Origin of the sequence: Pseudomonas lini (assembly GCF_964063345.1) — a bacterium.
GTDB classification, from domain to species: domain Bacteria; phylum Pseudomonadota; class Gammaproteobacteria; order Pseudomonadales; family Pseudomonadaceae; genus Aquipseudomonas; species Aquipseudomonas lini_B.
Genome location: NZ_OZ061318.1, coordinates 3958141 through 4015084, shown reverse-complemented (window position 1 = coordinate 4015084; position 56944 = coordinate 3958141). Strand labels below are relative to the sequence as shown.

Annotated in this window: 52 protein-coding genes (2 of these 52 running past the window's edge); 30 read left to right on the top strand and 22 right to left on the bottom strand. The window is 59.8% G+C overall.

The window, feature by feature from the left end:
• Positions 1-22 carry the 3' portion of a heavy metal translocating P-type ATPase gene (locus tag AB3226_RS18105; protein WP_367374055.1) on the top strand. 2372 nt of this gene lie to the left of the window's left edge, so 22 of the gene's 2394 nt are visible here — the last part of the coding sequence; its start codon lies beyond the left edge, outside the window; the stop codon is at positions 20-22.
• Positions 19-432 carry a Cu(I)-responsive transcriptional regulator gene (gene cueR / locus AB3226_RS18100; protein WP_007907120.1) on the top strand — a complete coding sequence of 138 codons (414 nt, stop codon included), beginning with the start codon at positions 19-21 and terminating at the stop codon, positions 430-432. The genes AB3226_RS18105 and cueR overlap by 4 nt, the downstream gene beginning before the upstream one ends.
• Here the strand turns inward: cueR and AB3226_RS18095 are convergent.
• Both AB3226_RS18095 and AB3226_RS18090 read right to left on the bottom strand, forming a co-directional pair.
• A complete protein-coding gene (locus AB3226_RS18095; RefSeq protein WP_367374054.1) occupies positions 386-1600 on the bottom strand; it encodes an MFS transporter in 1215 nt (404 codons plus the stop codon). The two genes, cueR and AB3226_RS18095, sit on opposite strands and share 47 nt — an antisense overlap.
• 214 nt (positions 1601-1814) lie before the next feature.
• Entirely contained in the window at positions 1815-2708 is an 894-nt protein-coding gene (locus AB3226_RS18090; protein WP_253552160.1) for a PA4780 family RIO1-like protein kinase, read from the bottom strand.
• A gap of 449 nt (positions 2709-3157) precedes the next feature.
• Here AB3226_RS18090 and AB3226_RS18085 point away from each other — a divergent pair, with 449 nt between their 5' ends.
• Positions 3158-5104, top strand: a complete 1947-nt coding sequence (locus AB3226_RS18085) for a methyl-accepting chemotaxis protein (RefSeq protein WP_367374053.1) — start codon at positions 3158-3160, stop codon at positions 5102-5104.
• Between the two features lie 101 nt (positions 5105-5205).
• Here AB3226_RS18085 and AB3226_RS18080 read toward each other — a convergent pair whose 3' ends face one another.
• Positions 5206-5997: a helix-turn-helix transcriptional regulator gene (locus AB3226_RS18080; RefSeq protein WP_367374052.1), complete on the bottom strand. Its 792-nt coding sequence runs from the start codon at positions 5995-5997 to the stop codon at positions 5206-5208.
• A gap of 84 nt (positions 5998-6081) precedes the next feature.
• Here AB3226_RS18080 and AB3226_RS18075 point away from each other — a divergent pair, with 84 nt between their 5' ends.
• Complete coding sequence (locus AB3226_RS18075) at positions 6082-7110, top strand: bile acid:sodium symporter family protein (RefSeq protein WP_367374051.1); 1029 nt, start codon at positions 6082-6084, stop codon at positions 7108-7110.
• A 7-nt stretch (positions 7111-7117) separates the two neighbouring features.
• On the opposite strand, the gene AB3226_RS18070 is transcribed toward AB3226_RS18075, so the two are convergent.
• Positions 7118-8395: an acetyl-CoA C-acetyltransferase gene (locus tag AB3226_RS18070; RefSeq protein ID WP_367374050.1), complete on the bottom strand. Its 1278-nt coding sequence runs from the start codon at positions 8393-8395 to the stop codon at positions 7118-7120.
• A 184-nt stretch (positions 8396-8579) separates the two neighbouring features.
• Here AB3226_RS18070 and AB3226_RS18065 point away from each other — a divergent pair, with 184 nt between their 5' ends.
• Positions 8580-9932, top strand: coding sequence for a 3-oxoacyl-ACP reductase (locus tag AB3226_RS18065; protein WP_367374049.1), 1353 nt, complete (start codon positions 8580-8582; stop codon positions 9930-9932).
• Positions 9933-9934: 2 nt separating this feature from the next.
• A complete protein-coding gene (locus tag AB3226_RS18060) occupies positions 9935-10789 on the top strand; it encodes a MaoC family dehydratase (protein ID WP_367374048.1) in 855 nt (284 codons plus the stop codon).
• 169 nt (positions 10790-10958) lie between these two features.
• Here AB3226_RS18060 and AB3226_RS18055 read toward each other — a convergent pair whose 3' ends face one another.
• The gene (locus tag AB3226_RS18055; protein WP_007907484.1) at positions 10959-11360 is read right to left on the bottom strand and encodes a response regulator; all 402 of its coding nucleotides are present in this window, start codon (positions 11358-11360) and stop codon (positions 10959-10961) included.
• 84 nt (positions 11361-11444) lie between these two features.
• Positions 11445-11642, bottom strand: a complete 198-nt coding sequence (locus AB3226_RS18050) for a Flp family type IVb pilin (RefSeq protein WP_007907481.1) — start codon at positions 11640-11642, stop codon at positions 11445-11447.
• Between the two features lie 324 nt (positions 11643-11966).
• Here AB3226_RS18050 and cpaB point away from each other — a divergent pair, with 324 nt between their 5' ends.
• From cpaB to AB3226_RS18025, 5 genes are all read left to right on the top strand, one after another.
• Positions 11967-12896 (top strand): Flp pilus assembly protein CpaB, encoded by a 930-nt coding sequence (gene cpaB, locus AB3226_RS18045; protein ID WP_367374047.1) that lies wholly within the window; start codon positions 11967-11969, stop codon positions 12894-12896.
• 89 nt (positions 12897-12985) lie between these two features.
• Positions 12986-14191: a CpaE family protein gene (locus tag AB3226_RS18040; protein WP_367374046.1), complete on the top strand. Its 1206-nt coding sequence runs from the start codon at positions 12986-12988 to the stop codon at positions 14189-14191.
• Positions 14188-15468, top strand: a complete 1281-nt coding sequence (locus AB3226_RS18035; RefSeq protein ID WP_367374045.1) for a CpaF family protein — start codon at positions 14188-14190, stop codon at positions 15466-15468. Before AB3226_RS18040 ends, AB3226_RS18035 begins: the two co-directional genes overlap by 4 nt.
• A gap of 11 nt (positions 15469-15479) precedes the next feature.
• Positions 15480-16364: a type II secretion system F family protein gene (locus AB3226_RS18030; RefSeq protein WP_367374044.1), complete on the top strand. Its 885-nt coding sequence runs from the start codon at positions 15480-15482 to the stop codon at positions 16362-16364.
• Positions 16361-17251 (top strand): type II secretion system F family protein, encoded by an 891-nt coding sequence (locus tag AB3226_RS18025; protein ID WP_367374043.1) that lies wholly within the window; start codon positions 16361-16363, stop codon positions 17249-17251. Before AB3226_RS18030 ends, AB3226_RS18025 begins: the two co-directional genes overlap by 4 nt.
• A 96-nt stretch (positions 17252-17347) precedes the next feature.
• Here AB3226_RS18025 and AB3226_RS18020 read toward each other — a convergent pair whose 3' ends face one another.
• The 5 genes from AB3226_RS18020 to AB3226_RS18000 all read right to left on the bottom strand — a co-directional run bounded on the left by AB3226_RS18020 (position 17348) and on the right by AB3226_RS18000 (position 21412).
• Positions 17348-17725: a DUF6124 family protein gene (locus tag AB3226_RS18020; protein ID WP_367374042.1), complete on the bottom strand. Its 378-nt coding sequence runs from the start codon at positions 17723-17725 to the stop codon at positions 17348-17350.
• Positions 17726-18117: 392 nt separating this feature from the next.
• On the bottom strand, positions 18118-18954 hold the full coding sequence (locus AB3226_RS18015; RefSeq protein ID WP_367372336.1) for an IS3 family transposase: 837 nt from the start codon (positions 18952-18954) through the stop codon (positions 18118-18120).
• A complete protein-coding gene (locus tag AB3226_RS18010) occupies positions 18951-19256 on the bottom strand; it encodes a transposase (RefSeq protein ID WP_229801896.1) in 306 nt (101 codons plus the stop codon). Before AB3226_RS18010 ends, AB3226_RS18015 begins: the two co-directional genes overlap by 4 nt.
• A gap of 784 nt (positions 19257-20040) precedes the next feature.
• Positions 20041-20829 (bottom strand): response regulator transcription factor, encoded by a 789-nt coding sequence (locus tag AB3226_RS18005; RefSeq protein ID WP_367374041.1) that lies wholly within the window; start codon positions 20827-20829, stop codon positions 20041-20043.
• A 112-nt stretch (positions 20830-20941) separates the two neighbouring features.
• A complete protein-coding gene (locus AB3226_RS18000; protein ID WP_367374040.1) occupies positions 20942-21412 on the bottom strand; it encodes a prepilin peptidase in 471 nt (156 codons plus the stop codon).
• Positions 21413-21487: 75 nt separating this feature from the next.
• Between AB3226_RS18000 and AB3226_RS17995 the strand changes: the two genes are divergently transcribed.
• A complete protein-coding gene (locus AB3226_RS17995) occupies positions 21488-21928 on the top strand; it encodes a TadE/TadG family type IV pilus assembly protein (protein WP_367374039.1) in 441 nt (146 codons plus the stop codon).
• Positions 21925-24693, top strand: coding sequence for an ATP-binding protein (locus AB3226_RS17990; protein ID WP_367374038.1), 2769 nt, complete (start codon positions 21925-21927; stop codon positions 24691-24693). Before AB3226_RS17995 ends, AB3226_RS17990 begins: the two co-directional genes overlap by 4 nt.
• Here the strand turns inward: AB3226_RS17990 and AB3226_RS17985 are convergent.
• From AB3226_RS17985 to AB3226_RS17965, 5 genes are all read right to left on the bottom strand, one after another.
• Positions 24663-26645 carry a pilus assembly protein TadG-related protein gene (locus AB3226_RS17985; protein WP_367374037.1) on the bottom strand — a complete coding sequence of 661 codons (1983 nt, stop codon included), beginning with the start codon at positions 26643-26645 and terminating at the stop codon, positions 24663-24665. The genes AB3226_RS17990 and AB3226_RS17985 overlap by 31 nt on opposite strands.
• Positions 26646-26970: 325 nt before the next feature.
• The gene (locus AB3226_RS17980; protein WP_367374036.1) at positions 26971-27528 is read right to left on the bottom strand and encodes a DUF4136 domain-containing protein; all 558 of its coding nucleotides are present in this window, start codon (positions 27526-27528) and stop codon (positions 26971-26973) included.
• Between the two features lie 53 nt (positions 27529-27581).
• Positions 27582-28199 carry a DUF4136 domain-containing protein gene (locus tag AB3226_RS17975; protein ID WP_367374035.1) on the bottom strand — a complete coding sequence of 206 codons (618 nt, stop codon included), beginning with the start codon at positions 28197-28199 and terminating at the stop codon, positions 27582-27584.
• Between the two features lie 12 nt (positions 28200-28211).
• Positions 28212-28961: a methyltransferase domain-containing protein gene (locus tag AB3226_RS17970; protein ID WP_030128232.1), complete on the bottom strand. Its 750-nt coding sequence runs from the start codon at positions 28959-28961 to the stop codon at positions 28212-28214.
• Positions 28961-29263: a MazG-like family protein gene (locus AB3226_RS17965; protein ID WP_095634107.1), complete on the bottom strand. Its 303-nt coding sequence runs from the start codon at positions 29261-29263 to the stop codon at positions 28961-28963. The genes AB3226_RS17970 and AB3226_RS17965 overlap by 1 nt, the downstream gene beginning before the upstream one ends.
• Positions 29264-29534: 271 nt before the next feature.
• Between AB3226_RS17965 and AB3226_RS17960 the strand changes: the two genes are divergently transcribed.
• Positions 29535-29828 (top strand): hypothetical protein, encoded by a 294-nt coding sequence (locus AB3226_RS17960; RefSeq protein WP_367374034.1) that lies wholly within the window; start codon positions 29535-29537, stop codon positions 29826-29828.
• A 153-nt stretch (positions 29829-29981) separates the two neighbouring features.
• A complete protein-coding gene (locus AB3226_RS17955; protein WP_367374033.1) occupies positions 29982-31322 on the top strand; it encodes an MATE family efflux transporter in 1341 nt (446 codons plus the stop codon).
• Between the two features lie 24 nt (positions 31323-31346).
• Here the strand turns inward: AB3226_RS17955 and AB3226_RS17950 are convergent, their stop codons facing one another.
• The 6 genes from AB3226_RS17950 to AB3226_RS17925 form a co-directional block, all read right to left on the bottom strand.
• The gene (locus AB3226_RS17950; protein ID WP_367374032.1) at positions 31347-32144 is read right to left on the bottom strand and encodes a DUF4123 domain-containing protein; all 798 of its coding nucleotides are present in this window, start codon (positions 32142-32144) and stop codon (positions 31347-31349) included.
• On the bottom strand, positions 32141-33463 hold the full coding sequence (locus AB3226_RS17945; protein ID WP_367374031.1) for a contractile injection system protein, VgrG/Pvc8 family: 1323 nt from the start codon (positions 33461-33463) through the stop codon (positions 32141-32143). Before AB3226_RS17945 ends, AB3226_RS17950 begins: the two co-directional genes overlap by 4 nt.
• 233 nt (positions 33464-33696) lie before the next feature.
• Positions 33697-35610, bottom strand: coding sequence for an arginine decarboxylase (gene speA, locus AB3226_RS17940; protein ID WP_367374030.1), 1914 nt, complete (start codon positions 35608-35610; stop codon positions 33697-33699).
• 219 nt (positions 35611-35829) lie between these two features.
• Entirely contained in the window at positions 35830-36201 is a 372-nt protein-coding gene (locus AB3226_RS17935) for a translation initiation factor Sui1 (protein ID WP_007907444.1), read from the bottom strand.
• 169 nt (positions 36202-36370) lie between these two features.
• The gene (locus tag AB3226_RS17930; protein ID WP_367374029.1) at positions 36371-36940 is read right to left on the bottom strand and encodes an NUDIX hydrolase; all 570 of its coding nucleotides are present in this window, start codon (positions 36938-36940) and stop codon (positions 36371-36373) included.
• A gap of 3 nt (positions 36941-36943) precedes the next feature.
• Positions 36944-38011: a DUF2333 family protein gene (locus AB3226_RS17925; RefSeq protein WP_367374028.1), complete on the bottom strand. Its 1068-nt coding sequence runs from the start codon at positions 38009-38011 to the stop codon at positions 36944-36946.
• Between the two features lie 289 nt (positions 38012-38300).
• Between AB3226_RS17925 and gcbA the strand changes: the two genes are divergently transcribed.
• From gcbA to AB3226_RS17850, 15 genes are all read left to right on the top strand, one after another.
• The gene (gene gcbA, locus AB3226_RS17920) at positions 38301-39971 is read left to right on the top strand and encodes a diguanylate cyclase GcbA (RefSeq protein ID WP_367374027.1); all 1671 of its coding nucleotides are present in this window, start codon (positions 38301-38303) and stop codon (positions 39969-39971) included.
• 51 nt (positions 39972-40022) lie between these two features.
• Positions 40023-41969 (top strand): methyl-accepting chemotaxis protein, encoded by a 1947-nt coding sequence (locus AB3226_RS17915; RefSeq protein ID WP_367375812.1) that lies wholly within the window; start codon positions 40023-40025, stop codon positions 41967-41969.
• Positions 41970-42162: 193 nt separating this feature from the next.
• Positions 42163-42501, top strand: coding sequence for a polymorphic toxin type 44 domain-containing protein (locus tag AB3226_RS17910; protein WP_367374026.1), 339 nt, complete (start codon positions 42163-42165; stop codon positions 42499-42501).
• Positions 42479-42943, top strand: a complete 465-nt coding sequence (locus AB3226_RS17905) for a hypothetical protein (RefSeq protein ID WP_367374025.1) — start codon at positions 42479-42481, stop codon at positions 42941-42943. Before AB3226_RS17910 ends, AB3226_RS17905 begins: the two co-directional genes overlap by 23 nt.
• Positions 42944-43200: 257 nt before the next feature.
• Positions 43201-44940 (top strand): protein-disulfide reductase DsbD, encoded by a 1740-nt coding sequence (locus AB3226_RS17900; RefSeq protein WP_367374024.1) that lies wholly within the window; start codon positions 43201-43203, stop codon positions 44938-44940.
• A 132-nt stretch (positions 44941-45072) separates the two neighbouring features.
• Positions 45073-45525, top strand: a complete 453-nt coding sequence (gene aroQ, locus AB3226_RS17895; protein ID WP_123358611.1) for a type II 3-dehydroquinate dehydratase — start codon at positions 45073-45075, stop codon at positions 45523-45525.
• Positions 45526-45571: 46 nt separating this feature from the next.
• Positions 45572-46033, top strand: a complete 462-nt coding sequence (gene accB, locus AB3226_RS17890; protein ID WP_038978781.1) for an acetyl-CoA carboxylase biotin carboxyl carrier protein — start codon at positions 45572-45574, stop codon at positions 46031-46033.
• Positions 46034-46050: 17 nt separating this feature from the next.
• On the top strand, positions 46051-47409 hold the full coding sequence (gene accC / locus AB3226_RS17885) for an acetyl-CoA carboxylase biotin carboxylase subunit (RefSeq protein ID WP_258619748.1): 1359 nt from the start codon (positions 46051-46053) through the stop codon (positions 47407-47409).
• A gap of 323 nt (positions 47410-47732) precedes the next feature.
• Positions 47733-48611 (top strand): 50S ribosomal protein L11 methyltransferase, encoded by an 879-nt coding sequence (gene prmA, locus AB3226_RS17880; RefSeq protein ID WP_052965847.1) that lies wholly within the window; start codon positions 47733-47735, stop codon positions 48609-48611.
• A gap of 30 nt (positions 48612-48641) precedes the next feature.
• Entirely contained in the window at positions 48642-49862 is a 1221-nt protein-coding gene (locus AB3226_RS17875) for a DUF3426 domain-containing protein (protein WP_367374023.1), read from the top strand.
• Between the two features lie 185 nt (positions 49863-50047).
• Positions 50048-51058, top strand: a complete 1011-nt coding sequence (gene dusB / locus AB3226_RS17870) for a tRNA dihydrouridine synthase DusB (RefSeq protein ID WP_367374022.1) — start codon at positions 50048-50050, stop codon at positions 51056-51058.
• Positions 51055-51375 (top strand): DNA-binding transcriptional regulator Fis, encoded by a 321-nt coding sequence (fis, locus tag AB3226_RS17865; RefSeq protein WP_007907419.1) that lies wholly within the window; start codon positions 51055-51057, stop codon positions 51373-51375. Before dusB ends, fis begins: the two co-directional genes overlap by 4 nt.
• Before the next feature lie 81 nt (positions 51376-51456).
• On the top strand, positions 51457-53064 hold the full coding sequence (gene purH / locus AB3226_RS17860; protein ID WP_367374021.1) for a bifunctional phosphoribosylaminoimidazolecarboxamide formyltransferase/IMP cyclohydrolase: 1608 nt from the start codon (positions 51457-51459) through the stop codon (positions 53062-53064).
• A gap of 152 nt (positions 53065-53216) precedes the next feature.
• Positions 53217-54512, top strand: a complete 1296-nt coding sequence (gene purD / locus AB3226_RS17855; protein WP_367374020.1) for a phosphoribosylamine--glycine ligase — start codon at positions 53217-53219, stop codon at positions 54510-54512.
• Positions 54513-54611: 99 nt separating this feature from the next.
• Positions 54612-56944: the 5' portion of a response regulator gene (locus AB3226_RS17850; protein ID WP_367374019.1), read on the top strand. 445 nt of this gene lie beyond the right edge of the window; 2333 of the gene's 2778 nt are visible here — the first part of the coding sequence; the start codon lies at positions 54612-54614; the stop codon falls past the right edge of the window.

Sequence of the window (56944 nt, the reverse complement as noted above, 5' to 3'; positions counted from 1 at the left end):
AGACCTGGAGGACAACCGATGAACATTGGCCAAGCGGCCCGCCAGAGCGGTCTGAGCGCGAAGATGATTCGTTACTACGAATCCATCGGCCTGCTCAAGGCAGCCCATCGCACCGACAGTGGCTACCGGGTCTATGGCGACGACGATCTGCATACCTTGGCGTTCATCAAGCGCTCTCGGGACCTGGGCTTTTCACTGGAAGAGGTCGGTAAATTGCTGACCCTCTGGCAGGACCGTCAGCGAGCCAGTGCCGATGTGAAGGCGCTGGCCCGTCAGCACATCGACGAGCTGAACCAGAAGATTCGCGAACTCGGCCAACTGCGCGACACCCTGCAAGACCTGGTGGAACATTGCCACGGCGACCACCGCCCGGACTGCCCGATCCTCAAGGAGCTGGCGTCGGGCTGCTGCGCCGAACCCGCCCATTCCTGAGCGCCCCCCCCTTCGCCACCAGCAACGTGGTGAGGGGAATGCCGTGGAACAACAACACCACCGCGCCGGGCGTCCACCAGGAATAGAACGGCGCGGCGATCAACATGCCGATGCCGAACCCGGTCATTTGCAGCAGCGTCAGAAAGCTGAAAATCGGCAAGCGCAGGTTGTCCGGTTCACGTTGCAGGCGCGACATCAGGCCGACTTCCGAGATGCCGTCACCCAAGCCTGCGGGCAATGAAAACAGCAGCAAGCCGTAAAGGGTTTGCTGCTGAAACATCAGGATGAAGCCACAAGACATCAGCAACACGCCGAAGAAAAATCGCCGTTCAAGGTGCGCGTTGTCCGTACCTTTCAGGCGACTGGCGACTCGCGCACCGATGAATTTCCCAATGGCCCAGACCGCCAGCATCAGGCCCAGGGTGGTGCTGGCCGACTCGGGTGTCAGCAGCTTTGAAATGATCGGGAGGCCGACGTTGTGCGCGGCGCTGCCAAGCGTATCGGCCATGGCAACGGCGAGCATCGCCGTCAGCACCGGCGCCGTGTGCAAGCCCTGACGCAGGGCCGGCCATTCGCCCTGTTGGTGACGAGGCTCGTCACTGGGTGCAGGTCTGGGAAACCGCAGCGGCACAATCAACAACGCCGCCAGCAGGTAAGTGACCACGTTCAGGGCAAACACCGTTTCAAAGCCAAACCCTGCCACCAACAAACCCGCCACCAGACTCCCGCCGACCATCGCCGCAGACGACGCCGAGGTAATCCAGGCATTGGTCTTGAGCAGCTGCGCCTTATCGATCATGTGCGGTAATTGGCTGTTGAGGCCAATAGCGAACATCGAATTGCCGAAGCCCAGGCCGAACGCGATGACCGGTAGTAGCAGCGCCTGCTGGTCGACCGGCAGCACCAGCAACAAGCCAAGCAATCCTGCACGCAACAAATCAAAGGCGATCAGCGGCATGCGCCCGACCCAGTGGCGATAGAAAGTGGTGCCGATAAGACTGGCAAAAATCCCTCCGCCCACACGGCTGGCGAGGAAGATCCCGACACTCATGGCGCTGTTGCTGAGCAGATAGACGTAAGTGGCCAGGGCAACCATGTTGAGGAAAGCGCCGAAGTCCGAAATCAGCCGGGCGGCGATGATCAGTTGGGCATTGCGGGTGGAATTCACATTCAGTCCTTGAGTGTGGTGAGTACCGCCGTTGTGGATTGTCTGGTCTGACGCCATCGCGGGCAAGCCACGCTCCCACAGGTCAGGTGTCGATCATGGAATCCGGGGGCGACACAAAACTTGTGGGAGCGGGCTTGCCCGCGATGCAGACGACGCGGTCCCAAAAAAAGCATCTACCAAAAACCCGGCCGAAGCCGGGTTTTGGGTCAACCGATTACTGCATCCACGGTGGAGGCGGCTCTTCGGTCTTGCTCGGTGGCGCATCGTCCGCCGCCCGAACCGCTTGACGACGCTCTTCATCGAGACGGGCCGCCTCGATCTCGCGCATGATCCCGCCGACGTCCGCCAGTTCTTCCGGCTCGTCGAACTCGCCGGTCAATACACTGGCCGGGTGCAGAGTGCCGGCTTCGTACAATGCCCACATTTCCTTGGCGTACTTGGTGCGTTTCAACTCCGGTGCAAAACGACCGAAGTACGACGCCATGTTGCCCACGTCCCGCTCCAGCATGTTGAACGCGTGGTTGTTGCCCGCCGCATCCACCGCTTGCGGCAGGTCGATGATGACCGGGCCAGTCGGCGTCAGAAGCACGTTGAACTCGGACAGGTCACCGTGCACCAAACCGGTACACAGCATCAGCACGATCTGCGAAATCAGAAACGCGTGATATTCGCGCGCCTGGTCCGGCTCCAGCACCACATCGTTCAGACGCGGCGCGGCATCACCGTACTCGTCGGCCACCAGTTCCATCAGCAGTACGCCTTCGAGGAAGTCATACGGCTTGGGTACGCGCACACCGGCACCGGCCAGTCGGAACAACGCCGCCACTTCGGCATTCTGCCAGGCATCTTCGGTTTCTTTCTTGCCGAACTTGGAGCCCTTGGCCATCGCTCGAGCCTGCCGGCTGTTGCGCACCTTACGGCCTTCCTGATACTCGGCCGCCTGACGAAAACTGCGTTTATTCGCCTCCTTGTAGACCTTGGCACAACGCAGCTCGTTGCCGCAGCGCACCACATAAACAGCTGCTTCTTTACCACTCATGAGTGGGCGCAGCACCTCGTCGACCAGACCGTCCTCGATCAGGGGTTCAATGCGTTTTGGAGTCTTCATCAGCTTTTATTGTGGGTCCTTTATTACCAAACACGCGAAAGTCATTCGTTATACGGCAATCCTCTCATTCGCGGGAGGGGTTGCCGACCTATGAACGTTCCCATGAACATCAAGAAGCACACAATGTGCCGGATTAATCAGGCGCAACTCATTGACCGCTCAGGATCATAGCTGAGCCTGCGCCACTTGTTGACGAAGGGCTACAAGAGCATTTGCGACAGAATCTGACAGGTAGCCTCTACCCTTCGCCAGATTTTTATCAACAGGCCTAAATTTCCTCGCTCTTCAGCCGAAGTCATTAGAGAGAAAAGGAATTGTCCGACAAATCGCCCCGACAGTGATAACGAGGGCGCACGCACTCAAGGATCGGGGTATCTAACGTTTTCGGCTGCCAATAATCCGCGAGTCATCTGCACTGCGTGGGCCTACAAGAAAAAACTGGAGCGCGGATGAACATCAAACAGAAGTTGACCTGGGCGTTTGCAATCATCGCCTGCTTGCCCGTGGTGCTGGTCGCCACCCTCGTGGTGCTGAACTTGCGCAGCGATGCCAAGGACAATTTTGTCGACGGCAGCGGCCGCGAGATTCGTCAGGTCAGCAATGCCATGCAGCTGTTCTTTGACGGCATCAGCCAGAATGTCGATTACCTGGCCGGCCAGCCGCTGATCAAAGCAGGCGACGCCAGCGTAAAAAGCCGGGTCAGTGCCGACGCCGCGCAATTGCCAGAAAGTGAGATGGACACAAAGCTGCTGGATTTGTTCACCGGGCTGGCCAGCAGCCACCCGGCCTATTCCTATGTGTCTTACGGCTTGTCCAGCGGTGGTTATGCCACATGGCCGGCTGACCCGAAGATGGCCAATTACGACCCCCGTGTTCGCCCCTGGTACAAGACGGCCTTGGCCAACCCAGGCAAGACGATGCGCACTGAGGCCTATTACTGGGCCGGTGACGACGCCGTGCTGGTCAGTACCGTGCGCACGGTGGCCAATCAGCTGGGGGCCCAAGGCGGAGTGCTCGCCATCGATGTGTCCCTCAAGCAGCTCACTGAAATCGTCAAACAAATCAAACTCGGCGAAACCGGCTACCTGATGCTGGTGGAAAACACCGGCACAATCCTGGTCGATCCGAAGCAACCGGAACACAACTTCAAAGCGCTCAATAGCCTCGGCGACGGCTACGCGCAACTCGCCAAGGCCGGTAAAGGGCTGGTGGAAGTCGAGCTCAATGGCGAGCGCTACATGGCCAACGTCTGGCCGTCGGAGCAACTGGGCTGGACCTTTATCGGCCTGATCAAGCAGACCGACGTGATGAGTTCGGCCACTCAACTGACCTGGCTGATCGCGATCATCGCGGCAGTATTGGCGGTATTCTTCGCCATCGTCGGCGCCAGTTTCGCCAGCCTGATCGTGCGACCGATTCGTAGCGTGGCCAGTGGTCTGGAAGGCATTGCCCAGGGTGAAGGCGACCTGACCAAGAACCTGCACATCCGTGGCAGCGACGAAACGGCTCAATTGGCCAACTGGTTCAACCAGTTTCTGGCGGCGATTCGCAATTTGATCCAGAGCATCGGCGGCGCCGCGACCAAAATCCTCGCCACCTCCCAGAGTTCGACGCAAGTCTCCAGCGACATGGCCGAAGCCGCCGGGCGCCAGCGTGAAGCGGTGGACATGGTGTCCACGGCGTTCCACGAAATGGTCGCCACCGCCAACGAAGTCGCACGCTCCTGCAGCCAGGCTGCCGAGTCGGCCGACAGCGGCCAGCGCCAGGCGCGCGAAGGTCAGCAGCAGATCGATGCCGCAGTGAGCAGTGTTGATCGCTTGAGCCAGGAAATCGAGCAATCGGCGCAATCGATGCAACAGCTTGAGCGCGATAGCAACGACATTCAGTCGATCCTCGGGACCATCCGTTCGATCGCCGAACAAACCAACCTATTGGCACTGAACGCCGCCATCGAAGCGGCCCGGGCGGGTGAACAGGGTCGTGGTTTTGCGGTAGTGGCGGATGAAGTTCGCGCCCTGGCCAAACGGACGGCCGACTCCACGGCGGAAATCGACGGACTGCTCGGCAACCTGGCCAAGCGCACCAGCCAGGTGACGCAGCAGATGCATGCGAGCCTGGAAGTGTCTCAGCAATCGGTGACCCGCATCGGCGAAGCGCGCAGCAGCTTCGGGCAGATTCGTGAATCGGTGGATGTGATTCGCGACATGAACACTCAAATCGCCACGGCAGCGGAAGAACAGCATCAAGTGGCGGAAGACATCAATCGCCACATCAGCCAGATTCATGGCGATGCGCAGTTGGTGGCGGAACTGGCGAACTCGGCGCGCCTGGATTCTCAGAGCCTGGCGGGGTTGTCGAATGAGTTGGATGGGTTGGTTCGGCGGTTCAGGACCTGATCCAAAATCCCGGTGGCCGCTTCGCGGCCAATCGCGGGCAAGCCCGCTCCCACAGGGTTTGCGTTGTCCTTGTGGGAGCGGGCTTGCCCGCGATGAGGCCGTCACTGTTTGAACAATTCCCCTGGGGTAAACCCGAACAACCCCTTGAACGCCGCAATAAACGCCGACGTCGAGTCATACCCGCAAGACAGCGCGGCATGGGTCACGCTGTTCCCCTCTTCCAGCAAACTCAGCGACGACAGCAGCCGCATGCGCTGCCGCCAGCCGCGGAAGCTCAACCCGGTTTCACGCTGGAACAAGCGCATCAGGGTTTTCTGCGACGTGCCCAAACGCTCGGCCCACTCCTGCAAGGTCGCATTGCGCTCAGGGCTGTCGATCAGCTCGTTGCACAAGCCCAACAAACGTTCATGCCGGGGCAGCGGCAGGGAAAACCCCACCTCCGGCAGATTCGCCAACTGATCCAGCAACACGCCCACCAATCGCGCCTCCTGGCTGTCGCCCTGTGGATACTCCACCGGCAACAGGCAAAAACGCTTGATCAGTTCCCGCGCCAATGGCGTGACTTCCAGCACCCGGCAACGCCCGTCCGCCCATGGGCAGTCCTCGCGACGCACGTACAGGCTGCGCATCTCGGCACGCATTGAGGTCACAACCTGATGCTCGAGATCCGCCGGAATCCAGATGCCCCACTGCGGCGGTGCAAAGAAACTGCCCTCGGCGGTGTGCACACCGAGAACGCCGCTGATGGCGTAGGAAAACTGCACCCAATCGTGACGATGCGGCGGTGTCCACGAACCAGCGTTCAGACTTTCCGACCGCGCATACAACGGGCGCGGCAACGCCGTCAGCGCCGGGATGGTCCGTTCGAGGGAAAGCTGTCCGTTAGTCGGCATTGATTGGCCTTATGTCGCAAGACGGCTGACAAGGCCGACGTTAGGCTAAGTCATCAATTCTTACAAACGTATTCGGTGCCGGTCATGCATGCCTTCAAACACCTCAAACGCGTGGTCACCGACTGGTTCTTGTGCGGCATGCTGATCGCCACGCTGCTGGCGTATGTCTTCCCGACCTTCGGCGCCACCGGCGGCGGGATGCACGCGGAGTGGGTGATCAACATCGGCGTGTTTCTGGTGTTCTTCCTGCACGGGGTCAACCTCTCCAGTGAGCAGATCCGCCACGGGCTGAAAAACTGGAAGCTGCACGTGATGGTTCAGACCTTCACCTTCGCGGTGTTTCCGCTGATCTGGCTGCTGAGCGACAAGCTGCTGGGCTCGCACACCCCCTCACTGTTAATGCTCGGTTTCCTCTACCTCTGCGCCCTGCCTTCGACCATTTCCTCGTCCGTGGCGCTGACCGGTAGCGCGGGCGGCAATGTACCGGCGGCCATTCTCAACGCGAGCCTGTCCAGTGTGCTGGGGATTTTTCTGACACCGTTGCTGGTGAGTTTCGTGGTTGGCAACGGCGCTGGTGGTATCGACCTCGGTGCAACTCTGCTCGATTTGTGCGCCATGCTGCTATTGCCGCTGGTGCTCGGGCAATTGCTGCGGCCGTTACTGGGCAAGTTTTTCGCTCGGCACAAGCGCTACACCAACATCGCCGACAAACTGGTGATTCTGCTGCTGGTGTACTCGGCGTTCTGCAATTCGATGGTGTCGGGGATGTGGCAGCAACAGGGCAACAGCGTGATTCTGACTGCGCTGATGGGCAGTGCGATTTTGCTGGCAGTCATCCTGTGGATGACCACCCGCACCGCTCGTGCGCTGAAGTTCAGCCCTGCCGATGAGATTGCCGCAGTGTTCTGTGCCAGCAAAAAATCCCTGGCGGCCGGTGCACCGATGGCGGCGCTGATCTTCGGCGCCAACCCCGGCCTTGGCTTGATCCTGCTGCCGATCATGATCTATCACCCGTTGCAGCTGATCGTCTGCTCGGTGATGGTCGAGGGTTACGCCAACCGCAACCGGGAACTGGCCGCGCAGCAACGCGCGGCAGTGCTCAACCCCCAGTAATCAGCAATCAGCGCTCGATAATCGCCGTCACGCCCTGACCGCCCGCTGCGCAGATCGAGATCAACCCTCGGCCCTTGCCCGCCGCGTCCAGCAGCTTCGCCAGGTTGGCGACGATGCGCGCACCGGTGGCGGCAAATGGATGCCCGACGGCCAGTGAACTGCCCTTGACGTTGAGGCGGCTACGGTCGATGGAGCCCAACGGTGCGTCGAGACCGAGACGGGTTTTGCAGAATTCCGGATCCTCCCAAGCCTTCAATGTGCACAGAACTTGCGCGGCGAACGCTTCGTGGATTTCGTAGTAATCGAAGTCCTGCAAGGTCAGGCCATTGCGCGCCAGTAACCGCGGCACGGCATAAGCCGGCGCCATCAGCAGGCCTTCGGCACCGTTGACGAAATCCACCGCCGCCGCTTCGCCGTCACGCCAATAGGCGAGGATCGGCAAGCCGCGCTCTTTCGCCCAGTCCTCACTGCCCAGCAACACTACCGACGCACCATCGGTGAGTGGCGTGGAGTTGCCCGCGGTCAGGGTGCCCTTGGCGCTTTTTTCGAAGGCCGGTTTCAGTGAAGCCAGTTTTTCCAGGGTCAGATCCGGGCGCAAGTTGTTGTCCCGGGTCAGGCCGAGGAATGGCGTCATCAAATCGTTGTGCCAGCCTTCGGCGTAGGACGTGGCCAGTTTCTGATGGCTTTCCTGGGTCAGCTGATCCTGCTCATCGCGCGGGATGCTCCAGGTTTGGGCCATCATTTCACAGTGTTCGCCCATCGACCGGCCGGTGCGCGGCTCGCCGATACTTGGAAAGTCGGGCATCAAGTGGCGGGGGCGCAGTTGCAGGAAGGTTTTTAGTTTGTCAGCGGTGCTTCGGGCGCGGTTGGCCTGCAAGAGGATCTTGCGCAGGCTTTCGTTGACCCCGATCGGTACGTCCGAGGCGGTGTCGACGCCGCCGGCAATGCCACATTCGATCTGACCCAGGGCAATTTTGTTCGCCACCAACAACGTCGCCTCCAGCCCCGTGCCGCAGGCCTGCTGGATGTCGTAGGCCGGTGTCGTCGGCGACAACCGCGAGCCCAGCACGCATTCGCGGGTCAGGCCGTAATCGCGCAAATACTTGAGCAGTGCACCTGCCGCCACTTCACCCATGCGCACACCGTGCAGGTTATAGCGCTCGATCAGGCCTTCCAGCGCTGCGGTAAACATCGCCTGGTTACTGGCAGTGGCGTACGGCCCGTTGGACCGGGCAAAGGGGATACGGTTACCACCGATAATCGCGACGCGGCGCAGCTGAGTCATGAAAAAGCTCCTATTAATCAAATATGAACACCAAACCCACAGGGGGCTGCATTTCCTGAAAGTCCTGCTAAACCCAATCTCAAACTAACCTGCAATGATCAAGCGTAGGCCGTATCTCGTGGGTCGAACGACTAATTACCGTTCATGGTCCACACTTTTAACCCCAGCTGCTGGAGCGTGATCCATGTCTGACCGCTATATCGACTTCGCCAATTCGTCCATCGGCCATCGTGTGGTCGGTGCCCTGGGTCTGCCGTCGCCGGTACGACTGGAACGCTGGCAAGCAGGCCGGCTGCGGCCTATCGAGGGGGCGCTGTTGATTGGCGGTGGCCCGTTGGCGGAAAAAGTCAGCACCCTCGCCAACCGTCTGACCGACACGATTTACAGCTACGGCGCCGATCCGACCCTGGCCACCGCGTGGATTCCCGGCCACGGCCAGAAACTCAAAGCCGTGGTGTTCGACGCCAGTGATCTGGTGCAGGTCGATCAGCTGAAACAGCTGCGCGAGTTCTTCCAACCGCTGATGAAAAACCTCGATCATCATGCGCACCTGGTGATTCTTGGGCGGGCGCCAGAGACCTTGAGCGACCCGTTCGCCGCCAGCGCACAGCGTGCGTTGGAAGGTTTCAGCCGTTCGCTGGCCAAGGAACTGCGCAGCGGCGGCACGTTGCAACTGATCTATGTCGGTGAAGGCGCCGAAGATCAACTGGAAGGCCCATTGCGGTTTTTCCTCTCGCCCAAAAGCGCGTTCATTTCCGGACAAGTCATTCGCTTGAAGGCGTGTGAGGCGCAGGTGATGGACTGGAGTCGCCCCTTGTCAGGACGCAAGGCTCTGGTGACGGGCGCGGCTCGCGGCATCGGCGCTTCGATCGCCGAAACCCTGGCCCGCGACGGCGCCGAGGTAATCCTGCTCGACGTGCCACCGGCCAAAGCCGATCTCGAAGCCCTGGCCGCACGCCTCGGCGGGCGCGGCATCACCCTGGACATCTGCGCCGAAGACGCCGCCACGCAACTGATCGAACATCTGCCCGACGGCATCGACATCGTGGTTCACAACGCCGGCATTACGCGGGACAAAACCCTGGCCAACATGACCCCGGAATTCTGGGACGCGGTGCTGGCGGTCAACCTCAACGCGCCGCAAGTGCTGACCAAGGCGTTGCTCGACAGCGGCACTCTGCGCGACAACGGTCGAGTGATCCTGCTGGCGTCTATCAGCGGCATCGCCGGCAATCGCGGGCAAACCAATTACGCCGCGAGCAAGGCCGGGTTGATCGGCCTGGCCCAAGCCTGGGCGCCGCTGCTGAGTGAACGCGGCATCAGCATCAATGCCGTGGCGCCAGGGTTCATCGAAACCCAAATGACCGCGCACCTGCCCTTCGGCGTACGCGAAGCCGGGCGACGCTTGAGTTCGCTGGGCCAGGGCGGCCTGCCACAAGACGTCGCCGAAGCCGTCGCCTGGCTGGCACAACCGGGTACCGGAGCATTTACCGGGCAAGCGTTGCGCATTTGTGGGCAAAGCGTTTTGGGAGCCTGACCATGACCACCGACTGGCACACTCTCAATAGCGAACCGGGCCTGAAAACGCTGTATGTGAAAGCGGCAACGCGCCGCAAAATCACCGGTACCACGCTGCCTGACTTGGGTTATCACTGCTGGGTCAATGTCGATCCGAAACGCCTGGAGGCTTATCGCAAGGTGTGTGGTTTCGCCGACAACGGCCTGCTACCACCGACGTATCCACACATCCTGGCATTTGCCTTACAGATGCAATTGCTCACGGCCAAAGCGTTTCCGTTCCCGCTGCTGGGGCTGATTCACTTGAGCAATCGCATCCGCATCATGCGCCCCATGGGCGGCGTACACCGGGTGCGGGTCAGCGTGAAAGTGCAGAACCTGCAACCTCATGCCAAAGGGGCGACGTTCGATTTGGTGACGACACTCGACGATCAGTTGGGACCGCTGTGGGAGGCTGAAAGCCAGATGCTCTGCCGGGGCGTCAAACTGGAAGGCGAGCCTGTCGAGGAAGCGTTTGCATCAACGCTGTCGCTGACCGAAGTGGCCCACTGGAAAGCGCCCGCGGACATTGGCCGCCGATATGCCAAGGTGTCCGGGGACTACAACCCGATCCACCTGAGTGCGATCAGCGCGAAGCTCTTTGGTTTCCCTAGCGCCATCGCCCATGGCCTGTGGAACAAGGCACGTACACTGGCAGCCCTGAGCGAACATTTGCCAACGGCAAACGTCGAGATTGCGGTGCAGTTCAGGAAACCGGTGCGCCTCCCCAGTGAAGTAACGCTGATGTCCAGCGCGGCGGGGTCCAGCGGGGATTTTCAGTTGATGGGTGCGGGGGGTCTGGAACACATGGTTGGGCAGTGGCGGCCTGTTGCCTGATGGTTCGGTCTGATCGTTCCCACGCTCTGCGTGGGAATGCAGCCCGGGACGCTCCGCGTCCCAAGAGCCGAACGCAGAGCGTCCGTAGAGGCGTTCCCACGCAGAGCGTGGGAACGATCAAACCCTAAGCCGTTACCGCAGAAATGGATATGTACACCACAAGCCAAGATCAGGAACTAACCACCCCAGGAAACAAATTATTCAACGTCTCCAACAACCGCACGTGATAAATCGGCTTGCGAAACAAATCCAGCACCTGCAACCGCAACATATCACTCACATCATCCATATCCGCATGCCCCGACGTCACAATCACCGGCAAATGCTGACGAGCCGTATGCTCACGCAACCGCTTGATCAACGACATGCCACTCTCTTCCGGCATGCGCAAATCAGTAATCACCAGCGCAATATCAGGATGACAAGTCAAATGATGCAGGGCGAGTTTGACTGACGTTGCCGTAAAACAAGTGAAGCCCTCGCCCTCCAGCAACTCGGCCAGTTCCAGTAACGCATCCTCCTCATCGTCGACCAGAAGCAGCTGTTGGCGAAGGAGCGCTGGAGCGTTCATGGGTAATACCTGCAATGGACTAAGCCTTGACGTTAGAAGCCCTTTGCGGGATTGGCAAATGACTGCCTGTTGCCAGCCTTAAAATCAAAGCGCAGCTGAAATTGTGGTGAACATTGCGGTGACACTCGTGGCGATGGGTGTCGCAAATGCTGCCAGCGCAACGGCCACCATCCCCGCAATAATCGCGTACTCGATACCCGAAGCCCCTTCAGTATCTTTGGCCAGACCTCTGTAAAAAACGAATTCGGATTTGATCTTCTGAACAACTTTAATAAAGGACATGACGTGTCTCCTATGACAGTGGATGTTGCACGGCCGCAACATGATTCCCCTATGCCAGCATCAGCATTGTCGGCAAACCCAAGACCAACAACTGTAAGAACCTATTAATACTTAAGTAGTAACCGGTTCGTTGACGTCACGAAACAGCACTTTTGGCTTCAAACCGTTACTTTTGTCAGATATTTGCCGCCCTGTAATGGCGTTTTGCTCTACCTGCGCTACCGTCAAATAGCGAAATAGTTCCATGTTCATAGTTGCCTGATTGCGAAGTCATCTCGTTAGAACTCTTGGGGGGCATTACGCAACAGGAAAGGGAGAGCCTTCATGAACAGCCGCGTCACCATGGGCCTGGCCGGGCTGTTTCTGGTAGGCGCCATCATTGCCGGTTATTGGGGGCTGGCGCTGAGTCGCCAACCGGCACCCGAATCCATCGCACAACCTGGCACATCATCGGCCCCGATACTGGCGCCGGCGGACGATCCAACCCGCCAGCCGGTGGTTGTGTTGCTGCGAGACATAGCGCCATTCGAGCCAATCACCGCTGCCGACGTGACTGTGGAAAAACTCCGGACCGCCCCGGCCGGCAGCCTGTCCCGTCTCGATCAAGCCATTGGCCGTACGCCTTGGCGCATGCTCACTGCAGGCAGCTGGCTCAATGATGAAAGTTTCGAAACCGGCGGGGCGCTGGCGCGAATGATTCGCCCCGATGAACGCGCCTTGGCCGTGGCGGCGGATGACGTGGTCAATGTCGGCGGTCAACTGAGCCCCGGCGACTATGTCGATGTCCTGCTGTTTCTGCGCATGGACACCAACAACCTCCAGCAATCGGCCCAGGTCGTGGTCCCGGCGTTGCGGGTGCTCGGTGTCGGCGACCAGCTGGGGCTGATGAACGATGGGCTGCCTGCCAACCCGGCGCGCAGCACCGAAGAAAGACTCAAACAGGAACAGCAGCGCGCCAGCGCCCGCACCGTTTTGCTCGCCGTCCCCGAACCTCTCTTGAGTCGCCTGATGCTCGCGGCTCAGGTCGGGGTTTTGCGCCTGGCCGTGCGCAGCGCCGAGGAAAAACGCCTGAACCAATACTGGGCCGGCAACCGCGATTCAAAGGCGAGCCTGGCCAGTGCCAATCGCGAACTGGTGCAGTTCAGTCAACTGGCCCTGGCCGGCACACCCAAACCCGCCACCGGCGGCGCAGCACCGCGCAAGACGAGCGTGGAAGTCATCCGCGGCAATGAAGTCACCCAACAAACGCCCTGAATCGAGCGAGGACGCTTCTCCATGCGCAGACGTTTCACGCAGTACATGCTCGACAACGGCTGCTTCGATAAATGCGGTGGGTTATCGCAATGAGCCAACCCCAGAACCTGAGTCAGACGTTCCTCGCGATCACGCGCAACAGCACCGACTTCGAGTGGCTGCAAGGTGCGCTTGCCCCTTTGGGCCGAGTGATCAGCGCCGGTGGCGGCAACCTCGATGAGCTCTTGACGCTGGTGGACGTGACCTTCGCCAGCCTGGTGTTCGTGGGGCTGGACCGTGAGCATGTGGTAGCCCAGAGCGCGTTGATCGAGGGTGCCCTGGAAGCCAAACCGATGCTGGCGATCGTTGCCTTGGGCGATGGCATGGACAACCAACTCGTGCTCAATGCCATGCGTGCCGGCGCGCGGGATTTCGTCTCTTACGGCTCACGCTCCAGTGAAGTTGCCGGCCTGGTGCGACGCCTGAGCAAACGCCTGCCGACCGTGGCGCCGAACATGCAACAGAGTCAACAGGGTGGCCTGACTGTGCTTTATGGCGCGCAGAGCAATGCCGACGGAGCGTTGCTCGCCAACCACCTGGCGCACGTGGTGCAAAAGAGCGGCCAGCAGACACTGTTGCTGGATCTGGGCCTGCCGCGTGGCGACAGTCTTGCGTTGCTGGGGCTGGAGAGCTCGTTTCATTTTGGCGACGCGTTGCGACATCTGAGGCGCCTCGACGCGACGCTGATCGACAGCGCCTTCACCACCTGTGACGCCGGGCTGCGGATTCTCGCCTACGCCCGCAACGACGAACCGCTGGAGCAGACCAGTGCCGCCGAGCTGTACATGCTGCTCAGCGCCTTGCGTCAACATTTCCAGCACATCGTGGTGAACCTCACCGGCCAGTCGGACAGCGAAGCGTTGCGCACCTTCGTCAGCCATTGCGACAAGTTGCTGTGGTACACCGATCAGAATGTGCTCGACTGCCGACGCAACCTTGAGGTGCTCGGCCGCTGGCGCGAAAAGGGCCTCAAGCTCGACCACGCCCGGTTGCTGGTGGACCGCTATCTGCGCAACGTCGCGCCAGACTCCGACACCTTGAGCAAAAGCTTCGGCATGGAGGTTATGGCAGTCCTTGTCTACAGCCCGGAAGTACGGCTCAACGCCAAGAATCAAGGGGTGAGCCTGTTCGAACTGGCCCCGCGCGAAAACCTGACCCAAAGCCTGCGCACCCTCGGCGAACGACTGGCCAAACGCTCCGAAGACCTGGACAAACCCAAGGCTGGCTGGTTTGACCGATTGAGGGGCGCGCAATGAGTGGGGAAAAACTCTTCGGTGCTCCCCCGCACGGGCCGGCCGGCAATACCGACCACGAAGGCCTGAAACTGGTGCTGCACCGCTACATCATCGACGCCATCGAAGAGTCCGGAAAAAACCTGCTGGAAGGTTCTCGGCCAATGCTGTCGCAGTTCGTCATCGACAAGGTCGCCGAGTACATTGCCCGTCTGCACCTGGCGATCTCCCGTTATGAGATGGAGCGGCTGGCTGAAGAAATCGTCGATGAGCTCACCGGTTTCGGTCCGCTGGAGGTGTTGCTGCGTGATTCGACGGTGACCGAAATCCTGGTCAACGGCCCGCACCGGGTGTTCGTCGAGCGCGAGGGTGTGTTGCACTTGAGTGACCTGCGATTCATCGACGACCACCACGTCGAGCGGGTGATGCAACGAATTCTTGCGCCTCTGGGCCGACGGCTCGACGAGTCTTCGCCGATGGTCGATGCGCGCCTGCCCGACGGCAGCCGGGTCAACGCGATCATCCCGCCCATTGCCCTCGATGGCCCGTGCCTGTCGATTCGAAAATTCCGCAAGGACATGCTCAAAAGCTCCGATCTGATGGCGATGCAAACCATCGATCAGGCGATCTTTGAATTTATTCAGGAGGCTGTGGGCAAGCGCTGCAACATCCTTGTCAGCGGCGGTACCGGCACCGGCAAGACCACGCTGCTGAACATTCTCAGCCAGTTGATCGCCCCTCACGAACGCTTGGTCACCATCGAAGACGTCGCCGAACTGCAACTCGGCCATCCTCATGTGGTGCGTCTGGAAACCCGACCGCCGAATGCCGAAGGCCACGGCGAAGTGAAGGCCAGCGATCTGATTCGCAACGCGCTGCGGATGCGCCCGGACCGGATCATCCTCGGCGAGATTCGCGGCGTCGAAGTGGTCGACGTGCTCACCGCGATGAACACCGGGCACGACGGCTCCATGAGTACCGTGCACGCCAACAATGCCCAGGATGCGCTGTTGCGCCTGGAGACCCTTGTGGGCCTGACCGGACGCACCATCGCCGAACGCACCTTGCGGCAAATGATCTGCGCGGCGCTGGACGTGGTGATCCAACTGACGCGCCTGCCCGATGGCCGCCGCTGCGTCAGCGAAGTGGTGGAGGTCGTGGGTATACGTGATGACATCTATGTGACCAATACGCTGTTCCGCTTCGACCGACGCACCGGTTTCGGTTTTCTGCGCGAGGCGGTAAACCCCGCCGGCGATAAACTACGCCGCGAGTCGGCGCTCTCTCCCTTATCGCACTGAAGGGTCACGGCATGCTCAAACCGGCGCTGCTCATCCTGATTTGCCTGACGTTGCTGGGTCTGTCGATCCGTTTGTTCTACAACGGCCTGCGCCAGACCGGTATCGATCGAACCCTCGGTCGCTTGATGCAGGGGCAACCGCAACTGGCGGTGGCGAAATCATCCTGGGCAGGCCTGGAACGGGCCTTTCTACGCGCCGGTCTCGGTCGTCCCACCGAACGCCTGGGGTTGTGGCTGCTGCTCTGGGCCTTGGGCATCTTGCTGGGGTTTGCCCTCGCAAGCTGGATCGGTTTGTTGGTGTTTTTGCTGATGCCACCCCTGGCTCTGCGGCTGTACATCAGTTGGTGCTACCAGCGCCGGCTCAAGCGCATGGTCGAACAACTGCCGTCGTTGCTCGATCACACAGTGCGCAGCCTGAAGTCCGGACGCACCCTGGCCGATGCGGTGCTGGTCGCCATCGACGCCGCCGAAGACCCACTTAAAAACGCCATGGGCCGGGTTCAGCGCAACGTGCATTTGGGCGTCAGCCTGCCTGACGCTGTCACGGACTTCGCCGAACTGTACGAGAAAGACGAGTTTCGCTTGTTCGCGCTGGGCCTGAAGGTCAATCACCGCTACGGCGGCAATGCCAGTGAGCTGTTTGAGAACCTGATCAAAATGATCCGTGAACGCGACCAGGCTGCGCGCCAACTGCGCGCCATGACGGGCGAAACCCGCATCACCGCAGTGGTGCTAGCCCTGATGCCAGTGGGGCTCGCCGCTTATTTCTTGCTGTCCAATCCGAAATACCTGCTCGCCATGTGGAACAGCAGCTCGGGGCAAATGATGCTCGCGACCGCGTTCGGCCTGCAGGTCGTGGGTTGCCTGGCGCTGTGGCGCATGTTGCGTAGCGTATGAAAATAGCCCTGCTGATCAGCGCACTGATGTTTCTGGCGGCCACGCTGTTGCTGCTCAGTGGGCTGCTGGACCAACATCGGCGTGCTCGCCAGGTGGCTCAACGACTGGACGGCAAACCGCTGAGCGACCATCGCGTCCGTCACTGGTTGCAAGTGCTGGGCGACAGCCGCATCGGTCAGCGCTCGGTCAAACTGGACAACGAAACCCAAATGCTGCTCAACCGCCTCGGCTGGCGCAGCGCCCGGCAACGCTCGCTGTTCGCCGCCTGCCAGATCGGCATACCGGTGCTTGCGTTGGTCCTGAGTCTGTTGATCCAGAGCGTGTTCTTCCCGCAGGTGAACAACCACTGGATCACCCCGGCCTTCGCCACCGCCCTCGGTTATTTGCTGCCAAAACGCTTGCTGGCCGCCGCCGCGTACCGTCGGCAAAGACAACTGGCGATCGAGATTTCGACCTTCATTCCACTGCTGCGCATCCTATTCGAATCCGGCATGGCGGTGGAGCAATCGCTGCGAGTGCTGAGCATCGAAGGCAAACAATTACTGCCAGCCCTGACCCATGAACTGCGCCTGATACTGACCCGGGTCGACTCCGGTCTGGAGCTTGGCGAAGAACTGAACAAGGCCACCCAGTTACTGGCGGTGGACGAATTCACCGACACCTGCGTGATTCTTCAGCAATTGATCCACCAGGGCGGCGGCGCCATGAAATCACTGCTGGGGCTCAAACTGCTGCTCGATGACCGACGCCTGACACGCTTGCAGGAATACATCTCCAAGATGTCCGCGAAAATGTCTGTCGTGATGATGTTGTTTCTCTTCCCGGCGTTGCTGATCGTACTGGCCGGACCTAGCTTCACCGCACTGGCCCGGGCCTTTCATCATTGACCAGGGAGCGAGGCTTGCCCGCGATGGCTGAGTGTCAGCCAACATCAATGTTGAATGTTAATCCGCCATCGCGGGCAAGCCCGGCTCCCACAGGGATTAGCTGTGTGGCGCAGATTTTGGCACGTCGACGTTATCCAGCATTCGATTCACCGCCAGCTCGGCCAGCATGATGATCTGCTGAATCGCCATTGCCGTGTGCCGGTGCGGCCCTTCCAGATACCCCGCAAAATCACTCGCCATCACACTGGCCTGGGCCAACGATTCACAGGTGTGAGCCAACAGGTCTTCATCTTTGATATCAGGCGCGACCATATACATCGTGCTCGGCTTGCGGGCCACGGGGGATTTGAGGGCGGATGGGTTGAGGTAGTGGTCGAGCGCGCGGTTAGCTGCTTCGTGGAGTTTTTTCGAATCGAGGGATTCGTAGGGCGAAACATCGTCGGTTTCTGGGGGATTCGGGGTTGCTTTGAACATGATTACACCTCTGGGATGAAATGGAGCCACGTCCAAATTACCGCGATGCAATTTGGGGTGGCAGCTGTACGCGGGTTCGCGGACCGATCCCAGAGGCATATCTCGGCATACCCGAAGGTATCCCGCGCACAGTCGCCATGACACAAAACGACAGACACCCGAAAGTGCTGTTGTTTGGTGGAGCGATTATGCCTCAAGAATCGAGCCGCGACGCCCGATCGCTGAATTGTCAGCGACGGACAAAGGCTAGAGACGCAGCGTCCGACGGGCAACCTGAAAAACATGTGGGAAGGTTCTGATGTTTTTACCGATTGATAAACATCATTGTCTGTAAGGGCGCCATCGCGAGCAGGCTGATCTGGTCAAGTAATCCCGGACACCAGTTACGGTGTTTATGCCGCTTTTAGCTCCATAGCTATTGGCGACAGGTAGTTGTTGTAGCTGTGGAGCCTGGTGCGGTTGTAGTACATGAAGAAACGCACCATATCGGTTTGTGCTTCCTCGCTCGTGCTGTAGCCGTTGCGAGGGACCCATTCTGACTTCAGGGTGCCGAAAAAGCGTTCCGTTGGAGCATTGTCCCAACACTGCCCGCGATGACTCATGCTCTGCAAAATGCCATGGCGCATCAGCTCTTCTTGAAACTTGCGACTGGTGTACTGACAGCCCTGATCCGAATGGAACATCAACCCAGGTGGGCAGGTTCGAAGCTCTGTCGCCATGCGTAGCGCTTTACTCACCAAGTTGGCGTCATTGACCAGCGAAAATGCCCAACCAATGACCCGACGAGCAAACAAATCGATCACGATGGCCAGATGAACCCAGCGCTTGCCTACCATCAAGCTTGTAACGTCGCCACACCAGACTTGATTGACCGCGGTCGGCTTGAAATTGCGCTTGAGCAGGTTGGGCGCGACAAATGCTTCAACTCCTTTGGATCTGAATGGATGAGGCTGGCGTTGTTTGCTGACAATGTTGGCTTCCCTCATCAGGGCTTTAACAAGGCTTCTTCCGACCGCTATGTTTTGGGCCTGCAGATGCTTGCTGATCGTTCTGGACCCCATGGCTTCCCGGCTTTCGCTGTGCAGTTCGACCACCTTCCCCTTGAGCTCTTCGCGCTCGATCTTAGGCCGCGAGAGACGCTGTAGCCATTCGTAAAAGCTGCTGCGCTTCACATCGAAAACGCGACACAGGATGGCGGTCGGGAATGACTCTCTTAGCTCCGCGATCATCGAAAACGATCGGGATCCGACATCAAGAGAGCGGTAGCCTTTTTTAAGATTTCGGCTTCCATTTCCATGCGTTTGATCTTGGCTTTCAAATCCTGAATCTGGCGCTGATCCTCAGTAATGGCCTTGGTGCCTTGAACCGGTTGCCCCTTGTGTTCCTTGCGAACCTGATCCACCCAGCGCCGCAACGCGGTGGCGCTAATGTCCAGCGACGCGCAGACTTCCTGTACCGAACAACCGTCATCAATCACCATGCTGGCTGCACGATGTTTGAACTCGCGGGAAAAGACTCTTCTTTCTTTCATGGAACCTCCAAATTGGCGAAATCATATCGCCCTTAAGAGGTGTCCGGAATTATTAGGCCAGATCAGGCTCGCTCCCACAGTAAGTTGGCGTATGTCTGAGAGAGATTGGTTGGTTGTGAGGCCGCCTTCGCGGGCAAGCCTTAATGCCAGTCAGTTAAGGGTGATACTGAACCTGTGGCGAGGGAGCTTGCTCCCGTTGGACTGCGAAGCAGTCCCATTTTGGGGCCGCTTCGCGGCCCAGCGAGAGCAAGCTCCCTCGCCACAGGTTACTCATCGCTTGTTCTATCTCTTAACTGACAGGCATTAGGGCAAGCTTCGCTCCTACAAATTGAGCCGTGCGCATATCTGCGAGAGATTAGTCGACTGTCAGGCCGCCATCGCGGGCAAGCCCGCTCCCACAGTGAAGCGGCGTACGCCCGCCCTTCACCACTCAACAGGCCGAGCGTTAGCTCGCCTGCAGCTTTTGATCTGGCTTTTGATTTTGATCCACCCGCCCCTTCGGGAGGCTGAGCGCAGGTGTTCATCTGGGGATTGGCGCGCAGCGCCGTTCGACGCAGTCGAACCCATCGCATGTAGGTCGTAGCGAAGCAGACCGTAGGGCGATGCCCCCAGATGGATACCGGAGCGAAGGAACGCCGAGCCTTAGCGAGGGGCCGTACGCTTGGGGCGAGACCTTTTGGGTACTTTTGGGGCGTTTGCCAAAAGTGCCTCGCCGTAAGGGCGAAACCATAAGCCGCCGTTACCGCAGAAATGGATATACACACATATTGATCGGTACATGCGCCTAGTGCGCAGTAAGCCGCCGCACACCAGCATTACCAGGCGACAACGCCAACGCCACCTGCGTGCGATTATGCATATGCGTCAACCGCAACACCTGCGACACATAAAGCTTCACCGTGTTCTCGGTAATCCCCAACTCACAGGCAATCTGATAATTGGTCTGCCCCTTGCCCACCAACCGCGCCACCTCCAACTGCCGCGGCGACAGCTGATTGAAAACCGCCGGCATCTCCACCCGCTCAATCTCACCGAATGCACCGTCAGGCGAATCAGACAAAGACCCCGAGGACGGTCCCCGGCGAACCTTGTCCAGATCCTGATACAACTCGTCGATCGACTCACAAAGGTACTGCAGCTTCTGACTCAAATGCCCCAACTGCAGGTTTTTCTGCCGCTCCTGCAACACCACTTCCTGACGCCGCAAACCTTCGAGCAACTCATCCAGATCAATCGGTTTCTGATAGTAGTCAGCGAACCCGGCGCGCAAGGCCTTGATCACATCCTGCTTGTCTGCGCGACCGGTGAGCATGATCGCCTCGAACGCCCGGTGCTTGCCGGACAGCTGTTGCAACGCCTGGACGAGCTGAATGCCATCCATGTCAGGCATCTGCAAATCACAGAGCACCAGACCGATATCCTCATACTCATTGAAACGCTCGATCGCCTGCTTGCCGGACCGACAAGGAACACAGCGATAACCATTGCGCTCGATGAACTCGCACAGTTCTTCGACAATCAATGGTTCGTCATCGACCACAAGGACTTTTATTGCCGAGATAAGCTTGTTCACGTGTCACTCCAGACTTGACCGTTCCTGTACCACTTCCAAAAGCTGTACAACAACTGCTTTGAAAGTAGACGCACTTTCCAACTATGTACATAGAACGAGTGGCGCCCGGCGACTAATGCATCCAGACCAGAGTGAGCAACATGCCCACCAACACGAACGGCGCAAAGGGCTGTTTTTTTGACGTTCCTGGTCCTAGGTAACGAAGACGATCTCTAAGCCCCTGCCCCATATACAGCCAGAGTCTTGGCGCCAGCAGCAGCCAGAACGCACTAGTCAATCCGGCGCCGATGAAGCCGCCGAGCAGGTGCATACCGTCCGTCGCAAGGCCCAGCGTCGCCATCAGTTTCACGTCGCCCGCCCCCAGACGTCTCAATGCATAACCGGGCAAAGTGAAGGCCAGTGCCAACAACAAAGCCCAGCCGCCCTGCACCGCCTCGGCCCCCAACCATGTGGTGCCTGTCCACAACAGATACGTCAGCGCCAATACACCTACGCCAAGGGTCAGGGTATTGGCGATGTGCCGCTCTCGGACATCCTGTGCTGCGCAAAGCGTCAGCCAGATAAGTAGGACAAGGTTCTGCATCCGGTAAAAAACGTCCGTTTTGGCTGAATGATTCTATGCTGATACTACGTCGTGATGGTCAGGGTAGACGCACTCATGAAAACAGGCCTCCCCCGCAAACAAAAAGGTACCGTGGCGATTGAATTCGCTTTGGTGTTCATCATCTTTTTCGCCGTGTTTTATGGGCTGGTCAGTTACAGCCTGCCGCTGTTGCTGATGCAATCGTTCAATCAGTCGACAGCCGAAGCGGTGCGCCGCAGTGTGGCGCTGGACCCGAGCACTGCCAATTACGACACCGCCGTCAGAAACATAGCGACCACCGAACTGACCCGGCAACTGGCCTGGATTCCCGCCGCGCTGAACTTCAATGTGGCCACCGATGCCAGCGCCACCTATATCAATGGCGTGCTGACGGTCACCATCAACTACCCCACCAGTAAACTGAATCAAGTCCTGCCGTTCCTGGTGCTGCCGGGGATCGGCTCGGTGCCCAATCTGCCGGCGACCCTTACCGCCCGATCGAGCCTGCAATTTTGAGTTCCGGGGACAAGCTCTTCGGGCGCCTGCTCAATCGCCAACCGCCACAGCCCTCGAACAGTGCAGACACGCCGAGCGTGCAACGTGTCGGTTTGCAGCTGCATCTGAATGACGAGGGCCGAGTGATTCAACTGAGCGGCCCACTGCGGCATCTGCTGGCGCAACAAATGCCCGGCGCACAGACACCGCATCTGCTCGATTACCTCATGCCCCATAGCGGCCTATCGGTCGAAGGTGCGCCTGCCGAGTGGCAGGGACAGAGTCTGGACCTGGATTTTTTCAGCCTCGGCGAACAACCGCTGCATCTGCGTGGCTGGGTACAACCCTTGGGCGAAAACTGGCTGTTGCAGTTGATCGACATCGGCGACCTGCTGCTCGAACGTCGACAAGCGCGCAGCCGTGAACAGTGCCAACTACTCGCGGCGCAGATCAGCGAACAGTTGCGCCTGTGCAGCCTGACGCGCTTGCCCGAGGTGCTGGCGGAGCAACTGCAAGGCCTGGCCCAGCGTTTTCAGATCCCGTGCATCGCCATGGCCTTGCTCGACGAACAGGCCGAGGGTTGGCTGATCCACCAGCATTACGCAGCCTTCGATGCCCCCGGGTTGTGGGAAATCGATCAACGCCTGGGCACCGGTCTCGACAGTTTGAATGGCTCCGCCCCCCAGCAACTGCCCCCCAGCGAACACCCACGCCTGCAAGGCATCTTCGGCAATGCCGAAGGGTTCGCGGTGCCCTATCACAACGCCCAGGGCGTGGTGGCCTGGTTGCTCTGTGGTTTCTACCCGGTGCAAGAACGCGCCCCCGACCTGAGCGAGCGCGACTGGTTGCAACTCACCGCTGCCATGGCCGGGCCGTTGCTTGAGCGATTGCGCGAGCATCAGCACCATCTGCAACTGGAGCGGCTGGAGTCTCTGCAAGCCTTGCTCGGCACCGGCTGGTGGGAGGTTTTCAGCGACGATGCCGAGGTGCAATTGGCGCCGTCGCTGGCAAGCATGCTGAACCTTGCGAGCACTCGTTTGCCGCTGCACGACTGGCTCGAACAGATCCACCCCGCCGACCGTGAAGAGCTGACGATTCGCCTGCAAACCTTGCAGGACGAAGGCGCGCCGTTGCTGCTGTGCGTACGTCTGCATCGCCCCGACGCAGCGCAAACGCCGACCTGGTATCGACTGCAAGGGCAAGCACTGGGTATCGGCAGAAACCGGCGGCTGGTGGGTTTCATGCTCGACATCAGTGACATCAAAAATCAAGAGCAAAACGCCGCTGCCGCCCATGCCCGCCTGGACAACCTGATCGCCAGTTCACCGGCGGTGATCTACGTGCAGCGCTATGTCGAAGGTGCGCTGCAACCGACATTTTTCAGCGACAGCCTGTTGCCGCTGCTCGGTTGGTCGCTCGCCGATTGCGCCGCCGGCGCGCTGGTGGAACGGGTGCACCCCGAGGACCGTGACGGCTATTTCGAGCGCACCCGGCAACTGCTGCGCGAAGGTTCAGTGCGTGCCCGTTATCGGCTGCGCGACAGTCGCGGCGATTACCACTGGCTGCTCGACGAAGCCAAACTGCTGCGCGACGATCTCGGGCTGCCAGTGGAAGCCGTGGGGCTGTGGCTGGATGTCACCGAGGCGACCCTGGCCGCCGAGAAAGTAAAACAGAGTGAAGAGCGCTATCGGATCCTGGTGGAAGATTCCCCGGCGATGATTTGTCGCTACCTTCCAGACCTGACGCTGACCTTCGGCAACCGCCCGCTGGCGACCTATCTGGAATGCCAGCCCGAGCAATTGCCGGGGGTCAACCTGGGCAGCTGGATGTCGCCGGAACAGCGTGAAGCGTTCATCCAGCGGCTCAGTCGACTGAGCCCGGAGTTCCCGGTCAGCACCGCGGAAATCAACCTGCAACTGCCGGGACGGGAACATGCGTGGTGGGTCTGGTCGGATCGCGGGGTGTTCGACGTGCAGGGTCGTTTGCTGGAGATTCAGGCCGTGGGCCGTGACAACACCGAAGTCCGGCGTGCCCAGCAACAGCTCACCCAAAGCGCGAAAATGGCCACCCTCGGCGAAATGGCCACCGGGCTGGCCCATGAAATCAATCAGCCGCTGAACGTGATGCGCATGGCCATCGTCAATGTGCTCAAACGCCTGAGCAATGGCGATGCGCAAATCGATTACCTGACAGACAAACTCAACCGCATCGACGCGCAAGTCCAGCGCGCGGCGCGGGTGGTGGATCACATGCGGGTGTTCGGTCGGCGTTCGGAGATCGAGCAGCACCCGTTCAATCCGGCTCAAGCCATCGAGGGCACGCTGTCACTGCTGTCCGAAGGCATGCGCGGCAAAGGGGTCGAGCTGCGGGTCAGCGAGACCGGATTCGAAGTGCAAGTGCGCGGTTACGTCGATCAGCTGGAACAGGTGCTGATCAATCTGATGGTCAATGCGCGAGATGCGCTGCTGAGCAAACGCGAAGCCGACCGGGAGTTCAAACCGTGGATTTCGGTGTACGCCGAACGTGATGAATACTCGGTGCGACTGTGGGTCGAGGACAACGGCGGCGGCATCGATCCACGGCTGCTGGAGCGGATTTTCGAACCTTTCTTCACCACCAAACCGGTGGGCGTCGGCACCGGGCTCGGGTTGTCGGTGAGTTACGGCATCGTCGAAAACATGGGCGGTAAGTTGAGTGTAAGAAACTCGACCGAAGGCGCGCGGTTTTGTATCGAGTTGCCGATTGTCACGGACGATCAGATCACCAGCGTCGCGCGCCCCGAGTGACAGCTGAGGTTGGCACCGACGTCGACCTTGTTCAAATCGATCCCGAGGCTTAACAGCAAGGTGTTGATCAAGCTGTCGAGCAACGGGCTGAGCACGCTGTTGACCGCGCTGACCAGCAAAGTGGTCACGCTGTTCAGGATCGTCCCCAGACCACTGACAAGACTGCCCGACGGGCCATACATATCCACGTGAATATTAAGCGGGGTGTTGAGCAGACTGCTGACGATACTGCTGGTGGTGAACGAGTAGTAGAACGGTGGCTGATTGATTTCCGGCAGGCTGGTGGCAGGCGGTGCGGAGTAGACGTGGGAAATGTTGGCGTTCGCCGCCACGCTGGTGTCGGCAACGATATCGATGCCGCCACCGACGCCGGGCACACGCGGATCGCAGGTGATGGGCAGAAAGAGAAGCCTGCGACAGGTTTTGATCCCGATATCGATCACCTTCAACGGCTGCACCGTGACCGCCGGCGGCGTGGTGTTGCTGCCGAACATGCTGGCCGCATCGATCCGGCCGATTTTCAGGTTCACCAGCGATGTACTGGTGCTGGTGGTCAGGGTTTTGTTGGTGTTACTGACGCAGCTATAGGCCGTGACGTAGCTGCTGGCGCTGGCGACCTCCAGCGCCACGTCGAGCCGTATCGGCCCTGGCAACAGCTTGATATCGGGTGTCTGGCAGGGCACGCCCAAGGCACAGGTCAGTGAGTTGAGCACCGCCACCAGGTTGAGATTGAGCAAGGCATTGAGGGTGTTGGTCAGCGGTCCTGCCAGATCGGTTACCGCATTGAACAGCGCCACGATGGCGTCGAGTGCCGGCAAGTCGATCGACAACAATGTGCGAACCTGCGCGGTTCTCACGTAGATCCGATTGGGGCCCAGTGGATCCAGCACCGCGTTTTTCGGGTTGCCGATTGCCGAGAGTTGCGGCGGCTCCAGCACCTGCACCCGGGCCGTGATTTGCGCCAGCCCCGCCAGATTTATCGGCAGCGTTGCCACCAGTCCGTTTTTCTTGTTGGCCAGTTGCACGATGCCTTCAATCAAGTTGAACACGCTCACGTTCGTCGCCAACGCCGACATATTGCTGCCGTTCTCGACGTGCAGCATGTTGCCCAGCACCACAGTCGTTGAACCAGCGGCAACCTTGAGTGCTTGCAGACCGACGATGGTCGCCGTCGCGCCGAGGGTGCCGCCGGGGTCCAGCACATTGACGGCTGTCTGGATCAGCTGACTGACGGCCACCGAAGTGCCCAATACCTGGTCATACCCGGCGGCGTTGAGGCCGAGGTCGACCTTCAATCGATCGAGGTAACCGAGCAGGCTGATGTTGGTGTTCATCAACCCCTGCCAGCCCGCCACGGAGAGATTCAGATTGCCGCCCAGCAAACCGCCGAATAGTGCATTGAGGGTGGTCGACTTGCTGGTATCGATCGTCAGCACCGTCGTACGAATGGTCAGCGATGCCAGTGGAGGTGGCAACGCTGCGACGGCGGTAGCGGTCAGGTTGAGGGTCGCCTCGGCTGGAGCTCCGCCGAACAGGGCGCCGATGCCGCCGGCAAAACTCTGCGGGATCGAATGGCTGACGATCACCCGAATGGCTTCGCTGCTGCTCGCATTAACCGTAAAAACCCGAAGATTGTTGGCATCCAGAGCCAAGGTGCCACAGGCTACCGCCAGACTGCGCGTGGGATCAGGAAGGGTGAAGTTGTTGCGGTTTGCGCTAGAGGTGGCATAGGCGGTAGCGGTGGCTCCCACGGCGCAATCACCGTTGCGCGTGGCAGCCTCCAGCGCGGCCATATCCGCCACCCGCTGCAAACTGCGCTTTTCCAAGTACAGGCGGCCACTGTCGACCACGAGCAGCAGAAACACCAAAGCCATGCCCAAGGCCAGCACCGCCATCAATCCGATCGCTCCCCGTTGCCGGGCCGGGCTACGAAACTGCAAGCAGGGAGACATGGCGCACTCCTTTGCCGGCGCACTGGCGAGGGTTACCTCCATTTGGTGAGAAGCAGTGTAGACAAGGGTTCGCCAGATTGCTGGCAACGCGCCATCCCAGACGATAAAAACTCAATGTGGGAATGGGCAATGCTGTTCACAAAAGAGAGTCTTGAATCAGAGAAACCTGTGGCGAGGGAGCTTGCTCCCGCTTGAGTGCGTAGCACTCACAAAAATCGGCAATGTTTGTCAGATTTTTGGGGCCGCTGCGCAGCCCAGCGCGAGCAAGCTCGCTCGCCACAGGCCCGCTCCCACAATGGATCTGTGGTGTTGGATCGCTCAGGGTTTAGCGCGGTGGATAGTTAGCCAATATCCGCCCGACCGTCTCGTGGATTTTATTGCTACGGTCCTGCGGGTTCGGTGTGCGGCTGAGCGTTTGCTCGTCGCTGCCGCGCCATACCAGTTTGCCGTCCTTGCCATCGAGCAGGTCGACCTGGATGGTCGCCACCTTGTAGCTGATGTTGCGGGTTTCGGTGTACATCGGCCCGCCCCAGTAGCCGTACCATGGGCCACCATAACCGCCGCCATAGTTAGTGCTCACCTGTTGCTGGCGATCTTCGACGATCAGGTAGGCCTGCACCTTCAGGTCCGAGCTGGCACCGGCGGCGGCTGGACGCAAACCGCGCTGATCCAGCTGATCGGCAACGGACTGACGGATGCGTTGTTCGGTCAGGTCACTCTTGATCCGTGGATCATCGGGACGGTACTGCACAGCGGGTTCTTTCCAGCTCCAGCTACGATAAGCGGCAAAGTCGCGGCTGGCATCGAAGTCATGATTGACCTGGTTGCCGGCGCAAGCAGTGAGCAGCGCGGCCATGGCCAGTAAAACGAGACGGCGGAACATGATTTTTCTCCGATAGAGGACATGCACCTGCGGGATGCTTCCTGGACGGGAAGCTAATTAGGAGGATACGCCGACATGGCCTTTTCGACAGCTTCGCGAATGGCATCGGCACGCTCGCTCTGGCTGCCCTGATTGCCGGTTTCGGCACTGGCACTCCATACCGGCTGGCCGGTGCTCGCGTCGAACAGATCGACTCGCACCACCACCACTTGTACCTGATAAGTACGGATGACCGGCACCGTGTTGTACATGCCGTAACCGCTGCCGTAGCGGTTGTAACCGCCGCCGTAATAACCCCCGCCGTAACCATAGTCGTCCTGCACCTGACGCAAGCGGGTTTCCAGATGCAGGTCGGCGCTGACCAACAGGTCCGCAGGGCGGTTGTCGTGCAACGGGCGCAAGCCGCGTTGATCGAGGGCATTGCTGACCGCTTCGGCCACCTGCGCCGAGTCGGCCCAGGCCGTGCCCGCTGGCAGGCGCCCGTTGAGCCAGGCCCAACTGCGATAGCGCCCGTAATCCCGTGGCGGCGCCGGGTAGGCGCTGCGGTCGAAGGTGGTGGCGGCCTGGGGCGGTGCCGGTGGCAGCGGATTGGACGTCGCGACATAAGGGTTGCTGCCCTGACAGGCCGCCAACCCGAGACAGATCACCAGTAACCCTGAACGACTTTTCATTTCGCGCTCCGGTCAGATCGGCCGACAGATCCAGTGCAGGTAGCGCCCAAGCCCGGCGAAGCTTGGGTGACGGCGGTGAGCCAGTTCCATTTCGAGCAAGTCCGGCAGTTCGACGCGGGCCTGGAATTCCACCGGCATGTAGTCGTAAAAAACCCGCACCCCACTCTGGGTTTCGACCTGCCACATGCTCTCAAGTTGCGCCGCCAGTTCCCGAGGATCCAGCGGTTGCTGCGGAGTCAGGCTCTGCTTCTCGCCGGCCATGTCGTTCTTGCGCATCTTGCGGAAATGGCCCTTGAGCAGGTTGCGGTAGATCAACGCGTCGCGGTTGTAGAACGCCAGGGACAACCAGCCGTCCGGCTTCGTCAGCTGATGCAGCACCGGCAAAATCGCATGGGGTTCGGCCAGCCATTCCAGCACGGCGTGGCACAGCACCAGGTCGTAGGGTTCGGTGAGCTGACCGAGCAAATCCTGCCACGGTGCCTGAATGAACGTCGCCGTCTGCCCCGCTTCGGCGAAACGCTGGCGGGCACCTTCAAGCATCGGTTCGGCGGGCTCGGCGAGGGTCACCTGATGACCGCGCTCGGCCAGCCACAACGACATGTGGCCCAGGCCAGCGCCGATGTCCAGTACGCGCAACGGGCGGTCCGGCAGGGTTTCGGCCAGGTCGGCCTGCAGCACCGCGAGCCGGATCGCACCTTTGGCGCCACCGTAGATTTTTTCGGCGAAGCGAGTCGCCAGTTGATCGAAATGACGGTCGCTCATCAGCTGAACCGCCGTTCGCTGTCCGCGAGTTTGCTGCGCACCACTTCATTCATGTCCAACCCCAACTCGCTGCATAGCAGTAGTAGATACAGCACGATGTCGCCGACTTCCTGCCCGACATGAGCGAGCTTGTCCGCCGGCAACTGGCGCGACTGGTCTTCGGTCAGCCACTGGAAAATCTCCACCAGTTCGGACATTTCCACGCTCGCGGCCATGGCCAGGTTTTTCGGGCTGTGAAATTGCCTCCAGTCATTACGGTCGCGAATGGCGTGCAGGCGTTCGGTCAGTTCAACAAGGTTCATCGGGCTCTCCTGAAGGCGTATAGCTTCAGGGGGATGGCGGGTGAAGGCAAGTGGCAACGGTTGAGCAACAGGAGCGATTTTTTGTGGGAGCGAGCCTGCTCGCGAATGCACACTGATATTCAACGTAGATGTTGACTGACAGACCATCGCGAGCAGGCTCGCTCCCACAGGGATAGCGCAACCCTCTATGCTTGTGGGGAACTCGGCAGCACGATCCATAGCCCAACGCTCGGATCCGGCAACCACGCCACCACTCCACCAGGACGTACACATGCAGGTAGAAAGCTTTTTCGAATGGCTCGGCCAGGTAATCGGTTCGGCCATCCGGTTCATCATCGATGCCCTTACTGGCCTGTTCAACCTGTTGAGCAACGCCGGCAGCAATTTTGTCGAAGGGTTGGCCCAGGCGCTGGGCATGGACACTTCGATCGTCAGCATCATCACGCTGATCATCGGGCTGATGCTGCTGTGGGCAGCGATCCGCGCCTTCATGAACGCATCGATCATCATGGGGATTATCTGGTTGTTGCTGGGATTGTGGTTGCTGAGCTGGATTGTTCATTAAGGCTGTCCCCACATTAGACTGATCGTTCCCACGCTCTGCGTGGGAATGCAGCCCGGGACGCAGAGCGTCACAGGAGTCATTCCCACGCAGAGCATGGGAACGATCATGTAAAACAATCTGCCGCTACAATGCAGGCGCCCCCAAGGAGCCTGCATGTCCAACCTGATTGCCGACTGGCGCGACCGTCCGACCCATCGTCGAGTCTGGTCGCTTGCCGCCCCGATGATTCTCTCGAACATTTCCGTACCGCTGGTGGCGCTGGTCGACAGTACCGTCATCGGCCACTTGCCCCATGCTCATCAACTCGGCGCTGTCGCGGTGGGCGCCAGTCTGTATACCTTTCTTGCCTGGGCCATGGGCTTTCTGCGCATGGGCTCCACCGGGTTCGCCGCCCAGGCTGCCGGGCGTGGGGATGGCGCAGCGTTGCGGCAGATTTTGCTTCAGGGTCTGTTGTTGGCCATGGGCCTGGCCATTCTTTTAGGGACGCTGGGCATGCCGTTGAGCGGAGTCGCATTGCACTTCATGCAACCGTCGGCGGAGCTGGATCACCTCACCCGCGAGTTCTTCCACACACGGTTGTTCGGCTTGCCGGCGGCGCTGGCCAGTTACGCGCTGGTGGGCTGGTTCCTCGGCACCCAGAACGCTCGGGCCCCGCTGGCGATTCTGCTGAGCACCAATCTGGTCAATATCGCGCTGAACCTGTGGTTCGTGCTCGGCCTGGAGTGGGGCGTGGTCGGCGCGGCCCGGGCCTCGGTGATCGCCGAGTGGACCGGCGCGCTGATCGGCCTGTTCATGACCCGCAAGGCCCTGCGCGCCTACCCCGGCCATATCGCCTGGGCCGCGCTGGCGTTGTGGCAGAGTTGGCGCCCATTACTGGCGGTCAATCGCGACATCTTCATCCGCAGCCTGGCGTTGCAGTCGGTGTTTTTCCTGATCACCGTGCAGGGCGCGCGGCTGGGCGATGCCACGGTCGCCGCCAATGCGTTGCTGCTTAACGGTCTGCTGCTGACCGCCCACGCGCTGGACGGTTTGGCCCACGCAGTCGAAGCACTGTGCGGACACGCCATCGGTGCTCGCGACCGCGAGGCCTTGCGCCGCTCATTGGTGGTGGCGTGCGGTTGGTCGTTGCTGGCGAGTGTCGGGTTTGCCTTGCTGTTTCTGTTGGCGGGGCACCTGTTCATCGAGATGCAAACCAACATTCAGAGCGTGCGCGACACCGCCTTCCTTTACCTGCCTTACCTCGCGGTGCTGCCACTGATTGCTGTCTGGAGTTACCTGCTCGACGGCCTGTTCATCGGCGCCACCCGCGCCCGGGAAATGCGCAACGGCATGCTGTTGACGGTGATCCTGCTGCTGCCCTTCGCCTGGGCGCTGCAAGGCTTGGGCAACCATGGACTGTGGATAACTTTCCTGTTGTTCATGTTGCTGCGCAGCCTGACCCTTGGCGCGTTCGCCTGGTACTTGCACAAGCACGACAGCTGGCTCAACGGATGACGAGGGTCAGGATTGTCAGCGCGTTCAGGGTTGATCCTTCTGCCACAGGTTGCGCAGGCTCTCGAGACACTCCTGCTGGGTGAATCCCGGCAACGACTGCCCAGGCACTGCGTCGGGGTGCTGCAAGCGCAGCCATAACCAGCCATCGAGCACCGGACGTTCGCTGAAACCCAGCGTCAGCCCTTCCTGCAGGTAAGTCCACAAGCTGTTGTAGTCGGTGCCGGTGGATCGGCTCCAGCGCCAGACGTGTTGTTCCAGCAGGCAGGTTTGCAAGGTGTCTCGCTGACGCAGGCTGAGGTTTTCTTCGATAGCCAGCGGCCGGACCGCAAGCCGCGGATTGAACAACTGCTGCCAGCCCTGACAGCCTATGGCCCGGTCGGCCCAGGTGCCACCGAACCAGCGCAACTGATCGATAGGACCTAACCAGCGACTCAGCTCCTGCGCATCGCAGGCATCGAAAAAATAACTTGCCGTGTGTGGATTGTAGTAACTCAACAAGGCCCGGTGATGCAGACCCAAGGTGACCGCGAGCATACGTCGCAAATGCTCCAGCAGCTGCGATGGCGATGTTTCACTGACCAGCAGCAACCCGCTCCAGGTATGTGGCGCACTTTGGCACAGCTCGGCCAGTGCCGGGCATTCGCGAAGGTCGACCAACACCGGCCCGTGCTCACGCAACGAGTGGAACTCGGTGCCTTCGAACAGCCGGAACCATCGGGCATGAGCAAACTGTTGCCGAAAATTCGCACTGGCCTGAGGCGCGCCCGGCACGTCGAGCAACAGCCATTGCGGGGTCAGGTCGACCGCTTGAGCGGCGATCATGCCGCACCGCTCTGGCCAGGCTGCAGCGCCGCCCGGCAGGTACAAAAAGACTGCACGCAATGACTGAAACTGCCGCCGCCGGGCAGCAGGCACAGGAGCACCAAGGGTTCGCTGGATTGCAGCAAGCCCTGCATGCCGTCGAGCACCGGGCTGACATCGGTCGTCAAGGAGGGTTGCAGGCCGGGTATGACTGGCTCTGCGCTGGAGGCTGCGCCTGGAAGAAATCCGCTGATCAAGGGTTGATCCGGATCGCCTTCGATAAAGCTCACCAACACCTGCGCCCCTTCACTCAACGGCAGGGTGCCCGCGCCTTCCAGCTCGGGAGCCAATGGCAACCAGCAGTGACTGGGCGCTGCGCCCTCCCCTTGGTAAAGCCAGTCAAACTGCACGGCAACCGGTCTGGCCAGATCCGGTTGAGACTCATCGACCTCGACCACCCACGCCCGCTGCAGACTATGCATCCTGGGTTTGACGATCGCATGAGGTGCCACCAAAGGCATTTCCTGCACAACGGCGCGCACTTGGTTGCTATAAGGAAGTTCCGGTTCCTGCCCACCCTGATGCTCGACATGGGTCAGTAGCCAGAGACGATTCCAGTCCACACACGGATGGCCGGACAGCGGCATCAGTTGGCCGCTGCGCAGGGTTGCCAGATTGGTCTGGCCTTCGGCGATCTGTCCGCAGCCGTGAAGCTTGAACTGGTGCACACCAGGTCGTTCGCTCTCACCCTCGAAGACGCTCTCTTCGCCACGGCTGAACTGCCCCAGGCCATCGCCGAAAACCAGGCAGTGTCCGAGGGCGCAGTGTTCGAAGTAGTAGTGAAGCCGTTCCTGTGCGCACAGACGCTGGAGAAATTGCAGGTCCGATTCCCGGTACTGCGTGCAGAAATCACGGGACGGGTAATTGCCGCTCAGGTCAAAGCGGCAATCCTTGCCGGCAATGCCGTGCTCCTTGAGTACTTGAGCGAGAATCTGCGGCACCGAGCGCTGGGTGAAAATTCGCTGATTGAAACGCTGGGCCAGACACGCCAGCCTGGGCCGCAGATGCACACGACATAGCCTTGGTTCACCGCCATGGCCGAGCTGCATGAGGCCAAGTAACTGCCCGTGAATACCTTGCCCTTGGGGCCCGAAGTGCAAAAAGGCCGAGCGATACAGCAGGCTCGCAAGGTCCAGCGCTGGGTCAGCGTTCAGCAGATCCACGTCGAACACAAAAGGCTCGCTGATGGCTTCACTACCGGTAAAGGCCAAGACCTCAAAGGGGTCGGGAAGACCCGCTATATCCAGACGAAATGACGGCTCGTTGACTGGATCGAACATCGGCGATTCTCTACAGGAGGGGCGGCCGGGGATTCTCGCCGAGAGACATGGCCGAGTAGAGTGCCGAAGTACAACTTAGGAAATGACCTACGTGAAAAGAAGACCACATCGCTTGGATAGCCTGGTCTGTGGGTCATTTCGCTTAAAAATAGAGAAGTGTCGCACCAGGCCATCTGAAATTTCCCCAACGTATGGAGAATTTTCAGACAACCCGATGAGAACGGTGCCTTACCTCAAGAAGACAGGTAAGACGAACGGGTCAGGCCCAGGCGCAAGGCGTCGAGGAACTGGGTGCGCTCGGCGGCGCTGATGCGGGCACTGGCGCACTTGTCGCGGTAGTGGGTCATCAGTTCTTCCGGCGACAAGTGCACGTAACGCAGCATGTCTTCGATGGTGTCGTGAGTTTCGATACCGGCGTGGTACACGCTGCCGTCGGCGTTCTGGTAGATGTTCACCGAGTCGGTGTCACCGAACAGGTTGTGCATGTCGCCGAGAATTTCCTGGTAGGCACCCACCAGGAAAATCCCCAGCAGATAATCTTCACCTTCGTTCAGACCGTGTACCGGCAAGCTGGTCTCGATGCTCTGCTCGTCGACGTACTGCTTGATCTTGCCGTCGGAGTCGCAGGTCAGGTCTTGCAGCACCGCACGGCGCAGCGGCTCTTCGTCGAGACGGTGCAGCGGCAGGATCGGCAGGACCTGGCCGATGGCCCAGGTGTCCGGCAGGCTCTGGAATACCGAGAAGTTGCAGATGTACTTGTCGGCCAGCTTGTCGTTGAGTTCGTCGAGCACCTGACGGTGGGAGCGCTGACGGGCCTTCAACGAGTTGTGCAGGCGGCGGCAAACGGCGAAGTAGCATTGCTCGGCCAGGGCTTTTTGCGCCAGGGTCAGCTTGCCATCGGCATATTGAGTGGCCACGTCGCTCATGTAGTGCGTGGCGCGCCAGTAAGTCTCGGTGACCATTTCGATGTCGGTCGGGCCGAGCAGGTCAACCAGCCATTGCACGGTTTCCGGCAGTTCTTCCTTGCTATCGATCTTCGGCACGTCGTCGTTGTGTTTCTCGACGTCGGTTACCTGAACCACCAGCATGGCGTGGTGAGCGGTCAGGGAGCGACCGCTTTCAGAGAAGATGTTCGGGTGCGGCAGGCTCTGCGCGTCGCAAAACTCCTTGAGCATCCCGACCACGACACCGGCGTAATCGTCCATGTCGTAGTTGATCGAACTGGCATTACGCGAGTGCGTACCGTCGTAGTCCACGCCCAGACCGCCGCCGACGTCGATGTGATCCACCGGCAGACCAAGGTTGCGCAGCTCTCCGTAATAACGGATCGCTTCCTTGAAGCCGTGCTGGTAGTCCGCCAGGTTGGCGATCTGCGAACCCATGTGGAAGTGCAGCAGGCGAATGCCCTGATCCAGGCCGGCAGCGCGGAAACGCTCGACCACCGACAGCAGTTGTGCCGCCGACAGGCCGAACTTGGATTTTTCACCACCGGTGTCTGCCCACTTGCTCGACGCCAGGGACGACAGACGCACGCGCAGGCCGACCTGCGGCTTGACCTTGAGCGCCGCCGCTTCTTCGATCACCAGACCGACTTCGGATTCTTTCTCGATCACGATGAACACGTTGTGGCCGAGCTTCTGGCCCATCAGCGCCAGACGGATGAACTCGCGATCCTTGTAACCGTTGCAGACGATGGTGCCGCCCTTCGGTGCCAACGCCAGAACGGCGAGCAACTCAGGCTTGGAGCCGGCTTCCAGACCGATCGATACGTCCTGGGTAGCGATGATGTTTTCGATCACCGCTTCTTGCTGGTTGACCTTGATCGGGTACAACGCGGTGTACTTGCTCTGGTATTCCAGACGCTCGATGTTGGCGTCGAACGCACCGGTCAGCTGGCGTACGCGATCTTGCAGGATGTCAGGGAAACGCACCAGCAACGGCAAGGACAAACCGCTTTTGCGCAGTTGGTCGACTTGCTCGAAGAGGTCGATAGGCGAACTGGTCGGGCCGTTCGGACGAACTTCGACGCGACCGGCGTCATTGATCGCGAAATACCCGGCCCCCCAATGGCGAATCCCGTAAACACTGCGGCTGTCCGCAACTGTCCATTGGCTGCCATCGTCTTTGCGTGTGCGTCGTACGGACATCGAAGTCCCCTATAAAGAAGTCATAGAGCGTCGCCTGGGTTCAGGCCGGCGCAGTCTAAAGAATGAAAATGACGGTTCGTCAACGAGGGGGTAGACCTCGCTGACCGCAGTGAGTTTAGAAACCGGTCATGAACAGGCTCTGTGAAAACCATGAAGACGACGCCAGACCAGAATGAAATCGGGACTGGATCAAGCCGCGGGTGGTTTTCACAGAGGCTGCTAGCCGCCGGACTTCTTCGCCTTGAAACCGTGTTTGATCAGCTCGGCCAAGAGTAGCTCGACATGATCGCCCTGGATTTCGATGATCCCGTCTTTCAACGCCCCGCCGGTCCCGCAACGTTTTTTCAACGTGGTGGCCAGATCCTTGAGCGCGTCTTCGGCCAACGGCACGCCGGTGATGGTAGTCACCGTCTTGCCGCCACGACCCTTGCTTTCGCGACGCACGCGAGCGATGCCGTCGCCGGCCGGGATAACGGTTTGTTTGCAGATACAGGCATCCACCGGTTGACTGCAATCCGGGCAATGACGACCTGCGTCGGTGGAAAATACCAGGCCACCAAGGGCGGCGAAGGATGCGGCTTTTTTGGCCACCGGCAATCCTCTTGGGAGGACAAAGACTGGTCGTGGCAGATGCCATCGACCGCGAAGCCCCACTCAGGCAGGGGCAGCGCTACTGAGCCGGTCACTGCCGGTTCAGCTTGAAAAGGTCGCGCAGTGTAACGGCAAAAACGCCGATTGCTAAGAGCCAATCGGCGCCAATTTATAGCTCTTTTGCGACGTTATTCCCTTGGGCGCGAAGATAGCGCTGCAAGGCTGCCAGAGAGTCCGGGCAATAAGGCTTCTGCGTGATTTCCAGCAGGACTTGATCGATCGGGATGAAGCGCGCTTCAAGCACTTCTTCCGGCTGCAGTATCAATGGACCGTCCCACACTGCCGAAAACGCCGAACACCAGAGCCGATTGCCGGTGTCCTCGAAGAAAAAGTGATCATGGGCAGTCAGTTCCACACCGCTCACGCCCAGCTCTTCTTCCAGCTCACGAGCCGCCGATTCGGCGTAAGTCTCAGTGGCCAGCACCATGCCGCCGGCCGCCACGTCCCAGTAACCGGGGTATATCGCTTTGCTCAGGGTACGTCGGTGTACGCACAGTTCACCGGCAGAATTGAACAGCATGATGTAGGTGCCGCGCCCGATCAGCTCGCGTTCGCGCAGCTCGGAGCGGACCAGCGCGCCGAGCAGGTTGTCCTGCTCGTCGACCCAGGCGATCTGTTCGGCATCGGAGGCCGCACGATGGGCGGCCTCACGCATGTCATCGATGGAGCTATCAACCATGACTCAGCCCTGATTGAGCAACTGGCGCAAATCGATCACCGCGGCGTTGGCCCGAGAGATGTAATTGGCCATGACCAGCGAGTGGTTGGCCAACACACCGAAGCCGCTGCCGTTGAGGATCATCGGACTCCAGACCGGTTCTTGCGAGGCTTCCAGCTCACGAATGATCTGGCGCACGCTGACCGTGGCGTTTTTCTTTGCCAGCACATCGGCGAAATCGACTTCGATCGCACGCAGCAGGTGGGACAACGCCCAGGCTTGACCGCGGGCTTCGTAGAACACGTTATCGATCTGCAGCCACGGGGTTTCGACGACTTCTTCGTCAACCTGCGGCACCTGACCGAGAGCCGGGATTTCAGTTTTCAGTGCGGTGTTGAGCTTGACCCGGCCAACACTGGCCGACAGCCGTTGCGACAGCGAACCCAAACGGGTTCCCACATCACCCAACCAGTTGTTCAGGTTGTCGGCGCGGGCATAGAACAGCGCACTTTTCTGGTCAGGCCCCGACAGACGTGCCTGATAACGACTCAGGGAGTTGATGCCTTCCTGATACTCGGACTCACTGGATGGCAGCACCCAGCTTTTGTTGTCGAAGTTGAAACGCGGCTCGGCCTTGGCCAGGTCGGCGTCTTCGGCGGACTGCGACTGGGAACGGGCGAAGTCTTTACGCAGCGCACGGCTCAGGTCGCGGACCTGGACCAGCACGCCATATTCCCAGCTCGGCATGTTGTCCATCCACAGGCCCGGCGGGAAACGGTCGTTGGAAATATAACCACCCGGTTTGGTCAGCAAAGTACCGGCAACGGTCTTGAGGGTTTCCACCGTGGTGTACCCGACAACCATCTGCTTGCCTTCTTTCTCGGCCGCCATTTGGGCATTCTGCTGAACCGGGAACAGCGCTGGCTCCTGGCTCCAGTACCAGCCCAGCGCAATCGCCACCAACAGGTAAAGAACAATCAGAGTGGCCAGCGCTCGGCTGAACAACAGGCCGCCAAAATAACTGCGGGTGGCCGATTTCGGTTCAGCGGCACGCTCAGGCGCGCTGCCTGTGCGGTTCTTCCAGTCCAGCATGGCGGTATCCTTTCAATCACTTGAGTTCATCGGTTCGACCACAACCCTACGCCATCGTGCGTCATTTGCCGCGCATTAAATCCTGCGCGTCACAGCGAGCCACACAATGACCGCAATGGAGCTGCCACTATAAATGAAGCACAGCGTTGAGCCTATGCGACCAGTCGGTCAGAAACTGAATGAAGTCGCTTTGCAGATTATTGACATACGACACTCATGCAATCGAAAAGAGATGCTAGCATAGAGCCACCAGTCGATCTCAGCATGCACCCTAACTAGTAGTCAGGATATGACCGAGCCAGAAGACCCCAGCCGTGAGCGCCTCAAGCACCACTTTGCCCAGCGGGTAATTCATCAGGCACGTCAGATTCTTGAGATATGGCAACGCCTGCAACGCAACGAATGGTCCACCACCGACTTGTCGGAACTGAGTGAGGCCAATCTGCGCCTGCTGCGCTTTGCCGAACGTTTCGAACAACCGGAACATACCCAACTGGCGCGCCACATCGGCCAGTCGCTGGAAGCGGTGGACGCCAACCGCGGACGTCTGAGCAGCGGACTGATCACTGACCTCAATCGCCTGATGCAGCGCCTGTCCCGCACCGGCCTGCGCCATGGCGACCAGCTCGAACACACCTTTCTGCCGCCGCTGCGCAAACCGATTTACGTGATGTTGCAGGATCACGACCGGGCCGAGCGGCTGGCCAAGCAACTTGAATTCTTCGGGCTCAGTGCTCAATCCCTCGACAGTGTCGCCGCGTTCCGCTCCTCGATGGTCGAGCGTTTGCCGGCGGCGATTGTCATGGACGTCGACTTCAGTGGTGCCGGTATCGGCCTGAAACTGGCGGCCGAAGCCCAGGAAGGCCTCGATCAGCCCTTGCCGCTGTTGTTTTTCAGCCTCCACGAAACCGATACCCCGACACGCCTGGCTGCCGTGCGCGCCGGTGGCCAGGAGTTTCTCACCGGCACTCTCGAAGCTTCAAGCCTGCTGGAAAAGATCGAAGTCCTGACCTGCGTCGCCCAGTACGAACCTTATAAAGTGCTGATCATCGACGACTCCCGCGCCCAGGCCTTGCACACCGAACGCCTGCTCAACAGCGCCGGGATCGTCACGCGGACTCTGATCGAACCGATCCAGGCCATGGCCGAACTGGCGGATTTCCAGCCAGACCTGATCATTCTCGACATGTACATGCCGGCCTGCACCGGTACTGAATTGGCCAAAGTGATCCGGCATAACGACCGTTATGTCAGCGTACCGATCATTTATCTGTCGGCCGAAGACGACCTGGACAAGCAGCTCGACGCCATGAGCGAGGGCGGCGACGACTTCCTGACCAAGCCGATCAAGCCGCGGCACTTGATTACCACCGTGCGCAACCGCGCGGCACGGGCGCGCAATCTGAAGGCGCGGATGGTGCGCGACAGCCTGACCGGCTTGTACAACCACACCCACATTCTGCAATTGCTCGAAGACTGTTCATTTCGCGCCCGTCGCGAAAACAAGCCGCTAAGCTTTGCGATGCTCGATATCGACCACTTCAAACGGGTCAACGACAGCCACGGCCATCCCATGGGCGACCGGGTGATCAAGAGCCTGGCGCTGTTCCTCAAGCAACGGTTGCGCAAGACCGATTTCATCGGTCGTTACGGCGGTGAAGAGTTCGCCATCGTCATGCCGGACACTGATATTGAATCGGCCTACAAGGTGCTCGATGAAATCCGTCAGCGCTTTGCCGAAATTCACTACCCGGCTCAACCCCAGGACCTTTGGTGCACCTTCAGCGCCGGCGTCGTCGAACTGCGCGAAGACTCTGACAGCCTGTTGATGGCCAGCCAGGCGGACGAGGCGTTGTACCGTGCGAAGAACGCCGGACGTAACCGCGTACAAGCCGCGCGGGAGTCAAAGCAAAGTGCCACTTTTTCATCGGAATCGACCCATTCGGTCATAACTCTGTAATAGAAACGCAATAACTTCAGGCACTTACCATTCTGCCGTTGGTAGACCATGATGCGCCTGAAGCTGTTGACCAATCTCAATACCCTCCTTTTGGTCGCCGTGTGCGTGGCCCTTGGTGTCACGCTCTGGTGGTCGCAAAAAGCCCTGGAACGCCCCTATCTATTGATGGAGCGTTATCTGGGACTGTCTCAGCAGTTTCAAAATGAAGTGGCGCGCAACGTCGAGGATTACCTGGCCAGCGGCGATGCTCTGCGTCTGAGCAGTGCCAGCCAGGCCATCGACGCCTTGCAAAAGGAACTCGGTGAGTTGCCACCGGCATTGGCCGACACCTTGCGCCCAAGCCTGTCGAACCTGACTGAATTCAGCAAAACCGACCTGCTGGCTGCCGGCAAACTCGCGGGCGATCCGCAAGCACTGCTGCTGCAAGCCGAACGCGAACTTGGTGCCAGCCTCGATCAACTCAGCCAATACGCCAGCGGTAATGCGGCGTACCTGACGCCCTTGCTCACTGCGTCCCAGCACTTGGGCAAACTGTCCCTGGCCCGGGACAAACTGGTCAGCAGTGGTCGTAGCGAACTGGCCGCCGATGTCGAGCGCGAGGTCGCCAACATCCGCGCTCAAGCTGAACAACTGGACACCTTGCCGCTGCTGGGGGTGACCGCCAGCAGTGAATCGAACACCGATGATTTCGCCGCGATGATGGGGCTGGAGAACACCGAGAAAACCGTCGCCGAAGATGCCGGTGTCGGCCTCAAACGCGAACTCAATAGCCTGCTCACCCGCTACCCTTCGGAGCTGGCGCGCACTCGCGAACAGATCCAGAAACGCGCCGACCTCAGCACCGCGACGCACTTGAAAATCGCCGCCGTGCAGCAGTCCATCACCGGGCTGGAACCGGTGGTGCGTGCCCAGCACGGGCAGATCCAGAGCGAAGTTCGGTTGATGCAAGGGGTGATGATCGGGCTGATCCTGCTGATCGCATTGCTCATCGACACCTTGCAGCGACGCCTGGCCCGAACCCTGACCAACCTTGTCCCGGCGCTGTCGACCTGGGCCGAAGGTGACTTCAGCCGCGACATTCAACTGGGCGCGACCAACCGCGAACTGCATGACATTCAAGCCTCGCTCAATCGCTTGCGCGCCTATCTGGTCGACCTGGTAGGCACCATTCGCCTCAACGCCGAGCAAGTCGCCGGCAGCAGCCGAACGTTGGCCGAATTGAGCAATGACCTGCACAGCGGCGCCGAGCATCAGGCCGGCGACACCGCGTTGATCCGCGACTCTCTCGGGGAACTCGAGGCGACGATTCAACAAGTGGCCGGTGACGCCAGCCAGGCTGCCGATGCCAGTCGTCATGCAGGACTGGCGGTGGAGCACGGTCAGAAAGTGATCGGCCTGAGCCTCACCGGGCTGCATGCGCTGGTGGGTGAAGTGCAAGGCAACGCGCAGATGATCGAACATCTGGCTGAAGAGTCGGCGACCATCGGCGGCGTACTCACGGTGATCCGCTCGATTGCCGATCAGACCAATTTGCTGGCCCTGAACGCCGCCATCGAAGCGGCCCGCGCCGGAGAAATGGGCCGAGGGTTTGCGGTGGTGGCTGAAGAGGTTCGCTCACTGGCGCAACGCACCGCCGGGGCCACGGCCGAGATCCAGACCCTGATCGCCGGCCTGCAAACCGCCGCGCGGCAATCGGTCGAAGGCATGCGAGCTCAGGTCGAGCACGCCGAAGCCACGGCCAATCAGGCTCAGGCGGCTGACGGTGCGCTGGATAAAATCGTCGGGGCGATCCAGACCATTTCCGACACCGCCGTGCGCATCGCCGATGTCACCGCCCAGCAGAGCGGCGCGGTCAGCGAAATTCGCGATCACAGTGAACGGATTCACCAATTGGGTGGGGATAACTTGCTGCGCATCGGCGTGGGGCGTGAACAAGGGGAGAATTTGTTGGTGCTGGGCGGGCGGTTGCATACAGCCGTTCAGGCCTTTCGCGTCTAAGAGCTACCGAATGCAACTGACGAGCAGGACTATCGTCATCTAAGCCCTTGTATGAAAACTCCTATTTAGCCATGCGGTAGTTTTTAGTCGTCGTTTTGATGCTAGGGTTCAGCGCTTCAATTTATCGAGCGCGCAACAGGAGTGCCCCGTGATAGTTCCAACTTCGCCCCCAGGCGTATCTGTGGAGGAAAACATGGCAGTTGCCTTCCATAAGAAAAAAGTTTTGAAAGAGGGATCCGCATTCATTTACTCCTGGTTCTATACCCAGGTCAGAAATCGCGGCCCTTGGGATTACAAAAAACTGTCTCCTGACTATGAGGCTTTCGGTAATTTCAATTACGGGGCGACCGGGGCTGCTGCGGGATTTTCCGAAAGTGTCCTGTTACGTGCCGCCGGTTTTGCCCAGACGCAGGCAAAAACGACAAAAGTAGAATTTGGAAGCTGGTGGAGCGAGGCTCCTTTTGGCGATGATCCTGCGGATCAGGAATGGATCAAAAAAGGAGTCAGGTATGCCCGGTTCAGGAACTACTAAAAAAACCGCATACACAATCGTCACCTCTTGCCTGCTGGCGGTATGCCTGGTTTACATCGGCTGGACATGGCTTATGTCTTCCAGCACCCCGGTGCTGACCGATGTAGTACTCAAACTACCCCTTGGCGAAAATGGCTTCATCTACGGTGTCAAGGATGATCGAGGTGGAGCAACAGTGCCGTTCAGCTATCGATACTATGCCTATCGCGAACTGACATCCGACGAACAGATAGCGTCTGAACTCAAGACTGCCGGTCCGTTTCTCGTCACCCGAGATCCAGCCATAAAGGTCGATGTCCAAGGCTCGGTCATCAATGTATCGACCAACCAGGAAGTCTACGAGTATCACAGCAGCACGCTGTTTCGGCATATCAACAGTACCCATTACACCCCTGTAACAATCAACTTGTGCAACCACTCCAGCGATCAATCAACAAAGTAAGCTCGACGCTGCCCACCGGAGCGACCAGAAAAACCGTCAAGATCCGGTAGCGCGGGGCGGTCTATATACAGCCGTTCAGGCCTTTCGCGTCTGACAAACCGCCATCGCGGGCAAGCCCGCTCCCACAGGGTATGCGCTGTCCTTGTGGGAGCGGGCTTGCCCGCGATGGCGTCAGAACAACCACCGCAAGATGCGCCGTCCTGCACACCCGCCCACTGTCCGCTATCATGCCCACACTTTCGATACGCGAGATTGTCATGCGCCGTTTGCTCTGCCTGCTGTTTTTAGTGCTCGCCCTGCCGGCCTCCGCCGCCGGGTTGCTGGACAGTCGGCCCAGTTCCACCCTGGGGTCGATCAACAACAGCGCTGATTTTCTGCCGGTGCGCGAAGCCTTTCAGTTGAGCCTGGTAGAAAGCACGCCGCAATCGATCAAACTGCGTTTCGTCGCCACCGAGGGCTACTACCTCTATCGCCATCGCTTCCAGTTTCGCGCCGAACCCGCCGATGTCGGCCTCGGCGCGGCGCAACTGCCCAAGGGCGAACAAAAGCACGATGAGTTCTTCGGCGATGTCGAGGTTTACCACGGGATTCTCGATGTAGAACTGCCGCGCACCGATTCACGCGCCTTTACCCTGGCCGTGACCTATCAGGGCTGCGCCGATAAAGGCCTGTGTTACCCGCCCGAGACTGAGCGCCTGAGTATTGATGGCAGCAGCGGCGCGACCACAGCCTGGGACTGGCGCGAACTGGCGCTGTTTTTCCTTGCAGGTGTTGGCCTGACATTCACCCCCTGCGTGCTGCCGATGCTGCCGATCCTTTCCGGAGTGGTCCTGCGCGGGCAGGTCGGTGGTTTACGCGGTTTCAACCTGTCGCTGGCTTACGTACTGCCGATGGCCGTTTGTTTCGCCTTGCTCGGTGCCTTGATGGGCATGTTCGGCGCACAGCTCAATCTTCAGGCGCGCTTGCAGTCGGCTTGGGTGCTGGTGCCGTTCGCGATGTTTTTCGCAGTGTTTGCCTTGGCCATGTTTGGCGTATTCGAACTGAAACTCCCCCACGCCATCAGTAGCCGGCTGGACCGGATTGCCGGGCGTACCGAAGGCGGCTCACTGTGGGGCGCGGCGGTGCTGGGCGTGGTGTCGAGCCTGCTGGTTTCGCCGTGTGTATCGGCACCACTGGCCGGCGCGCTGCTGTATATCAGCGCCAGCGGCGACGCTCTGGGCGGCGGATTGAAACTGTTCATGCTCGGCCTGGGCATGGGTGCGCCGCTGTTGCTGGTGGCTACCGGTGGCGCGGCCTGGCTGCCGAAAAGCGGTCCGTGGCTGATCTATGTAAAAAACGCGATTGGAGTACTGCTGCTGGGGCTGGCGATCGCTTTGCTCAGCCGGGTATTGCCGGGCCAGATCACCTTGTTGCTGATCGGCTTGCTCGCCGGTGGCGTCGGGTTGTTTATGGGCGCGCTGGAATTCGTCTATAAACCGCCGAGAAAACGCTTGGGGCAATTACTCGGGATGCTTCTGCTGTTTTATGCCTTGGTCTGTTGGTATGGCGCGTTCAGCGGCCAGACTGATCCGCTCAACCCCATTGGCCAACCGCGCATTATCGCGGGCAGCGGTCAACCGCAAATCGCCGGCAACTGGCAAACCATCATCACTCCAGCCGAATTGGACCGCGTACTCGCCGAAGCCAAATCCTCCGGCACACCGCTGCTGCTCGACTGGTACGCCGACTGGTGCATCAGTTGTAAAGTCATCGAACACGAAGTTCTCAACGATGCCAATGTCCTCGAACGCCTCAAAGGCTATCGATTGATCCGTTTCGACATCACCGCCAGCAACGCCGAACAACGCGCCCTGCTCGACCGCTACAAGCTGTTCGGTCCTCCGGCGCTGATGTTTTTTGGCAAAGATGGCGTCGAACGTACCGATGTGCGGGTGATCGGCGAGATCAACGCAAAAAACTTCGCCGAACGTGTTGCGAAAGCAAATGACCGGATTTAATGACCCGGTCACATATTTCGCGTAAACATCGGCCATCGTGCTGGCTATTGCATAGAACTGGACAGTCACAAAGGCTTTGCGGCATAGTCGCAGCGTTCTGACAATTGCACACAGATGACAAAGGAGCAGCAGATGGCGACCCTATTGGTTTTACACGGCCCCAACCTGAACCTGCTCGGCACCCGGGAACCGGGCGTCTACGGTGCAACGACGCTGGCGCAGATCAATCAGGATCTGGAACAGCGGGCGCGCAATGCCGGCCACCATTTGCTCTACCTGCAAAGCAACGCCGAGTACGAATTGATCGATCGCATCCACGCTGCTCGCGGCGAAGGTGTGGACTTCATTCTGATCAATCCAGCAGCTTTTACGCATACAAGTGTCGCATTACGTGACGCGCTGCTGGCAGTGAGCATCCCATTCATCGAAGTGCATTTGTCTAACGTGCACAAACGCGAACCTTTCCGCCATCACTCTTACTTCTCCGACGTTGCGGTGGGAGTGATCTGCGGCCTTGGCGCCAGCGGTTATCGACTGGCCCTGGAGGCCGCCCTAGAGCAGCTTGAAAGACCGGCAACAGCTTGAACAACAAGCGTAACGCCCCTGACCGACCCTTGGGAGTTGATGATTCATGGATATCCGTAAAGTTAAGAAACTGATCGAATTGCTGGAAGAATCCGGTATCGACGAGCTCGAGATCAAGGAAGGCGAAGAGTCCGTACGCATCAGCCGTCACAGCAAGACGCCGGCTCAGCAGTACTACGCTCCCGCTCCTATGCATGCTCCGGCACCTGCGCCTGTCGCTGCTGCTCCGGTTGCCGCCGCTGCTCCTGCAGCTCCGGCTGCGCCTGTGCTGAACGGCAACGTTGCCCGTTCGCCGATGGTCGGTACTTTCTATCGCAAATCTTCGCCGTCCTCGCCATCCTTCGTTGAAGTCGGCCAGACCGTTAAGAAAGGCGACACTCTGTGCATCGTCGAAGCCATGAAGATGATGAACCACATCGAAGCTGAAGCCAGCGGTGTGATCGAATCCATCCTCGTCGAAGACGGCCAGCCGGTTGAGTACGACCAACCGCTGTTCACCATCGTTTGAACCGCGGAGAAACTTTGATGACTGCGAAGTTGGAAAAAGTTCTGATCGCCAACCGCGGTGAGATTGCCCTGCGGATTCTGCGTGCCTGCAAAGAGATGGGCATCAAGACTGTCGCCGTTTACTCCAAGGCCGACAAAGAGCTGATGCACCTGGGCCTGGCAGACGAATCCGTCTGCATCGGTCCGGCATCGGCCGCGCACTCTTACCTGCACATTCCGGCCATCATCGCCGCTGCTGAAGTGACCGGCGCTACCGCCATTCACCCAGGCTACGGCTTCCTTGCGGAAAACGCCGACTTTGCCGAACAGGTCGAGAACTCCGGCTTCGCGTTCATTGGCCCGAAAGCCGAAACCATTCGCCTGATGGGCGACAAGGTATCGGCCAAGCACGCCATGATCGCCGCTGGCGTTCCAACCGTTCCGGGTTCCGACGGCCCACTGCCTGAAGACGAAGAAACCGCTCTGCGCATCGGTCGCGAAGTCGGTTACCCGGTGATCATCAAAGCCGCTGGCGGCGGTGGTGGTCGCGGCATGCGCGTCGTGCACAAGGAAGAAGACCTGATCGCCTCGGCGAAACTGACCCGTTCCGAAGCGGGCGCAGCGTTCGGCAACCCGATGGTCTACCTGGAAAAATTCCTGACTAACCCACGTCACGTGGAAGTTCAGGTTCTTTCCGATGGCCAGGGCCATGCTATCCATTTGGGCGACCGCGATTGCTCGCTGCAACGTCGTCACCAGAAGGTTCTCGAAGAAGCGCCGGCACCGGGCATCGACGAGAACGCGCGCGAGGAAGTCCTCGCACGCTGTGTCAGGGCCTGTATCGACATTGGCTATCGTGGCGCCGGCACCTTCGAGTTCCTGTACGAAAACGGCCACTTCTACTTCATCGAGATGAACACTCGTGTCCAGGTAGAACACCCGGTTTCGGAAATGGTCACCGGCATCGACATCGTCAAGGAGATGCTCAGCATCGCCGCTGGCAATAAGTTGTCGTACACCCAGGATGACGTCGTTATCCGCGGTCACGCGCTGGAATGTCGGATCAACGCCGAAGACCCGAAAACCTTCATGCCTAGCCCAGGCACGGTCAAGCATTTCCACGCTCCAGGCGGCAACGGCGTTCGCGTCGATTCGCACCTGTACAGTGGCTATGCCGTTCCGCCGAACTACGATTCGTTGATCGGCAAGCTGATCACCTACGGCGCAACCCGTGACGAAGCCATGGCGCGCATGCGCAATGCGCTGGACGAAATCGTTGTCGACGGGATCAAGACCAACATCCCGCTGCACCGCGATCTGGTCCGTGATGCTGGTTTCTGCAAAGGGGGCGTGAACATTCACTACCTCGAGCACAAGCTGGCTGGCGAAAAGCACTAAGCTTTAGCCCGATCAACAAAGCCGCCTTCGGGCGGCTTTGTCGTTTCTGGGGGATTGAATGCTTCACCCTTGTGGCGAGGGAGCTTGCTCCCGCTCGGTTGCACAGCAACCGCAAGACCATTCAACAGGGTTGTGCCAGACAGATCCGTACCTGCCATTTTGGGACCGCTTCGCGCTCCAGCGGGAGCAAGCTCCCTCGCCACAGATATTGGATGACTCCCGATGCGCGGCTACCCGGTCGTCTTCTGCCTCGCGCTCGCGTAAACTTGCGCGCTTCTCGCAGCCCGCTAGGCTGCAATCTATATTTTTCAAAGGTGCCCGCCATGCCTTGGCTGCAAGTCCGTCTCGCCATCAGCCCAGAACAAGCCGAAACCTACGAAGACGCTTTCCTTGAAGTGGGCGCCGTGTCGGTGACTTTCATGGACGCCGAAGATCAGCCGATTTTCGAACCGGAACTCAATACCACCCCGCTGTGGTCGCACACGCATCTGCTGGCCTTGTTCGAAGGTGGCACCGAAGCCGCCAGCGTACTGGCCCACCTCGAGTTGCTGACCGGCAGCCCGCTGCCCGAGCATCACAGCGAAGTGATCGAAGACCAGGACTGGGAACGCAGCTGGATGGACGGTTTCCAGCCGATGCGCTTCGGTCAGCGCCTGTGGATCGTCCCGAGCTGGCACGCCGCGCCTGAGCCGGACGCGGTGAACCTGCTGCTGGACCCTGGCCTGGCGTTCGGCACCGGCACTCACCCGACCACCGCGCTGTGCCTGGAATGGCTCGACGGTCAGGACCTGAAAGATTGCAACGTGCTCGACTTCGGTTGCGGCTCGGGGATTCTGGCGATTGCCGCGCTGTTGCTGGGCGCCAAGCAAGCCGTCGGCACCGACATCGACGTGCAGGCGCTGGAAGCCTCCCGCGACAATGCCGGTCGCAACAACATTGCCGACGAACTCTTCCCGCTGTATCTGCCGCAAGACCTGCCACAGGTTCAGGCCGACGTGCTGGTGGCCAACATTCTTGCCGGCCCGCTGGTTTCGCTGGCGCCGCAACTCTCCAGCCTGGTCAAGCCGGGCGGTCGCTTGGCGCTGTCGGGCATCCTCGCCGAACAAGGTGAAGAAGTCGCCGCTGCCTACGCTCAGGACTTCGATCTGGACCCGATTGCCAATCGCGACGGCTGGGTACGCATTACTGGCCGTCGGCGCTAGAATGAGCGCCTGCATAAACCGGATTGCCGCATGACCGACAGCTTCGTCACCCAGTGCCCGCATTGCCAAACCAGCTTCCGCGTCAGCCATGCTCAGTTGAGCGCGGCCCGTGGAGTGGTTCGTTGCGGCTCGTGCTTGCAAGTATTCAACGCCGCCAAGCAGTTACTCGAGCAGCGGGCCGGCAAGGAGACGGTCAAACCGGTTGCACCGGCGCCCGTCGAACCACCCGTACAGCGGGCCATCAGCCAAAAGCAATGGACCGCTGCGGAAATGGATCTGGACAGCCTGGATCTGGACGAAGAGCTCGCCCGCCTTGAACAGCGGGAAATCCAGCCAACAACGGAATTCATTCGGCCCCGCGAAGACAGCCTCAGCGCTCGCCGCGATACCACCGAGCACGATCAGGAGCCCTGGTCCGACAGCCTCTTCAGTGAATCGGCCGCCGATCGCGCACAAACCGCAGACGCGCCCACGCCAGAACCGACGATCGAGCCGAGCAAACACTCGCGCACCGAGCCTTCGCTGTCGCTGGAACCCGCGGATCTGGACGACGAGCCCGAGATACAACATCTGCGCCTGCACGACCCGCTCGACGCCCCGATCCCCTTTGGCAGCCTGTCGGCGACTCCCGATGAAGTCGACGACGCCCTGCCCTCGGTCGAACCCCTGCGCAAGCGACGCGAACGCAGCGGACCGGCCTTGCGCGCGGAAGTGCTGGAGGACCTGAGCGACGACCCGTTGCAACTGGACTGGCAAAAACGTCGCTCCCCCTGGGGCCGGCGCTTTTTCTGGTTGCTGCTGATCCTGCTCGGCGCCGCCGGCCTCGCTGGCCAATATGTCGCCTACCACTTCGACGAACTGGCACGCCAGGACCAGTACCGTCCGTGGTTCCAGCAACTATGTCCGCAGATCGGCTGCACCGTGCCGTCCAAGGTCGACATCGCGAAAGTCAAAAGCAGCAACCTGGTGGTCCGCAGCCACCCGGACTTCAACGGCGCACTCGTGGTCGATGCCATCATCTACAATCGCGCGCCCTTCTCCCAGCCCTTCCCGTTGCTGGAACTGCGCTTTGCCGACCTCAACGGCCACCTGATCGCCAGCCGTCGCTTCAAGCCCGGCGAGTACCTCAGCGGCGACCTCGAAGGCCTGGCGGAAATGCCACCACAAACGCCGATCCACATCGCGCTGGACATTCTCGATCCAGGCCCCAAAGCGGTGAACTACAGCCTGAGCTTCCATTCTCCCGAGTGAAACGCTCGAGTGTTACAGGCTTGACGGCAGTTTTCTGACTTTGACCGTTCAAACCAAACCGCTGGCGATAACAGAATAACTGTTCAGATTTTGTTCAATTCAGCCTTTATCCAGTCATCGAGAGCGGGTATCATGCCAACCCTTTTTCGAACTCTCATGATCCGGCCCCACAACAGGGAAGTCCTATGTCGGCGGTACGCATCGGTCCATATACATTGCACAACGGCTTGATTCTCGCCCCCATGGCGGGTGTCACCGATCAGCCCTTTCGTCAGCTGTGCAAGCGACTGGGCGCGGGCCTTGTAGTCTCGGAAATGGTCACCAGCGACATGAGCTTGTGGAACACCCGCAAATCGCGGATGCGCATGATCCACGAAGGTGATCCCGAGCCCCGCTCGGTACAGATCGCCGGCGGAGATGCGCAAATGCTGGCGGATGCAGCCCGGGCCAATGTCGAACTGGGCGCACAGATTATTGATATCAACATGGGCTGTCCGGCGAAGAAGGTCTGCAACAAGGCCGCCGGCTCCGCCCTGTTGAAAGATGAAGCATTGGTGACCGAGATCCTGCAGGCCGTGGTGGCTGCGGTCGATGTACCGGTCACCCTGAAGATCCGCACCGGCTGGGACCGGGCGAACAAGAACGGCCTGACCGTGGCGAAGATCGCCGAACAGGCAGGCATTACGGCGTTGGCGGTACATGGCCGCACCCGTGCCGATCTGTATACCGGTGAAGCGGAGTACGACACCATTGCCGCGATCAAGCAGGCAGTGTCGATTCCGGTCTTCGCCAATGGCGATATCGATTCACCCGAGAAGGCCCGATACGTGCTCGACGCGACCGGTGCCGATGGCCTGTTGGTGGGGCGGGCTGCCCAGGGGCAGCCATGGATTTTTCGTGAAATCGACCATTATCTGCGTACCGGCGAAAAACTCCCGGCACCGGAACTGATCGAGGTGGAACGTATTCTGCTTGAGCATCTGGCCGCGCTGCATGCCTTCTATGGCGACGTCATGGGCGTGCGCATAGCTCGCAAGCATGTGGGCTGGTATCTCGCAACCTTGCCGGGCGCCAGGGAGTTCCGCGCCCACTTCAATCGTTTGCAAGAGACGGAAGCACAATGCGCCTACGTTCGGGCCTTCTTCGCCGAACGCTACAAGAGCCTGACAGGGGACGGAGAAGGGGTGGCTGCATGACGATGATGACCGAGACTTTAGTGAGTGGAACAACACCCGTGAGCGACAACGTGAATTTGAAACAGCACCTCAATACGCCGAGCGAAGAAGGTCAGACCCTTCGCGGGAGTGTCGAGAAGGCGCTGCACAATTATTTCGCCCACCTTGAGGGCGCTGCCGTCACGGATGTGTACAACCTGGTGCTCTCCGAAGTCGAGGCTCCCCTGCTCGAATGCGTGATGAACTACGTCAAGGGCAACCAGACCAAAGCCAGTGAGTTGCTCGGGTTGAACCGGGGCACCCTGCGCAAGAAACTCAAGCAGTACGACTTGCTGTAAGCATTCAATCAAACCAGAAAGGCGCCCGCGTATAACCGGTCGCCTTTTTTGCTGACTCCTTTGCTTTTGATGGAAATTGAAATGACCGACCAGACTACCCGCCTGCCGATCCGCCGCGCCTTGATCAGTGTTTCCGACAAGACCGGGATCCTTGAATTCGCCAAGGAACTCGAAGCCCTGGGCGTCGAGATCCTCTCCACCGGCGGGACGTTCAAGCTGCTGCGCGACAACGGCGTTGCCGCAGTGGAAGTCGCGGATTACACCGGTTTCGCAGAAATGATGGACGGTCGGGTGAAAACCCTGCACCCGAAAATCCACGGCGGGATCCTCGGTCGTCGCGGTATCGACGACGCCATCATGAACGAGCACGGCATCAAGCCGATCGATCTGGTTGCGGTCAACCTGTACCCGTTCGAAGCCACCATCAACAAGCCAGGCTGCGACCTGCCGACCGCCATCGAAAACATCGACATCGGCGGCCCGACCATGGTCCGTTCGGCAGCCAAGAACCACAAAGACGTGGCCATCGTGGTGAATGCCAGCGATTACGCCAACGTCCTGCAAAGCCTCAAGGCCGGCGGCCTGACCTACGCTCAGCGTTTCGACCTGATGCTCAAGGCCTTCGAACACACCGCCGCCTATGACGGCATGATCGCCAACTACATGGGCACCGTGAACCAGGCGGCTGAAACCCTCGCTACCTCCGGTCGCAGCGAGTTCCCGCGCACCTTCAACAGCCAGTTCATCAAGGCTCAGGAAATGCGCTACGGCGAGAACCCGCACCAGAGCGCGGCGTTCTACGTTGAAGCCAAGCCTGCCGAAGTCGGCATTGCCACCGCGACCCAACTGCAAGGCAAAGAGCTGTCGTTCAACAACGTGGCCGACACCGACGCCGCGCTGGAATGTGTGAAGAGCTTTGTCAAACCGGCCTGCGTGATCGTCAAGCACGCCAATCCATGCGGCGTGGCCGTAAGCCCGGACGCAGAAGGCGGCATCCGTCAGGCCTATGAACTGGCCTACGCCACTGACACCGAGTCGGCGTTCGGCGGCATCATCGCGTTCAACCGCGAACTGGATGCTGAAACCGCCAAGGCCATCGTCGAGCGTCAGTTCGTCGAAGTGATCATCGCCCCGTCCGTCAGTGAAGAAGCTCGCGCCATCGTCGCTGCAAAAGCCAACGTACGCCTGCTGGCCTGTGGCGAGTGGTCGGCTGATCGCGCCCCGGCCTGGGACTACAAACGCGTCAATGGCGGTTTGCTGGTGCAGAGCCGCGACATCGGCATGATCGGCAGCGAAGACCTGAAAGTCGTGACCAAGCGCGCCCCGACAGAACAGGAGATCAATGACCTGATCTTCGCCTGGAAAGTCGCCAAGTACGTCAAATCCAATGCGATCGTCTACGCCAAGAACCGTCAGACCATCGGTGTCGGCGCCGGCCAGATGAGCCGCGTGAACTCCGCACGTATCGCCGCGATCAAGGCCGAACACGCCGGGTTGCAGGTGGCAGGCTCGGTGATGGCCTCCGACGCCTTTTTCCCGTTCCGCGATGGTCTGGACAATGCGGCCAAGGTCGGTATCACTGCGGTGATCCAGCCAGGTGGCTCGATGCGTGATAACGAAGTGATCGCGGCTGCCGACGAGGCTGGCATCGCGATGGTCTTTACTGGCATGCGCCACTTCCGTCACTGATTTCTTTGCTTGATCGTACCCACGCTCTGCGTGGGCACGCAGCCCGGGACGCTCCGCGTCCCTCGGACGCAGAGCGTCCGTTGAGGTATTCCCACGCAGAGCGTGGGAACGATCGCCCCCCACAGAATTAGCGTCATCCGAGGTTTTTTGAAATGAATGTTTTGATCATTGGCAGCGGTGGCCGTGAACACGCCCTGGCCTGGAAAGTGGCTCAGGATCCGCGTGTGCAGAAAGTTTTCGTTGCCCCGGGCAACGCCGGCACGGCCATTGAAGCAAAGTGCGAGAACGTTGCTATCGACGTGCTCGCCCTCGAGCAGCTTGCAGATTTCGCGGAGAAAAACGTTTCCCTCACCATCGTCGGCCCGGAAGTGCCGCTGGTCGCCGGTGTCGTCGACCTGTTCCGCTCCCGTGGCCTGGATTGCTTCGGCCCAACGGCGGGTGCCGCGCAACTGGAAGGTTCGAAAGCCTTCACCAAAGACTTCCTGGCTCGTCACAAGATCCCGACCGCCGACTACCAGAACTTCACCGAGATCGAGCCGGCCCTGGCTTATCTGCGTGAAAAAGGCGCACCGATCGTAATCAAGGCCGATGGCCTGGCCGCCGGTAAAGGCGTAATCGTCGCCATGACCTTGAGCGAAGCCGAAGACGCAGTGCGCGACATGCTCGCCGGCAACGCGTTTGGCGACGCCGGTTCCCGCGTGGTGATCGAAGAGTTCCTGGACGGCGAAGAAGCCAGTTTCATCGTCATGGTCGACGGCAAGAACGTATTGCCGATGGCCACCAGCCAGGACCACAAACGCGTCGGCGACGGCGATACCGGCCCGAACACCGGCGGCATGGGTGCTTACTCCCCGGCTCCGGTCGTCACAGCCGAAGTCCATCAGCGGGTCATGGACCTGGTGATCTGGCCAACCGTGCGTGGCATGGCCGAGGAAGGCAACATTTACACCGGTTTCCTCTATGCCGGCCTGATGATCGACAAGGCTGGTAACCCAAAAGTTATCGAGTTCAACTGCCGTTTCGGCGATCCTGAGACCCAACCGGTGATGCTGCGTTTGCAGTCGAGCCTGGTGTTGCTGGTCGAAGCAGCTTTGGCGCAAGCGCTGGACAAGGTCGAAGCGCAATGGGATCCACGTCCGAGCGTCGGCATCGTATTGGCCGCTGGCGGTTATCCGGGTGACTACGCCAAAGGCGTCGCCATCAACGGCCTGGATGCAGCCGCGGCACTGGAAGGCAAAGTCTTCCACGCCGGTACTGCGCTCAAGGACGGTCAAGTGGTGACCGCCGGTGGTCGAGTGCTGTGCGCTACCGCCATGGGCACCAGCGTCGATGCAGCCCAGCAGCAGGCTTACAAACTAGCGGCTAAAATCGACTGGGAAGGCTGCTTCTACCGCAAGGACATTGGCTACCGCGCCATTGCCCGCGAGCGTGGCGAAAATCAGGAATAAGTCATCCATTCGGCCAGGCAAGGGCTTGCGGCCCTTGCCTGACTATTCCGGCGCCGCGCATAGTTATACTCTGGCATTAACCTACGAAGGGATTTCGCCGTGCGCTGGCTCAGGATTGCCATAGGCTTCACCGTCACTTTGCTGACCTTGCTCTGCATGCTCCCGGCCCAGGCCGCGCAAGGCAGTGGCTGGGCAGTATTGCTCGACGAACAGGGCGATCTGCAGCTGAGCGACATCCGTTCCAGCCGCTACACCAATCAATTCAGCCCCATCGAACTCGACCGCCTCACCGCGGCCGCGCCCGATGGCGCGCTATGGCTGCGTTTCAGGCTCGCACCCGGCAAGCATGAACAGTTGCTGCGAGTGTTCGCACCAGACCTGTCGCACCTCAATCTGTATGTGCTCGACGGCGACCAGTTGATCGATCAATTGAATACCGGTACCGGGCAGCTCCAGGCTAAGCGCCCCCTCCCCAGCAGCGACTTCATGTTGCCGCTGCCACAAAGCGACAAAACCCTCGACGTCTACCTGCGGCTGGTTTCCGAACACCAGTTTCGGCCTTACATCACCCTGCAATCGGCGGTCATGACCGCGGCCACTCAGTACCAGACGCTGATCTACGGCTTGCTCTTTGGCTGCCTAGGGATGCTGATCCTGCACAACCTGACCCGTTACATCTACACCCGCTCGCGCAGCAGCCTCTGGCTGGCAGCATGCGAAGGGCTGCTGATGCTCAGCCTGGTGTTGCTACTGAACCTGGCACGGCCATGGTTGCCGAACTGGTCCGCCGTGCAGACACCCGGTGCCTACCTCGCTTTGCTGATGACCGCGCCTTGCGGTCTGATGTTCGCCTACCGTTTCTTCGCCCCGCTCGGCCCTCACCCGCTGAACAAGCTGCTGCTGGGGGACATACTGTTCATCATGGTCTGCGGCCTGCTGTTGCTGTTCGTCAACACACTGCCACTGAACCTGATCACCTATGGGCTGGTTGCTCTGGCCGGTCTGAGCATGTTGTTCGTCAGTGCCCATCACTGGCAAAAAGGCTATCGCCCGGCGCGCCTGTTCGTGGCGGCCATGGTGGTATTCAACCTCGGCACATTGATTATCCTGCCGGCACTGCAGGGACTGACCCTTGTCGCTCCGCAAGGCCTGATCATTGTTCTTCTGGTGTTTATTTGCATCAGTGGCCTGTTGATGAGTGTTGCCCTGGGCGAGCGACAGCGAAGCATTACCGAAGACCGTTTCAGCGTCAGTCGCGATCTGGCCGCCAGCAACGCCGAGATCAACGCCAAAGCCGAGTTTCTGGCGAAGATCAGCCACGAAATCCGCACCCCGATGAATGGCGTGCTGGGCATGACCGAACTCCTGCTGGGCACACCGCTGTCGGTCAAGCAGCGCGACTATGTGCAGACCATCCACAGCGCCGGCAATGAGCTGCTGACACTGATCAACGAAATTCTCGACATCTCCAAACTCGAGTCCGGGCAGATCGAACTGGACGACGTGCAGTTCGACCTCAACGCCCTGATCGAAGACTGCCTGAGCATCTTCCGCGCCAAGGCCGAACAGCAGAACGTCGAGCTGATCAGCTTTATCCAGCCGCAGGTACCACGCGTCATCAGCGGAGATCCGACGCGCCTGCGCCAGACCCTGTTGAGCCTGCTGGAAAACGCCCTGAAGAAAACCGACGAAGGCGAGATCCTGATCGTCGTCGCTCTGGATGAACGCAGCGCCAAACCGCGGCTGCGCATCGCCGTGCAGGACAGCGGCCAGCCCATGGAAGCGGAAGAACGCGACGCGTTGATGCATGCCGAACTGCACAGCAAGCACTTCCTCTCGGCCACCAGCCTGGGGGGCAATCTAGGGTTGGTGATTGCCCGTCAGCTGATCCGTTTGATGCAGGGTGAATTCGGCATCAAGAGCGGCGCCAACCAGGGCAGCACTTTGTGGCTGACCCTGCCACTGGACCCGGACCGTCTCGAACATCCGACCTCGGACCTGGACAGCCCGCTGCAAGGCGCACGCGTTCTGGTCGTGGACGACAACGACACCTGTCGCAAGGTGTTGGTGCAGCAGTGCAGCGCCTGGGGCTTGAATGTCAGCGCCGTGCCATCCGGCAAGGAGGCCCTGGCGTTGCTGCGCACCAAGGCTCACCTGCGCGATTATTTCGACGTGGTCCTGCTGGACCAGAACATGCCCGGCATGACCGGCATGCAACTGGCCGCCAAGATCAAGGAAGACCCGAGCCTGAACCATGACATTCTGCTGATCATGCTCACCGGCATCAGCAATGCTCCGAGCAAGATCATCGCGCGTAATTCCGGGATCAAGCGCATTCTCGCCAAACCTGTGGCCGGCTATACCCTCAAGACCACGTTGGCGGACGAGCTGAATCAGCGCAATAAAGGCCTGTCCGTGTCACAGCTCCTGCC

What these genes read in the sequence shown, in the direction of transcription:
- AB3226_RS17950 (WP_367374032.1), bottom strand. Translation starts at nt 32,144, where the DNA reads ATGATCGCCGCTCAAGCGGTCGACCTGACCCCGCAATGGCTGTTGCTC.
- AB3226_RS18065 (WP_367374049.1), top strand. Translation starts at nt 8,580, where the DNA reads ATGTCTGACCGCTATATCGACTTCGCCAATTCGTCCATCGGCCATCGT.
- purH (WP_367374021.1), top strand. Translation starts at nt 51,457, where the DNA reads ATGACCGACCAGACTACCCGCCTGCCGATCCGCCGCGCCTTGATCAGT.
- cueR (WP_007907120.1), top strand. Translation starts at nt 19, where the DNA reads ATGAACATTGGCCAAGCGGCCCGCCAGAGCGGTCTGAGCGCGAAGATG.
- aroQ (WP_123358611.1), top strand. Translation starts at nt 45,073, where the DNA reads ATGGCGACCCTATTGGTTTTACACGGCCCCAACCTGAACCTGCTCGGC.
- AB3226_RS18010 (WP_229801896.1), bottom strand. Translation starts at nt 19,256, where the DNA reads ATGAAAGAAAGAAGAGTCTTTTCCCGCGAGTTCAAACATCGTGCAGCC.
- AB3226_RS18050 (WP_007907481.1), bottom strand. Translation starts at nt 11,642, where the DNA reads ATGTCCTTTATTAAAGTTGTTCAGAAGATCAAATCCGAATTCGTTTTT.
- AB3226_RS17900 (WP_367374024.1), top strand. Translation starts at nt 43,201, where the DNA reads ATGCGCCGTTTGCTCTGCCTGCTGTTTTTAGTGCTCGCCCTGCCGGCC.
- gcbA (WP_367374027.1), top strand. Translation starts at nt 38,301, where the DNA reads ATGACCGAGCCAGAAGACCCCAGCCGTGAGCGCCTCAAGCACCACTTT.
- AB3226_RS18000 (WP_367374040.1), bottom strand. Translation starts at nt 21,412, where the DNA reads ATGCAGAACCTTGTCCTACTTATCTGGCTGACGCTTTGCGCAGCACAG.
- AB3226_RS17970 (WP_030128232.1), bottom strand. Translation starts at nt 28,961, where the DNA reads ATGAGCGACCGTCATTTCGATCAACTGGCGACTCGCTTCGCCGAAAAA.
- AB3226_RS18090 (WP_253552160.1), bottom strand. Translation starts at nt 2,708, where the DNA reads ATGAAGACTCCAAAACGCATTGAACCCCTGATCGAGGACGGTCTGGTC.
- cpaB (WP_367374047.1), top strand. Translation starts at nt 11,967, where the DNA reads ATGAACAGCCGCGTCACCATGGGCCTGGCCGGGCTGTTTCTGGTAGGC.
- accC (WP_258619748.1), top strand. Translation starts at nt 46,051, where the DNA reads ATGACTGCGAAGTTGGAAAAAGTTCTGATCGCCAACCGCGGTGAGATT.
- AB3226_RS17945 (WP_367374031.1), bottom strand. Translation starts at nt 33,463, where the DNA reads ATGTTCGATCCAGTCAACGAGCCGTCATTTCGTCTGGATATAGCGGGT.
- speA (WP_367374030.1), bottom strand. Translation starts at nt 35,610, where the DNA reads ATGTCCGTACGACGCACACGCAAAGACGATGGCAGCCAATGGACAGTT.
- AB3226_RS17875 (WP_367374023.1), top strand. Translation starts at nt 48,642, where the DNA reads ATGACCGACAGCTTCGTCACCCAGTGCCCGCATTGCCAAACCAGCTTC.
- AB3226_RS18020 (WP_367374042.1), bottom strand. Translation starts at nt 17,725, where the DNA reads ATGTTCAAAGCAACCCCGAATCCCCCAGAAACCGACGATGTTTCGCCC.
- fis (WP_007907419.1), top strand. Translation starts at nt 51,055, where the DNA reads ATGACGATGATGACCGAGACTTTAGTGAGTGGAACAACACCCGTGAGC.
- accB (WP_038978781.1), top strand. Translation starts at nt 45,572, where the DNA reads ATGGATATCCGTAAAGTTAAGAAACTGATCGAATTGCTGGAAGAATCC.
- AB3226_RS17955 (WP_367374033.1), top strand. Translation starts at nt 29,982, where the DNA reads ATGTCCAACCTGATTGCCGACTGGCGCGACCGTCCGACCCATCGTCGA.
- AB3226_RS17930 (WP_367374029.1), bottom strand. Translation starts at nt 36,940, where the DNA reads ATGGTTGATAGCTCCATCGATGACATGCGTGAGGCCGCCCATCGTGCG.
- prmA (WP_052965847.1), top strand. Translation starts at nt 47,733, where the DNA reads ATGCCTTGGCTGCAAGTCCGTCTCGCCATCAGCCCAGAACAAGCCGAA.
- purD (WP_367374020.1), top strand. Translation starts at nt 53,217, where the DNA reads ATGAATGTTTTGATCATTGGCAGCGGTGGCCGTGAACACGCCCTGGCC.
- AB3226_RS18025 (WP_367374043.1), top strand. Translation starts at nt 16,361, where the DNA reads ATGAAAATAGCCCTGCTGATCAGCGCACTGATGTTTCTGGCGGCCACG.
- AB3226_RS18080 (WP_367374052.1), bottom strand. Translation starts at nt 5,997, where the DNA reads ATGCCGACTAACGGACAGCTTTCCCTCGAACGGACCATCCCGGCGCTG.
- AB3226_RS17905 (WP_367374025.1), top strand. Translation starts at nt 42,479, where the DNA reads ATGCCCGGTTCAGGAACTACTAAAAAAACCGCATACACAATCGTCACC.
- AB3226_RS18085 (WP_367374053.1), top strand. Translation starts at nt 3,158, where the DNA reads ATGAACATCAAACAGAAGTTGACCTGGGCGTTTGCAATCATCGCCTGC.
- AB3226_RS18055 (WP_007907484.1), bottom strand. Translation starts at nt 11,360, where the DNA reads ATGAACGCTCCAGCGCTCCTTCGCCAACAGCTGCTTCTGGTCGACGAT.
- AB3226_RS18030 (WP_367374044.1), top strand. Translation starts at nt 15,480, where the DNA reads ATGCTCAAACCGGCGCTGCTCATCCTGATTTGCCTGACGTTGCTGGGT.
- AB3226_RS18060 (WP_367374048.1), top strand. Translation starts at nt 9,935, where the DNA reads ATGACCACCGACTGGCACACTCTCAATAGCGAACCGGGCCTGAAAACG.
- AB3226_RS17985 (WP_367374037.1), bottom strand. Translation starts at nt 26,645, where the DNA reads ATGTCTCCCTGCTTGCAGTTTCGTAGCCCGGCCCGGCAACGGGGAGCG.
- AB3226_RS17975 (WP_367374035.1), bottom strand. Translation starts at nt 28,199, where the DNA reads ATGAAAAGTCGTTCAGGGTTACTGGTGATCTGTCTCGGGTTGGCGGCC.
- AB3226_RS17980 (WP_367374036.1), bottom strand. Translation starts at nt 27,528, where the DNA reads ATGTTCCGCCGTCTCGTTTTACTGGCCATGGCCGCGCTGCTCACTGCT.
- AB3226_RS18075 (WP_367374051.1), top strand. Translation starts at nt 6,082, where the DNA reads ATGCATGCCTTCAAACACCTCAAACGCGTGGTCACCGACTGGTTCTTG.
- AB3226_RS17915 (WP_367375812.1), top strand. Translation starts at nt 40,023, where the DNA reads ATGCGCCTGAAGCTGTTGACCAATCTCAATACCCTCCTTTTGGTCGCC.
- AB3226_RS17960 (WP_367374034.1), top strand. Translation starts at nt 29,535, where the DNA reads ATGCAGGTAGAAAGCTTTTTCGAATGGCTCGGCCAGGTAATCGGTTCG.
- AB3226_RS17995 (WP_367374039.1), top strand. Translation starts at nt 21,488, where the DNA reads ATGAAAACAGGCCTCCCCCGCAAACAAAAAGGTACCGTGGCGATTGAA.
- AB3226_RS18070 (WP_367374050.1), bottom strand. Translation starts at nt 8,395, where the DNA reads ATGACTCAGCTGCGCCGCGTCGCGATTATCGGTGGTAACCGTATCCCC.
- AB3226_RS17965 (WP_095634107.1), bottom strand. Translation starts at nt 29,263, where the DNA reads ATGAACCTTGTTGAACTGACCGAACGCCTGCACGCCATTCGCGACCGT.
- AB3226_RS18035 (WP_367374045.1), top strand. Translation starts at nt 14,188, where the DNA reads ATGAGTGGGGAAAAACTCTTCGGTGCTCCCCCGCACGGGCCGGCCGGC.
- AB3226_RS18015 (WP_367372336.1), bottom strand. Translation starts at nt 18,954, where the DNA reads ATGATCGCGGAGCTAAGAGAGTCATTCCCGACCGCCATCCTGTGTCGC.
- AB3226_RS18040 (WP_367374046.1), top strand. Translation starts at nt 12,986, where the DNA reads ATGAGCCAACCCCAGAACCTGAGTCAGACGTTCCTCGCGATCACGCGC.
- AB3226_RS17910 (WP_367374026.1), top strand. Translation starts at nt 42,163, where the DNA reads ATGGCAGTTGCCTTCCATAAGAAAAAAGTTTTGAAAGAGGGATCCGCA.
- AB3226_RS17925 (WP_367374028.1), bottom strand. Translation starts at nt 38,011, where the DNA reads ATGCTGGACTGGAAGAACCGCACAGGCAGCGCGCCTGAGCGTGCCGCT.
- dusB (WP_367374022.1), top strand. Translation starts at nt 50,048, where the DNA reads ATGTCGGCGGTACGCATCGGTCCATATACATTGCACAACGGCTTGATT.